The 57,671-nt window shown below is 55.2% G+C and carries 51 protein-coding genes and 1 tRNA gene (2 of these 52 cut by a window edge); 31 read left to right on the forward strand and 21 right to left on the reverse strand.

Annotated elements, in window-relative coordinates:
* The 15 genes from ACZ6J2_RS11605 to ACZ6J2_RS11675 all read left to right on the forward strand — a co-directional run.
* A protein-coding gene (locus ACZ6J2_RS11605) for a VWA domain-containing protein (RefSeq protein ID WP_213787717.1) crosses the window boundary here: on the forward strand, nucleotides 1–674 show its 3' portion. The gene continues 547 nt to the left of window position 1, outside the view; only the last 674 of its 1,221 coding nucleotides appear in the window; its start codon lies off the left edge, out of view; the stop codon is at nucleotides 672–674.
* Between the two features lie 248 nt (nucleotides 675–922).
* Entirely contained in the window at nucleotides 923–2,296 is a 1,374-nt protein-coding gene (locus ACZ6J2_RS11610; RefSeq protein WP_471725778.1) for an SrfA family protein, read from the forward strand.
* On the forward strand, nucleotides 2,297–5,302 hold the full coding sequence (locus ACZ6J2_RS11615; RefSeq protein ID WP_471725779.1) for a virulence factor SrfB: 3,006 nt from the start codon (nucleotides 2,297–2,299) through the stop codon (nucleotides 5,300–5,302).
* Nucleotides 5,302–7,968, forward strand: coding sequence for a putative virulence factor (locus ACZ6J2_RS11620; protein ID WP_087823599.1), 2,667 nt, complete (start codon nucleotides 5,302–5,304; stop codon nucleotides 7,966–7,968). Before ACZ6J2_RS11615 ends, ACZ6J2_RS11620 begins: the two co-directional genes overlap by 1 nt.
* A gap of 6 nt (nucleotides 7,969–7,974) precedes the next feature.
* Nucleotides 7,975–8,934: a hypothetical protein gene (locus ACZ6J2_RS11625; protein ID WP_471725780.1), complete on the forward strand. Its 960-nt coding sequence runs from the start codon at nucleotides 7,975–7,977 to the stop codon at nucleotides 8,932–8,934.
* A gap of 8 nt (nucleotides 8,935–8,942) precedes the next feature.
* On the forward strand, nucleotides 8,943–10,898 hold the full coding sequence (locus ACZ6J2_RS11630; RefSeq protein WP_471725781.1) for a vWA domain-containing protein: 1,956 nt from the start codon (nucleotides 8,943–8,945) through the stop codon (nucleotides 10,896–10,898).
* Nucleotides 10,899–10,915: 17 nt separating this feature from the next.
* Entirely contained in the window at nucleotides 10,916–11,584 is a 669-nt protein-coding gene (locus ACZ6J2_RS11635) for an ABC transporter ATP-binding protein (protein ID WP_033146480.1), read from the forward strand.
* A 31-nt stretch (nucleotides 11,585–11,615) separates the two neighbouring features.
* Entirely contained in the window at nucleotides 11,616–12,797 is a 1,182-nt protein-coding gene (locus ACZ6J2_RS11640) for an ABC transporter permease (RefSeq protein ID WP_471725782.1), read from the forward strand.
* The gene (locus tag ACZ6J2_RS11645; protein ID WP_182072036.1) at nucleotides 12,787–14,322 is read left to right on the forward strand and encodes an SUMF1/EgtB/PvdO family nonheme iron enzyme; all 1,536 of its coding nucleotides are present in this window, start codon (nucleotides 12,787–12,789) and stop codon (nucleotides 14,320–14,322) included. Before ACZ6J2_RS11640 ends, ACZ6J2_RS11645 begins: the two co-directional genes overlap by 11 nt.
* Nucleotides 14,323–14,340: 18 nt before the next feature.
* The gene (locus tag ACZ6J2_RS11650) at nucleotides 14,341–15,039 is read left to right on the forward strand and encodes a hypothetical protein (protein WP_033144530.1); all 699 of its coding nucleotides are present in this window, start codon (nucleotides 14,341–14,343) and stop codon (nucleotides 15,037–15,039) included.
* 11 nt (nucleotides 15,040–15,050) lie between these two features.
* Nucleotides 15,051–15,533 (forward strand): coiled-coil domain-containing protein, encoded by a 483-nt coding sequence (locus tag ACZ6J2_RS11655; RefSeq protein ID WP_033144529.1) that lies wholly within the window; start codon nucleotides 15,051–15,053, stop codon nucleotides 15,531–15,533.
* Nucleotides 15,534–15,584: 51 nt separating this feature from the next.
* Nucleotides 15,585–16,061 carry a hypothetical protein gene (locus ACZ6J2_RS11660; protein WP_058840477.1) on the forward strand — a complete coding sequence of 159 codons (477 nt, stop codon included), beginning with the start codon at nucleotides 15,585–15,587 and terminating at the stop codon, nucleotides 16,059–16,061.
* A gap of 25 nt (nucleotides 16,062–16,086) precedes the next feature.
* On the forward strand, nucleotides 16,087–16,515 hold the full coding sequence (locus tag ACZ6J2_RS11665) for an IrmA family protein (RefSeq protein WP_048980632.1): 429 nt from the start codon (nucleotides 16,087–16,089) through the stop codon (nucleotides 16,513–16,515).
* 1 nt (nucleotide 16,516) lies between these two features.
* Nucleotides 16,517–17,767 carry a hypothetical protein gene (locus ACZ6J2_RS11670; RefSeq protein ID WP_471725783.1) on the forward strand — a complete coding sequence of 417 codons (1,251 nt, stop codon included), beginning with the start codon at nucleotides 16,517–16,519 and terminating at the stop codon, nucleotides 17,765–17,767.
* Between the two features lie 141 nt (nucleotides 17,768–17,908).
* The gene (locus ACZ6J2_RS11675; protein WP_033144527.1) at nucleotides 17,909–18,205 is read left to right on the forward strand and encodes a hypothetical protein; all 297 of its coding nucleotides are present in this window, start codon (nucleotides 17,909–17,911) and stop codon (nucleotides 18,203–18,205) included.
* A 47-nt stretch (nucleotides 18,206–18,252) separates the two neighbouring features.
* Here the strand turns inward: ACZ6J2_RS11675 and ACZ6J2_RS11680 are convergent, their stop codons facing one another.
* Entirely contained in the window at nucleotides 18,253–18,855 is a 603-nt protein-coding gene (locus ACZ6J2_RS11680; protein WP_023310243.1) for an ATP-dependent Clp protease proteolytic subunit, read from the reverse strand.
* An 88-nt stretch (nucleotides 18,856–18,943) separates the two neighbouring features.
* Between ACZ6J2_RS11680 and ACZ6J2_RS11685 the strand changes: the two genes are divergently transcribed.
* A complete protein-coding gene (locus ACZ6J2_RS11685) occupies nucleotides 18,944–19,330 on the forward strand; it encodes a VOC family protein (protein WP_471725784.1) in 387 nt (128 codons plus the stop codon).
* Nucleotides 19,331–19,515: 185 nt separating this feature from the next.
* A complete protein-coding gene (locus ACZ6J2_RS11690) occupies nucleotides 19,516–20,133 on the forward strand; it encodes a response regulator transcription factor (protein WP_033144524.1) in 618 nt (205 codons plus the stop codon).
* 3 nt (nucleotides 20,134–20,136) lie between these two features.
* On the opposite strand, the gene ACZ6J2_RS11695 is transcribed toward ACZ6J2_RS11690, so the two are convergent.
* The 5 genes from ACZ6J2_RS11695 to ACZ6J2_RS11715 all read right to left on the reverse strand — a co-directional run bounded on the left by ACZ6J2_RS11695 (nucleotide 20,137) and on the right by ACZ6J2_RS11715 (nucleotide 27,359).
* Nucleotides 20,137–25,719: an ATP-binding protein gene (locus tag ACZ6J2_RS11695; RefSeq protein WP_471725785.1), complete on the reverse strand. Its 5,583-nt coding sequence runs from the start codon at nucleotides 25,717–25,719 to the stop codon at nucleotides 20,137–20,139.
* Nucleotides 25,720–25,728: 9 nt separating this feature from the next.
* On the reverse strand, nucleotides 25,729–26,109 hold the full coding sequence (locus ACZ6J2_RS11700; RefSeq protein ID WP_196354842.1) for a response regulator transcription factor: 381 nt from the start codon (nucleotides 26,107–26,109) through the stop codon (nucleotides 25,729–25,731).
* A 23-nt stretch (nucleotides 26,110–26,132) separates the two neighbouring features.
* Nucleotides 26,133–26,393 (reverse strand): XapX domain-containing protein, encoded by a 261-nt coding sequence (locus ACZ6J2_RS11705; protein WP_010427264.1) that lies wholly within the window; start codon nucleotides 26,391–26,393, stop codon nucleotides 26,133–26,135.
* A complete protein-coding gene (locus ACZ6J2_RS11710; RefSeq protein WP_039260948.1) occupies nucleotides 26,390–26,611 on the reverse strand; it encodes a DUF1427 family protein in 222 nt (73 codons plus the stop codon). Before ACZ6J2_RS11710 ends, ACZ6J2_RS11705 begins: the two co-directional genes overlap by 4 nt.
* 61 nt (nucleotides 26,612–26,672) lie before the next feature.
* A complete protein-coding gene (locus ACZ6J2_RS11715) occupies nucleotides 26,673–27,359 on the reverse strand; it encodes a hydrolase (protein WP_047742952.1) in 687 nt (228 codons plus the stop codon).
* Between the two features lie 218 nt (nucleotides 27,360–27,577).
* Here ACZ6J2_RS11715 and ACZ6J2_RS11720 point away from each other — a divergent pair, with 218 nt between their 5' ends.
* The 4 genes from ACZ6J2_RS11720 to ACZ6J2_RS11735 are packed head-to-tail and all read left to right on the forward strand — an operon-like array spanning nucleotide 27,578 to nucleotide 32,324.
* On the forward strand, nucleotides 27,578–29,449 hold the full coding sequence (locus tag ACZ6J2_RS11720) for an amidohydrolase (RefSeq protein ID WP_471725786.1): 1,872 nt from the start codon (nucleotides 27,578–27,580) through the stop codon (nucleotides 29,447–29,449).
* Nucleotides 29,449–29,856 (forward strand): DoxX family protein, encoded by a 408-nt coding sequence (locus ACZ6J2_RS11725; RefSeq protein WP_471725787.1) that lies wholly within the window; start codon nucleotides 29,449–29,451, stop codon nucleotides 29,854–29,856. The genes ACZ6J2_RS11720 and ACZ6J2_RS11725 overlap by 1 nt, the downstream gene beginning before the upstream one ends.
* Complete coding sequence (locus tag ACZ6J2_RS11730) at nucleotides 29,853–31,472, forward strand: MFS transporter (RefSeq protein WP_471725788.1); 1,620 nt, start codon at nucleotides 29,853–29,855, stop codon at nucleotides 31,470–31,472. The genes ACZ6J2_RS11725 and ACZ6J2_RS11730 overlap by 4 nt, the downstream gene beginning before the upstream one ends.
* A gap of 30 nt (nucleotides 31,473–31,502) precedes the next feature.
* Nucleotides 31,503–32,324: an alpha/beta fold hydrolase gene (locus tag ACZ6J2_RS11735; protein WP_033144516.1), complete on the forward strand. Its 822-nt coding sequence runs from the start codon at nucleotides 31,503–31,505 to the stop codon at nucleotides 32,322–32,324.
* Nucleotides 32,325–32,432: 108 nt separating this feature from the next.
* Here ACZ6J2_RS11735 and fosA read toward each other — a convergent pair whose 3' ends face one another.
* Nucleotides 32,433–32,858: a FosA/FosA2 family fosfomycin resistance glutathione transferase gene (gene fosA / locus ACZ6J2_RS11740; protein WP_471725789.1), complete on the reverse strand. Its 426-nt coding sequence runs from the start codon at nucleotides 32,856–32,858 to the stop codon at nucleotides 32,433–32,435.
* Between the two features lie 199 nt (nucleotides 32,859–33,057).
* On the opposite strand from fosA, the gene trpS reads away from it, so the two are divergent.
* The 5 genes from trpS to ACZ6J2_RS11765 all read left to right on the forward strand — a co-directional run bounded on the left by trpS (nucleotide 33,058) and on the right by ACZ6J2_RS11765 (nucleotide 36,227).
* Nucleotides 33,058–34,062, forward strand: a complete 1,005-nt coding sequence (gene trpS / locus ACZ6J2_RS11745; RefSeq protein ID WP_471725790.1) for a tryptophan--tRNA ligase — start codon at nucleotides 33,058–33,060, stop codon at nucleotides 34,060–34,062.
* Between the two features lie 172 nt (nucleotides 34,063–34,234).
* Nucleotides 34,235–34,918, forward strand: a complete 684-nt coding sequence (locus tag ACZ6J2_RS11750; RefSeq protein WP_471725791.1) for a hypothetical protein — start codon at nucleotides 34,235–34,237, stop codon at nucleotides 34,916–34,918.
* Nucleotides 34,911–35,258: a hypothetical protein gene (locus ACZ6J2_RS11755; RefSeq protein WP_045404571.1), complete on the forward strand. Its 348-nt coding sequence runs from the start codon at nucleotides 34,911–34,913 to the stop codon at nucleotides 35,256–35,258. Before ACZ6J2_RS11750 ends, ACZ6J2_RS11755 begins: the two co-directional genes overlap by 8 nt.
* A 2-nt stretch (nucleotides 35,259–35,260) precedes the next feature.
* A complete protein-coding gene (locus ACZ6J2_RS11760; protein ID WP_047726434.1) occupies nucleotides 35,261–35,740 on the forward strand; it encodes an Hcp family type VI secretion system effector in 480 nt (159 codons plus the stop codon).
* Nucleotides 35,741–35,855: 115 nt separating this feature from the next.
* Nucleotides 35,856–36,227: a hypothetical protein gene (locus ACZ6J2_RS11765; protein WP_471725845.1), complete on the forward strand. Its 372-nt coding sequence runs from the start codon at nucleotides 35,856–35,858 to the stop codon at nucleotides 36,225–36,227.
* A 73-nt stretch (nucleotides 36,228–36,300) separates the two neighbouring features.
* On the opposite strand, the gene ACZ6J2_RS11770 is transcribed toward ACZ6J2_RS11765, so the two are convergent.
* Nucleotides 36,301–36,774, reverse strand: a complete 474-nt coding sequence (locus tag ACZ6J2_RS11770) for a SymE family type I addiction module toxin (protein WP_471725792.1) — start codon at nucleotides 36,772–36,774, stop codon at nucleotides 36,301–36,303.
* 301 nt (nucleotides 36,775–37,075) lie between these two features.
* On the opposite strand from ACZ6J2_RS11770, the gene ACZ6J2_RS11775 reads away from it, so the two are divergent.
* Complete coding sequence (locus ACZ6J2_RS11775; RefSeq protein WP_471725793.1) at nucleotides 37,076–37,945, forward strand: phosphorothioated DNA-binding restriction endonuclease; 870 nt, start codon at nucleotides 37,076–37,078, stop codon at nucleotides 37,943–37,945.
* Between the two features lie 284 nt (nucleotides 37,946–38,229).
* Here ACZ6J2_RS11775 and ACZ6J2_RS11780 read toward each other — a convergent pair whose 3' ends face one another.
* The 8 genes from ACZ6J2_RS11780 to rraB form a co-directional block, all read right to left on the reverse strand.
* Complete coding sequence (locus tag ACZ6J2_RS11780; RefSeq protein WP_471725794.1) at nucleotides 38,230–39,204, reverse strand: PD-(D/E)XK motif protein; 975 nt, start codon at nucleotides 39,202–39,204, stop codon at nucleotides 38,230–38,232.
* Nucleotide 39,205: 1 nt separating this feature from the next.
* Nucleotides 39,206–41,464: a Z1 domain-containing protein gene (locus ACZ6J2_RS11785; protein WP_471725795.1), complete on the reverse strand. Its 2,259-nt coding sequence runs from the start codon at nucleotides 41,462–41,464 to the stop codon at nucleotides 39,206–39,208.
* Between the two features lie 3 nt (nucleotides 41,465–41,467).
* Nucleotides 41,468–43,066, reverse strand: coding sequence for an ATP-binding protein (locus ACZ6J2_RS11790; RefSeq protein ID WP_063138550.1), 1,599 nt, complete (start codon nucleotides 43,064–43,066; stop codon nucleotides 41,468–41,470).
* Nucleotides 43,063–44,424: a DNA cytosine methyltransferase gene (locus ACZ6J2_RS11795; RefSeq protein WP_471725796.1), complete on the reverse strand. Its 1,362-nt coding sequence runs from the start codon at nucleotides 44,422–44,424 to the stop codon at nucleotides 43,063–43,065. The genes ACZ6J2_RS11790 and ACZ6J2_RS11795 overlap by 4 nt, the downstream gene beginning before the upstream one ends.
* A gap of 598 nt (nucleotides 44,425–45,022) precedes the next feature.
* A tRNA-Leu gene (locus ACZ6J2_RS11800) sits at nucleotides 45,023–45,107 on the reverse strand.
* A gap of 106 nt (nucleotides 45,108–45,213) precedes the next feature.
* Entirely contained in the window at nucleotides 45,214–45,936 is a 723-nt protein-coding gene (locus tag ACZ6J2_RS11805) for a topoisomerase II (protein WP_471725797.1), read from the reverse strand.
* A 30-nt stretch (nucleotides 45,937–45,966) separates the two neighbouring features.
* Complete coding sequence (gene miaE / locus ACZ6J2_RS11810) at nucleotides 45,967–46,725, reverse strand: tRNA isopentenyl-2-thiomethyl-A-37 hydroxylase MiaE (RefSeq protein ID WP_069596188.1); 759 nt, start codon at nucleotides 46,723–46,725, stop codon at nucleotides 45,967–45,969.
* 46 nt (nucleotides 46,726–46,771) lie between these two features.
* Nucleotides 46,772–47,197 carry a ribonuclease E inhibitor RraB gene (gene rraB, locus ACZ6J2_RS11815; protein ID WP_029739283.1) on the reverse strand — a complete coding sequence of 142 codons (426 nt, stop codon included), beginning with the start codon at nucleotides 47,195–47,197 and terminating at the stop codon, nucleotides 46,772–46,774.
* A gap of 99 nt (nucleotides 47,198–47,296) precedes the next feature.
* On the opposite strand from rraB, the gene argL reads away from it, so the two are divergent.
* The 3 genes from argL to xynR all read left to right on the forward strand — a co-directional run bounded on the left by argL (nucleotide 47,297) and on the right by xynR (nucleotide 49,304).
* Nucleotides 47,297–47,392 carry a putative translational regulatory protein ArgL gene (gene argL / locus ACZ6J2_RS11820; protein WP_213705005.1) on the forward strand — a complete coding sequence of 32 codons (96 nt, stop codon included), beginning with the start codon at nucleotides 47,297–47,299 and terminating at the stop codon, nucleotides 47,390–47,392.
* Nucleotides 47,362–48,366 carry an ornithine carbamoyltransferase gene (argF, locus tag ACZ6J2_RS11825; RefSeq protein ID WP_471725798.1) on the forward strand — a complete coding sequence of 335 codons (1,005 nt, stop codon included), beginning with the start codon at nucleotides 47,362–47,364 and terminating at the stop codon, nucleotides 48,364–48,366. The genes argL and argF overlap by 31 nt, the downstream gene beginning before the upstream one ends.
* 179 nt (nucleotides 48,367–48,545) lie before the next feature.
* Nucleotides 48,546–49,304 (forward strand): DNA-binding transcriptional repressor XynR, encoded by a 759-nt coding sequence (gene xynR / locus ACZ6J2_RS11830; protein ID WP_471725799.1) that lies wholly within the window; start codon nucleotides 48,546–48,548, stop codon nucleotides 49,302–49,304.
* Between the two features lie 4 nt (nucleotides 49,305–49,308).
* On the opposite strand, the gene ACZ6J2_RS11835 is transcribed toward xynR, so the two are convergent.
* The 5 genes from ACZ6J2_RS11835 to ACZ6J2_RS11855 all read right to left on the reverse strand — a co-directional run bounded on the left by ACZ6J2_RS11835 (nucleotide 49,309) and on the right by ACZ6J2_RS11855 (nucleotide 56,090).
* On the reverse strand, nucleotides 49,309–50,919 hold the full coding sequence (locus tag ACZ6J2_RS11835) for a glycoside hydrolase family 43 protein (protein ID WP_471725800.1): 1,611 nt from the start codon (nucleotides 50,917–50,919) through the stop codon (nucleotides 49,309–49,311).
* A gap of 11 nt (nucleotides 50,920–50,930) precedes the next feature.
* Nucleotides 50,931–52,313, reverse strand: a complete 1,383-nt coding sequence (locus tag ACZ6J2_RS11840; RefSeq protein ID WP_159515420.1) for an MFS transporter — start codon at nucleotides 52,311–52,313, stop codon at nucleotides 50,931–50,933.
* 226 nt (nucleotides 52,314–52,539) lie between these two features.
* Nucleotides 52,540–54,507, reverse strand: coding sequence for a xylonate dehydratase YagF (gene yagF, locus ACZ6J2_RS11845; protein WP_471725801.1), 1,968 nt, complete (start codon nucleotides 54,505–54,507; stop codon nucleotides 52,540–52,542).
* Between the two features lie 14 nt (nucleotides 54,508–54,521).
* Entirely contained in the window at nucleotides 54,522–55,430 is a 909-nt protein-coding gene (gene yagE, locus ACZ6J2_RS11850) for a 2-keto-3-deoxygluconate aldolase (RefSeq protein ID WP_471725802.1), read from the reverse strand.
* Nucleotides 55,431–55,637: 207 nt separating this feature from the next.
* Complete coding sequence (locus ACZ6J2_RS11855; protein ID WP_471725803.1) at nucleotides 55,638–56,090, reverse strand: YhcH/YjgK/YiaL family protein; 453 nt, start codon at nucleotides 56,088–56,090, stop codon at nucleotides 55,638–55,640.
* Between the two features lie 675 nt (nucleotides 56,091–56,765).
* Here ACZ6J2_RS11855 and arcA point away from each other — a divergent pair.
* Nucleotides 56,766–57,671 carry the 5' portion of an arginine deiminase gene (gene arcA, locus ACZ6J2_RS11860; RefSeq protein ID WP_023334320.1) on the forward strand. 315 nt of this gene lie beyond the right edge of the window, so only the first 906 of its 1,221 coding nucleotides appear in the window; the start codon lies at nucleotides 56,766–56,768; the stop codon falls past the right edge of the window.

Here is a 57,671-nt window from a genome sequence, read left to right on the forward strand (position 1 = left end):
CCGTCCAATCAGCCCCTGAGCATCAGGTCAAAATGCTCTGCCCGGCACAGCGGACAAAACAGCAGGCACCTGAAATGGTTATTATTTTTGATGCTTCTGGCTCTATGGCCATGAGCATGGATGCCACACCAGAAGAGATAATGCGGTGGATGCAGGATAAACCTGTACCCGGTATCGATCGTGAACCTCGTCGCATTACGCTCGCGCATCAATCCGCTAAACACATTATCGATGACGTGCCAAATGACATGGACATTAGCCTTATTGCCGCAGCTAATTGCCACCAGGTGAACGCAACTCCGGCTTTCCTGCCGGAACAACGCGCTGAGCTAAAAAAGTTAATTGATAAAATCCAGCCGGTGGGTAAAACCGCTCTGGCAGAGGCGTTAGAAGAGGCGGGGAAACGAGTTAATGGCGTTGACCGTGATGCCATAATTCTACTGGTGACGGACGGGGAAGAGACATGCGGAGGCTCGCCTTGCGATGTCGCGCTTGAGCTAAAAAAACGTAAGCCCCGATTACAGGTCAATGTTGTCGATATCATGAATACCGGCGCCGGAAACTGTATTGCCAGCAATACAGGTGGAAAGGTATTTGCTGTCAATAATACGCAGGAGTTTAATAAGATGATGAACAACGCCGTGAAGGAATATATACCGCAGGGTTGTGATTAACACATTAGAGAAAATGAATACATTGCCAGAAATATAGTTTCACAGCGAAACTTTTTTGCGGCAATCGGATATGCGCACGTCCCAATAATAAGTTTAGTTTAGGTCTAAACGTTTTCGGCCATTTGCCGATAATACTCAATATTTTGTTGCCATAAACAATTGACGCAGATTACCCGGCGTATTTGCGGCGTCCTTTTCCACAGTGGAACTTGCTTTCACTTGTTCGTTTAACAGCAAAGGCATGCAGCGTGAAAGAAATTTTTCTATGCAGTGACAAGCTCGATAAATATCAGTCGATGGGTGAGAATGGACAGGCAGTATATATTTCCGCATTACAGCTGCGTGAAACCCTACGACTTAGAAAACAAACGGCGGTTGCTGACACTTTAGCCATCCCGCAAATCAGCGAGCATGGCGATCGAATCGACTGGTATGCCCCGCTGGCCGGTGACGTTATTCCATGGACGGCCGCAACGGAAGCTGAGCGCCAGGCCGCGCTCGCGCAACTCGAAACCACCCATGCAGCGTTTCGCCAGATAAGTAATGAATTTGCCCAAAGCCAGCAGCCGGAACGCCGGCTCTTTGGGAAATTACTTGAAAAAGCGATGCAATTCCCCGATCAGCAGCACGTGTGGCTGGTAGGTGGAAAGCCGGTCATCAGTTTTTGGGGATTTGTGAACGCCACTAACCAGGCCCGCATCGAGCCGTTAGACTGTTTGCGTCCCATATCTACAGCCTTGCCTCCGCAATCAGCCAGTATTGAACCGGTGATACCAGAACGCACTTTCACTCATCAAAGGCACGCCAAAAGACGCTGGTGGTTGCTCTTACCCGCATGGTTGCGTTGGCTACTGCCGCTACTTCTGTTACTCCTTTTAGCGTTACTGTTCTTACGGGGTTGCATGCCAGGCATAACGATCCCTGGTATTTCATCTTCCGTACCCGCTTTGCCCGCGCCCCACCTTCCAACAGCCGAATCTCTTGCGCCGTCGTCAAGGGCCATCATCAGCACAACAACGTCTAAGGCGAACCTGCATTCGATAACGGGCAGTGAGATTTTAAGCACCACGGGCACTTCACTCACAACGTCACAAGAGCAATCAGCATTACAAACGCCGTCACAAAGCGCAGCAGCAACGGCATCTGCTGTGGATCCTGCGTCAGCCACGAATAGCCCTCATCCCGGCGGAACAGCACCTGCTCTCGAAGCGCCATCGGCCAATACCTCAACTGGCGCTAAAGTCCCGTTGACCCTGCCCGCATCTTCACTGGCCCAAGGAAACACCCGTTTTCTGGACGGGAACTGGCACGCAGGGGCTGGTATTCAGGATCAACGCACAGGAAAGCCCCTTAGTCTGAGTTACCAAATCAATGACGGTAAGGGCGAAGTACAGATGATCCGTGGCGACGGTGTGACCTGTCGTGGCGCGGTCAACGCGGCCATTCAGTCAGGTCATCTCGCCATTAACAATCAGGGAGAAGCACTGTGCTCCGATGGCTCACGCTACCAAATGCCAGAAATTCTGTGTGCTCCAGGCGCGCAAAACATTGCGGATTGCAAAGGCCGTTACGACGCCAAAACACTTTTCCCTATTTCGATGAAGCAGGAGGCAAGTCAGTAAATGCTCGCTGAACTCACTGATTTTAAAAAACAGGTCAAACTTATTCGCGACAGCGGGATCCAGTTCCTTGATTTCGCCTTTACCCTGCCCACGCGTAAAGAATATGGGGAATTTCTTCGTCAACAGGGTGACGAGGCTATTATGCGGCTTATCTATAATGAGAGGGAAGATAAGCTGCAGATCCCTCAGCCTGACAGCGAACCTCCGCGCTACGCAGACTCCGACTACACATTGACGACCGAAGAGTCGCTACGCCTCTATCGCGGCCTCTGGTTACCGCTGCCATTTTTCCGCTTCAACCCGCCACGAGCCTTTGCTCACGGGCCGTATAACTGGTCACGCGTCCAGTTCCATGAGCTGCCTGAGCCGGATGAAAAGGGCAATACCTGGCGCGCTACTCTGATTTTTGATACCAAAATTTTCCCGGATCGCGAGAATACGCAATATCTCGCACCGGGCGAGGATGATATCCGTTCAGGCGCGGGATTTGCTCTGGCACGCCATCCTCACGAGATGGGGGAGTTTCTCTCACTGCCATGGGTGAATGAATGGCTACGGGAAATTTTCAGTACTCAGGCTCGCGAAGTATTACGCCAACATATTGATGACATTGATGAACAACTACTGCAGAAGGAACATCAGGCGCATTATCTTAACCTGCTGCATGTCCTGGCGACGACGATTGTCGTTCCTGAAGTACAGGTCAACGACGTAAAAATCCGGGACTCAGCGATACCTGTAGATCTCGTGCTGGACATTGGTAACTCACGTAGCTGCGGCATCCTGATCGAAGAACATCGTGACGACAATAAAGGGCTTTCTCAACTTTATCAGCTTCAGCTCCGAGATTTGAGCCAACCGCAATTTGTTTATAACGAGCCTTTTGACAGCCGTCTCGAGTTTGCCCAGGCCGAATTCGGCAAGCAGGATTTCTCGCTAAAAAGCGGGCGCAGCGATGCCTTCACATGGCCAACCATTGGACGCGTCGGCGGAGAAGCCTTCAGAATGGCGGCTCAACGCCTGGGTACCGAGGGCTCAACAGGGATCTCCAGCCCTAAACGCTACCTCTGGGACGATCAACCCTATTCACCGGGATGGCGCTTTAGCCAGTCCTTCGTGAAAAGTGACAGAGAGCCGTTAGCCACTGCAGCACCGCTGCTGTATATGGTCAACGATCAGGGGAAATTGCTCATTCGCCTGAAAAATGAAGAAGACCGTATGCCCGTCTTCACGCCGGTATACAGTCGTAGCTCGCTGATGACGATGATGTTGTCAGAGGTATTAAGCCAGGCTCTCATGCAAATCAACAGCCCTTCACAGCGGCTGAAGATGAACCACGCCAGCACACCGCGTCGTTTACGAAATGTCATTATGACTGTCCCTCCGGCGATGCCAAAGCCTGAGCGCGCTATCTTTGAGGAGAGCATGCATGACGCTATCCGCATGGTCTGGAAAGCGCTCGGCTGGGAAGAGATGGATTATGAAGGCGATGACCCGCAGTGCTTGAAATACGCCCATCCAGGCGTACACGTGAAGTGGGACGAAGCCACCTGTGGGCAGTTGGTATATCTCTATAACGAAACGCAGAACTACTTTGGCGGTCGCACGGACGAATTTTTTGCAGCTACTCGCCGTCCCGATACTCAAAAGGACACCAGCGATACACGCTCATTAAAAATCGCGTCGATTGACATTGGCGGAGGAACGACCGATCTCGTCATTTCTCGCTACACGCTGGATGAAGGCCAGGGCATTAACGTCCGGATTACCCCGAAACAGCTTTTCCGTGAAGGGTTTAAGGTAGCAGGCGACGACATACTGCTGGATGTTATACGGCTTTTCCTCCAGCCAGCAGTAAAAGCGGCCATGACCAAAGTCGGCCACAGCGATCTTGCAGCCGAATCAATGATGTCACAACTGTTCGGTAGTGAATCGATCGAAGCCGGAAAACAGGTATTACGTCAGCAGCTTACATTGCAGATCTTCGCGCCTCTGGCGTTATCTATTTTGCATCGCTATGAAGAGTACTCCCCGGAAAATGGTCGGGAGATACTGAATTACACTTTCCGTGAGCTACTTGCCGATAATCTTCCAACCGAGAAAGTACAGGATTACGTCAACGACGTTGCCCGTTCCGGACAGCTTGCGAGCGAAGTACCGTTCTCCATTCTGGATGTACCGCTGGAGTTGGATCTTGCGCGTCTGCACAATGAATTTATCGACCCTCGCAGCGGGCGAATGAACATTTGCCACAGCCTGCGCGCGTTGTGCGAAGTGCTTTGGCACTACAACTGCGATGTATTACTTTTAACCGGTCGTCCATCCCGCCTGCCGGGAATCCAAGCGCTCATTCGCCAGCTTCAACCTGTTCCCCCTTCTCGCGTGCTGCCACTCCACGGTTATGAAACCGGTGGCTGGTATCCGTTTAACAAGAAAGGATGCATTGACGATCCGAAATCGACAGCCGTTGTGGGGGCGATGCTGTGCCTGTTAGCGGAGAAATCCAGGCTCAACAACTTCTTCTTCCGCACTGCGAACTTTAAGCCTTATTCAACCATCCGCTATGTCGGGATGCTTGATGGAAACAATGTGATTAAAGACAGCAATGTCGCCTATCGCGACGTTGATTTGGACTCCGCTGATTTCCAGTTACCGGAAGGGAAAGGCTTTGAAGCACGGGGGGAAGTGCGTATCGGTTTCCGCCAGCTTGATAACGAACGCTGGCCATCGACCGCACTTTACACCCTAAAAATTACCAGTGCGAACCTGGCAAGCGAGCTGTCGGGTGATGCTGTAATAAGCATCGGTTTAACCGCAGAACAGGGACGTGGACGTAGTAGCGAAGAACCGGTCAGTCCGGAGCGCTTCCAGATTGGCTCGATGGAAATGAAAAACGCACAGCGCGGTTATGGTCGTAGAGATGTTGCATTCCAGTTGAACACAATGGTCGGTAATGGGCTGAGTGAAACCCATTACTGGCTGGATAGCGGGAGTATTAAAAGCTAATGAGCACTATTCATCCCAACACCATTATCCAGGGCTGGAATGGCGTCGAACAAGGTGCAGGCCGGGCCATTGACTGGATCGCAAGCGTTCGTCAGGACGCGCCGCGCCTGAACACTGAAGCCGATCGCCTGACCATGAACTTGCGCCGCAGCCGTAACAAAGCACGCAGATTGGCGCAGGCCGCAGCGAAACCGATGACAATCGGCTTCTTTGGCTTGTCGCAGGCAGGCAAATCGTATCTCATTTCCGCGCTGGCTGCGGGTGAAAACGGAAAGCTGGAAACACGCCTCGGCGGCAATCAGCTCGATTTTTTGACCCACATCAACCCGCCTGGCGGCGGCAAAGAGGCGACGGGTCTTGTTACCCGGTTTAGCCGCAGTGCTCAGAGCTCAGACGACCGCTGGCCTGTCACGTTACAGCTCTTCAACGAAGTGGAAATGGGGAAGATCCTCGCCAACGCATTCATCCATGACTTCAACCAGGAAAAATTTGACTGGCAGTTCGATGAAAAACGCATCAGCGATCTGTTAACGTCCCTGTCGAAACGACGCCTGACCTCCCGCAGCCCTGGCGTGACCGAAGATGACGTAGTTTCTTTTTGGGATTACCTCATCCGCCATGCTGAGAAAACGCAAAGCCGTTTTGCCCTGACCTACTGGCCACAGGCAGTAAGCCTCGCACCATGGCTTTCTGTTGAAGATCGCGGCCAGCTTTTCTCCGTTTTATGGGGCGAAGTACCAGAACTAACCAATGCCTATATCCGTTTTGCCAACACGCTACAGCGTCTCGGTGGAGTGCAGGAGCTGCGTGCCCCGCTGAGCACGCTGGTTCGTAACGAAAACGGCCTGCTTATCCAGCGGGATAGCATCATGAACGTCGATATGCTGGAGCGGCTGAATACCCCGTCGGATCAGACTATTGAAGTCTGTCCTGTGGTAAATGGGCAAACGGGTGCGTCTATTTCGCTATCGCTGGCAGAGCTCACTGCGCTTACCGTTGAATTGCATATCCCGTTAATGGCTCCGCCTCGCGAAACAATCTTCGAAGCCGTCGACTTGCTTGATTTCCCGGGTTATCGCGGCCGTCTGGCGGTGGAGTCCATGAGTGATGTCACTCGCGAGGTTAAAAATGCAGAGAGCAACCCGCTAGCGCAGTTAATTTTGCGCGGAAAAGTGGCCTATCTTTTTGAACGCTACACCGAAAACCAGGAGATGAATGTCCTGGTGGTGTGTACGGCCTCAACAAAACAGTCTGATGTCAAAGAAGTGGGCGGCGTTCTGGACGAGTGGATCCGTTACACCCAGGGCGCCGATGCCGACGCGCGTGGTCGTCGCTTACCTGGCCTAGTCTGGGCATTAACCATGTTTGATCTGCGCATTAGCCAAAACCTTTCCCATGACGAAGCACTTCTTCGCCAGTCCTGGGGGCTTGGCGGGATGATCAAAATGGCGATGACCGAGCGTTTTGGCCAGTACAAATGGATGCAGGAATGGAGCCAGGGCCAGGCGTTCAATAACACGTTCCTGGTACGCAAACCGCGCCAGCAAACGCCCTTTATCCGCATGAACGCAGGTAGTGAAGCGGCTTTCAACGACGACAATGGCGGGCAGCTCGCACTGATGCGGAAAACCTTCCTTGAAGATGAAGCTGTCGCTCGCTACATCGCGAACCCTGCTGAAGCCTGGGATGCGATGCTCACCCTCAACGACGGTGGTATGCGCCGAATGGCCGATTATCTGGCCCGCGTCGCCCGCCCTGAACTGAAACTGGAGCGGATCGCAGAACAGCTCGACGAGATCCGCCACGAACTGGTCGAAGGGGGACTGGGGAACTGGTACCAGCCGGACGGCGAAGAAGAGCTGTCCAGAAAATCCCGAATTGCGCAAGAGATCCTTGCCACCCTGAAAAAACGCAGCGGCATGCACGGCGAACTGCTGGCGCGGTTGGTTCCGGCACGCCGCGATCTCCATGCACTTTACATGCAGCAAACGACCCTGTCTGCGCCTGAAGCAGAAGAAGAAGATGCAGGATTCTTTGATATCGGTGTGGAAGATGCTTTCGAAAGCAGCGCAACTGCGGTGACGACGCACAGCCATGAGATCGCTTTCGCGCACCAGAGCGTTCAGCTCTGGATTAACCATCTGCGCGGCCTGCCTGAAACCGCCGCCATGCTCAACTACATCAGTCTTCCGCGCCCGATTGCCGAAGCGCTGGTAGACGAATTGATCACGGGGTTATTGCGTTCACGTGTCGAGGACTCGCTGGTCAATGCAATGAAAAATACCGAGCAGGCTGGCGTTCGTCGCGAACGTATGGTCGAGCGTCAGGTTTCACGCGTGCTTCACGTGATGAGCGATTTCATCACCTGGCTGGGCTATCAAAATATGCCGGAATCGAAACGCCCGGCCCGTCTCAACCAGCCCGAACAGCCGATCTTTACCCGTCCACCAACGTGCGACAGCGTGGTCTGGAAAGGTGATGAACGCCTGGCACGCCTGACGCCGCAACAGCTGAACTACAGTGCCTTCTTTATCATCGACTGGCTGGTTGGCCTGGAAGCACTCATTACCGAAAACGCAGGTCATTCTGCCGGACGCGAGATTAGCGTCGCGCAGAACGAAAATCTGGGCGTCATTCTCCGCCAGATTAAATTGGCAAAGGAGTAACTGGACGTGATCAAACCTGAACTTAAGACGCTGACCCCTATACAACCAGGATTCGCATTGCTCTTGTTGAAAGGCTGGAAAGGCGATGCCGAGGGCGTCACAATCTCGGTAGTACGTAATCAGGATCGCCTGTATCTGGATAGCCACGGTGATTGGGTCAGTGGCGAGATTTTCCTCGCCCTTCCTCCACTGATACAAAATGAGGAGACGCCCTGCGTTCAGGTCGGCCCTTCTCTGATCGATCCACTACTCGCCAACCGCCAGGCGGCCTATCGCATCACCATCAAAGATGGAAGTAATAAGGATATGGGGATTCTGACCATCGCTGAAGGGCTACTCAGCTCCCAGGCCGGTGGTGAAAACCCACTCCCGGAAAATATACAGACGCTGAATGATACCCCCATCGTGCAGCCGATGTCCGTTCAAGAACCGGAACCTGTCGTTTTAGAACCTGTCGCAGAAAAGCCTGTATCTCAACAGCCGCATAAGCCGAAAAGTAAGCTGCCGTTATTTGCGGGATTAGCCATTCTATTGCTCCTGCTGGCCGCTGCTGGGTGGTGGTTTACCCGTAAGCCAGAGCCTGCAATTCCAGCGGTACCTCCCGCGCCCGTCGCGAAAACTACCGGGCCGTGTGGTGATGAACAAATGGCGAGCGGCAATGAAATGGCGTTCGTTAAAGGGTGCCTGCGTAGCCAGCCAAGTAGTGCACAACTGCTGGACGTCATCGCAAAAGCGAAAGCGGCAAAACATTGCGATATCGCTCAGCGCCTTTACGCCTATAAAGCCCAGTCCGGCGATACGCAGATGGCCGTTCGTTATGCACAAGAATATGACCCGAAAACCGCAAAACCAGGGGGATGCTTCAATCCTGACGCAGAGACAGCGGCGTATTGGTATGAGTCGGTTGTAAATCTGGATCCGCAGAATAACGAGGCCAAAGCCCGTTTAGCTGAGCTGAAGAAATAGGATAAACAATGAAATACATGCATTGGTTCAGTAGCCTGGTGTGTGCCGCAACGCTGGCATCCCCCGCCTGTGCCGCGGGTAAACAGCCGCTTTTGCAGGAAGGTAAACATGCGTTATTCCAGCGGGTACTGACTTACCCAGGCTGCCAGCTGTCCGCCAAAGCAGGTGAAGCAGGTAAAGAGCAGCCGGCCTTTAGTCGATTCTATGTTTACCAAAGGACAACGCTGGGTCAGGACACGTGGCTGCAGGTTGGGCCGGACAGCTTTGGTCATACCGCTGGCTGGATGAAATCCTCCTGCACCGTTGACTGGAAAATGCAGCTGACGCTGGCGTTTACCAATCCTGCTGGCCGTCAACCGATGCTGTTCTTTAAAGAGAAATCCGACGTTGAGTCTCTTCTGAACAGCAAAAACCCTGCGGCAACATTGCAACCAATGCTCAACAGTTTGAGCAGCCATAAACCGGTCCCGCAGGTTCTGGCACGCGAGCCTGATTACATGGTGGATCAGTTAAAAAACTTTTATCTCTTACCTGTTCTTGGCTCAGATGATGTGTTTACCGATACCGGCTTCCAGGTACGTGTACTCAACGTTGCCTCCGTCAGCGAAAAGTCACCCGCAAAAAAGGCCGCGTCCGCTGCTGATGAAAAGAACATGATGAAAGGGTTCTCCGCCTCGGTTGTCTTTGTGATCGACTCCACCATCTCGATGGGGCCGTATATCGATCGCACCAAAGAGGCGATCGATAAGATCTACAAGAGGATCGAGAAGGAACACTTACAGGATCAGGTCAAGTTTGGCCTGGTAGCTTTCCGCTCCAGCGTGAAAGCGGTTCCGGGTCTTGAATACGACAGCAAGATGTATGTCGACCCCAATACCGTTAAAGATGGTAAAGACTTCCTCGCTAAAGTACATGACCTGAAGCAGGCTACCGTTTCCAGCAGCAAGGTTGATGAAGATGCTTACGGCGGGATCATGACAGCGCTGGACAAAGTGGACTGGACGCAGTTTGGCGCCCGCTACGTTGTACTGATTACTGACGCAGGCGCGCTTGATGGCACAGATAAGCTCTCGTCAACCCATCTGGATGCCGCCCAGGTGCGTCAGGAAGCCGCCTATCGTGGCGTTGCGCTGTATGCGTTACATCTGAAAACCTCTGATGGTAAGAAAAATCACAGTTCTGCTGAAGCCCAGTATCAGGAGCTGACGTTAAATCCATTCCTGCACAAACCGCTCTACTATCCTATTGATTCAGGTGATGTAAATAGCTTCGGTAGTATGGTCGATAGCCTGGCGAATGCCATTACCGGCCAGATTAAAACAGCCTGGAGCGGCGAAGAAACGGCGGGGAGCGCGCTGGGGGCAAGCCCTAAATATGCCGGTAAGAAAGAAGATCCCCTGCTCAGTGATGCCGACAAGTTAAGTAAGGCAATGCGTCTTGCCTATCTGGGTGAAAAGCAAGGCACCACGGCACCACCGGTATTCAAGTCATGGATAAGCGACCGCGATCTGATTGACCAAAACATCCCGGCGACCGAGGTGCGCGTACTGCTCACGAAAAGCGAGCTCAGCGATCTGAGCGATGTCATGAAGAAGATCGTCAATGCCGCCAATGAGGGGATGATCTCTCCGGATGACATGTTTGCCAGCCTGCGTTCTCTGGCGGCAACCATGGGCAACGATCCAAACCAGGCGAAAGGGAAAAATGCGACCCGCCTAGGAGAGATGGGACTGCTCGGTGAATATATCGAGAGCTTACCTTACCTCAGTGAAGTATTGAGCCTGGACGAAGAAACCTGGAAAAGCTGGGATGGCCTTGAGCAGGAGCGTTTCATCCGCAGGCTGAATACCAAGCTTAATTACTATCAACGCTACAACCAGGATGTAGACCGTTGGGTGGCATTAGCGCCCGATAGCGACCCACGCGATAACGTTTATCCGGTACCTCTGGAGAACCTGCCCTGATGTTGAGGATCCGCGATATGGAGATCAGCCGGGGCGGGACGCATGGCTATAGCGTCGCCCTCCCGCACCTCTCGTTGAAAAAGGGAGAGGTGGTCGCTCTAACCGGGCCTAGCGGGTGCGGTAAAAGCACGCTTCTGGAGATGATAGGGGCGATCCTCCGCCCAGCGCATCTTGCCGAATACCGGCTCGCCGGTCGCGATATTTCAATACCGCTCATGGCTGAAAACGAGCCTGTCCTGGCCGCGCTTCGAGCACGCGAGCTTGGGTTTATGCTACAGCACGGCGGCTTGTTGCCCTGGTTACCCGTGATAGAAAACATCACTCTGGTTCGCAGGCTGGCAGGACTTAGCCTACAGTCAGCCTGGCTCGATAAGGCCATCGACAGCCTGGGCGTGCGGCCGCTGCTGACAAGAATGCCTTCCCGGCTTTCTATCGGCGAGCGCCAGCGCGTTGCCTTCATCCGTGCGATTGCCCACCAGCCACGCTTACTCCTTGCCGATGAACCGACTGCGGCGCTGGATCCTGATAATGCAGACCGGTTGTTTGACCTGATGATCGGCATGGTGCGCTCACTGGATATGGCAGCCATTGTTGTGAGCCACGACTGGCAGCGCGTGACGCATTTTGGGATTGACCGATATCAGGCCGTGACCGGAGAGGGAAAAAGTGTCTTCTTACCCAGCTGATATGCCAGCGTCAGGCACCCTGCTATGCCGTATGGCTCTGCGCGATCTCATTCACGATCGCAAGGTCGCGCTGTGCATCATCTTCTCTTTGATTGCCGTTATCGCACCGTTATTGCTGCTGTTCGGATTGAAGAATGGCATTGTCAGCCAGCTTCGCCATCAGCTTCTCGACGACCCTCGCACCCGGGAAGTACGTATAACGGGTAATGGTAATTATGATTTTGCCTGGCTTGATAAGCTCGCCCGCCGTTCAGAAGTCGGATTTTCGATTCCGTTAACCCGTTCGCTGAACACTCAGGCCGATCTGGTCCGGGACGGGCAACACTTTGTCCCGGGTGCTGAAGTGATCCCGACGGCCAAAGGCGATCCTCTTTTGCAGGATGTCAGAGCACCGGTCAAAGACAGCGATACCGTACTCAGCGCCAGTGCGGCACGGCGCCTTGGCGTGCAGCCAGGAGATATCCTGCGCCTGATGGTGAGCCGAAAAAGCGAAGGGAAAAACCAACGCGCCACGTTCGCTTTAACCGTTACCGGCGTGCTGGATGACGCAAAATTTTCACGTCAAGGTGCCTTTATTACATTGCCTTTGCTTGTTGCTCTGGAAGACTACCGCGATGGCTTTCAGGTTCCCTTGCTGGGGGTCAGCGATGGCAAGCCGCCCAGAGAGAGAACCCGCTATTCAAGAGCACGTATCTATGCCAGTTCGATAGATGACGTTTCACTCCTCGCGCGGTGGCTGGAGACGCAGAACATTGAGGCTATCACTCAGTCAGCTCAAATTGAGTCTGTGCGTGCCATCGACCGTGTGCTGGGGATTATCTTTGGCGTGATTGCCTGGATCTCTGCATCAGGGTGCATCGCCTCGTTAGTCGGTGCCTTCATCGCCAACATTGATCGTAAGCGCAAAGATATGGCCGTGCTGCGCCTTCTGGGTTTTCGCCGTCGCGCTGTGACGCTTTTTATTATTATTCAGGCGCTGTGTTTGACCGGCGTCTCATACGGACTGGGTGTGATCATCTACCTGCTGGGCAGCGCATTGTTCAACCATCTGTTGGGCAGTTCTTTACCGGACCAGGCATTCGTCTGTCACCTTGACCCCCTTCATTTTATCGCCGCATTGCTCTGTGTCCTTGCCGTGGCGTTAGGCGTGGCCGCTATCGGAGCACTGCGCGCACTGAAAATCGAACCTGCGGAGAGTTTACGTGAAATCTAAACTGGCGATGAGCCTGGCTATCATTGGACTCGGGTACGCCTGCGCGGCGAATGCCACCTGGGATGAAAAGTTCTGGAACCCAAAACCTCTGGCCGATGACGTGATATTGCCTATGCCGTGCGACGGTGCCATGGCATTTCGCAAAGTCGCTATCCCGCTGAATAAACCGCTGGAAGATTACAACATCACGCTGGGGCAAGAAGGCGACGACTGGGGATACGTTGAACAATCTCGCCAGGAACACATTGCAGGCAGTTTCCCGGAGAAGGGTGGTAAGGGCCGTTATTACCTGATGGCCAAATATGAACTGAGCGACCTGCAGTATCGCGCGCTTTCTGGGGAATGCCCGACGACGGATATGAAAGGACGTTTACCGAAGGTGAGTATTGGCTGGATGGATGCCATGGTATTCGCAAATCAATACAACCTGTGGTTACGAAAAGAAAAACTTTCTGCACTGCCTGAAGATGATGGTCAGGCGGGATTTTTACGGCTTCCGACAGAAACCGAGTGGGAGTTTGCCGCACGCGGCGGGCTCGCGGTTTCCCCCGCAGAGTTCCGCGATCGCCACTTCCCCATGCCTGAAGGATTAAACGGTTATGTCTGGTTTGCGGGGGCACAGTCTGCAAATGGAAAACTTCAGCTTACCGGCCTGCTGAAACCTAACCCGCTCGGATTGCACGACATACTGGGCAACGCAGCAGAGATGATGTTTGACCCGTTCCGCCTGAACAAGCTCGATCGCCTGCATGGTAAGGCTGGGGGCTATGTCGTTCGGGGGGGCAGTTATATGACTCCTCAGGCGGATATCCGCAGTTCACTGCGTGGAGAGGAGCCGTACTATGCCAATGCGGGCGAGAATACAACCAAAAGCACCGGTGTTCGTCTGGTTTTAGTTTCCACAACCCTGACATCACGCGAGCGGGTGAAAGAGATTGAAAAAGAGTGGCAATCATTAGGCACGGGTAAAAAGGAGACACCTGCAGGCAAAGCTGATGATTCGCTAAAAAACCTGAATGCTATCTCGGCAAAAGTCCAGGATGACGCACTAAAGAAACAACTTGAGCAACTGCGTGGTGAGCTGCGCGCAAATAGCCAGCTTCGGGATGAACAACGGGATCAGGCAATACGCACATCGTTACAGTTGGGCGCCTTTTTGTGCACAAAAATGAAAGATGACGGCGAGTTTTACGATCGTCTCAACCAGCTCTTCACCAAAACCTGTGCCGCAGGCAGCCAGCTTGATGCTAATTGCTCCCGCCGTCAGGAACAGCTTGGTCAACATCAAAAAGCCCTTGATTTTATTACCAGTTATTACGCTGACACCCTGGTAGACATGGGCACAACCTATGACAAACCCCTCATCGAACCGCAGGTCGCTGTCGTATTGCAACAGATGGCTGCACGCGGAAAAACCAACCTTAACGGTTATCTCAATACCTACTGGAAGAACCTTCAGGGGTACTGGAAAGATGGAAAAGTTGCGCGCGAGGCGTGGCTTAGTTCATGTAAAAAAAATAATTAAATAGTTCAGGAGATTGGAATGTTAAAGGTTATTCGCACAGCAGTGATAGCAGGAATGATGGTATTTCTGGCGGGGTGCCAGAATGGCAGTACGGGAAGTAGTGGCGGCGTCGACCCGCGCCTTGCCAATAATCAGGACGTTGAGTTTTTCAATAAATCAGGCTGGCAGGCCTGTGCTGGCGGCGCGGTAATCGGCGCACTGGCTTGCGCTGTCAGTAACTCCAGCAACAAAGCGGTATGTATGGCCGCCGCCGCTATCGCCGGTTGCGGTGTGGGTATGGGGGCTAACGCCTATCTGGATAATCAGCGCAAAAAATACGCCTCCCAAGAGCTGCAGTTAAACGCAACGATTAAGGATGTTGAAGCCGAAAACAAACGCATTCAGAACGCAACCAGCGTTGCAAAATCGGTTATCGACTCTGATAAAAAGACCCTCGCTCAAATAGAAAAAGATATGGCTGCAAACACGGTGAAAAAAGACGCCGTACAGAAGCAAATTAAAGGAGTGGATGCCAACATTGCTTACCTTCGCGGCACCATCACCGACATGAAAAAACATGAGAAGCAGTGGCAGGACGTTTCTGCAGACATGAGCAAATCCGGCAGTGATACCCAAAATCTGGATAGCGAGATTGCGTTGATGCGCGACAAAATTGGCTCTCTGCAGGGCGAGCTCGATAGCCTCTATACCCAGCGCACCGCGCTGAAAGTCGGTTGAGGGGAATAGCAATGCGTTATATTTTTCTTGCACTCAGCGCACTCATATTAGCCGGCTGTGCCACTAACGCGCGAGATTGTGACCCGACAACCGGTGATGTCAGCATTATTACCAAATTTAACTGCAACTACTCCGGCACCTGGGATAAGCGCGTTGAAGATAAACAAAAAACGCTGCAACACGATCAGGAACTGAATAAAGAGTTCAAAGCGGTGAATGATGCGATTGAAAAAGAGAAAGCACTGAGCAATGCCAACGTAGCCAGTAAACAAAAATCGCAGCAAGAACTGCAAAAGTCGATGAACAATCTGGTCGCCCAGTTGAAGAAAAAAACAGCTGGCCGGGCTGATGCTCAAAAGCAAGTTGCAGACCTGGAAAAAAGTATGAAGGAGGCGCAAAACAAACCAAGCGCTTCCGAATTGCAAAAACAGATGGAACTGCAGAAGCTGCAGGGACAGCTGAATGAATTACAAGAAACACTGGCTTCACAATAATAAAATAGCAGCCGGATTACCGGCTGCTTTACCTGCTAAGGAAAAATAACGTTGAAATCTCAATTACTCTCTGCTGGATTATTGACACTTCTGGCGACAACTCCAAGCGTTCATGCTGCACCGCCTGAGCCTGAACTTATTTTCAACTGCGAACTCACGAACGGAAAATACGTTATCGTCCGTCTGGATCACGATGTTCCTACTTATTATTACGGCTCACTTGAAAAAGTAGAAATGACTCTCCCCCAAAATGAGGGAGACAAAACGCAGGTTCGCCTGGGTGAAATGACGTTCTCAGGTGGAGGCGCTTATTATTATCGTTTCATCAATGGCAACTACAGCTATGTTGTTTATAGCGGTACGGGAAAAGGATGGGATTATACCGGCCTGAAAGTATATAAAAACCAAAAGCTCATCATGAAAAAAGAGTGCACTAATGGGGGTTTTTTACCTAATGAATATCGCGGTCAAGGCCTCGTAAAAGAAGCGGACACCGGTGATGATGCAACATACGGTTATGTTGATTAATACATCATTTTCAGGATGGTAAAATATGATGAGCCGTTACTTACACTGTAGCACAGTATTCGCATGTCTTTTATTCGCTGCTCCAACTCATGCGATTGAGATCTGGCACTCAAACACCGTCTGGGCAAATCAAGGGATGTGCAGCGCCACTTTCACGCTGGACAGTGGCATGGAAAGCGTTGGTTCGTTAGAGATAGGCTTTGACCTCGTTGATGCAAAAAATAACCTTGTAGCTCATGATACTTTGCAGGTAGACCCATTCGGCGATTCTGATGCCACGCGATACCAAACGGCTTTCGCCGAAGGCGAGCATTATTGCGAAAGCAATCTCACGCTGCGCCTGACGTCACTGGCATTAGTTAACGGAAAGACCAAACAGCCTTTACCTCTCAGTTTGCTTACACCAAGGGCATTTATTCCATTCCCTATCATTAACCCGCAGGCAGATCACTAATATGTCTATAGACGCTGAAGCAAACTCAACACCTGACAATAATGGACCTGGCCTTTGCTTTTTGTTATTACTTATCTTTGGCGGGTTCGTTTTCTTTATACCTGCAAGCGTTGTGGTCGCCTTCCCGGCCGTTCTCGCCGGTTCCTTCCTGTATTTTATCTGGTATCTTATTTCGGAAGGGCATTTAGGCAATATTCTTGGCAGTATGATCGTCAGCATGATACTTATGGCTATCGCCGCAGCTATTCCTGTCATTGGCTGGATATTGTTACTTCTGTGGATCTTCTACAATATTGCGAAAGCCTTTGAGACGATAAAAACATTACTTCCCGATGCGCTCTTTAGCGCTGTTCTTTATGGATGTTTGCTCTTTCCCGTTATCCAGGAAATGGCAATGGACGGGGAGAGCAACATGGCTGCCACTATCGCTTGTGGTGTCGTGTACGTGATAACTGCAGGGCTTTATTGTTCCAGGTTAACGCAGCTGGCAACCAACACTAAGCAAAGTATTTTCTATTTTTCAATTATGTGGCTTTCGGTCCCACTTATCGCACTTCTGATCGTCTCGATTGTGGCATCCTTGCGCGCGGCATTCAGAACCGTGCTGACCCCGGTGCAGACCGTGGTCAAAACCCCGCAAAACGTATCAGCGCATATGCGAGGCGGGAGCCATGTCAACGCTTACACCCGAACTGTGACCACCATTCAACATAGCGTGACCTCCCAGACGCTTCCGGGGATGGGAGCTGTTGGTGCCTCTATGGTTGGTTCCGTATCGGAGGCAACGATAACAACACCACAACAGCCACAGCAAACCTTGCCAGCGCTGGAACACAAACCAGCCGGGGGTGAATTAACACAGTATGCGACGAACAAAGACCACAATTTTTACCGCTACGACAATCTCAACGCGAAAAAAATAAATAATTTCGTCCAGGCGGCCAGTCATCGTCAATTGCTGCCTCCTCTCACGGAAGATGCGATCCTGTTCTACTACGACGAAACGGTTTTCGGCCAAGGGGATCATGGTGTGGTATTAACCGATGACGGTGTTTATTGCGTGTTAGGAAAATTGTATGAAACTTTCTACGCCCGCTTCAGCGAAGTCAGTAGCGTAGTCATAAAAGGATCCTTTAATAAAAAAATTGTCCTGCATATGAAGAATGGCCAGAAACATAATATTGAACTGACTCAATCAAATGCCGGGGCAAAAAAAATCTACGAACTTATCAGCATCGCAGCCCAGAATTAAGTAATCCTCCAGGCACCCGCTCAACGGGTGCCTTTCAGACTTCTGCATGACACATTCTGACAGTTTCACGCTTTATCGTGATCGCCATATTTACAGCGGCTTATATCGTTACGTTAAGAGAGAGCTGTCATGAGGCCTGAAATGAGCGATTTCACTGAACTGCCGGTCACTGGCTTTGTTAAGACCACAACAGCGGTCTACACGCGTAAACAGAACCCCTCGGTATTCTCGCCCGTGGCGCGTGAACTCCCTGCGGGAAGCCAGCTGACGGTGCAGGCTGCGGTGATGGGGGATGCTGTGGAAGGCAACGCGCACTGGTATCGCATTGATGAGGATACATACATCTGGGCGGGGGCATGCACACGGCTCGATCCTTACCCGGCGTTTCCGCCAGGCACGCGAACGAACTGGATGGCGGTGGTGTTCGAGGTACGCTAGGTCGGGTTAGGCGAAGCCGCCACCCGACTCAAACACGCCGCGAAAACTTAATCCAGCTTCAGCTCGTCATAATGGGTAATCAGCTTGCCCACGATACCGTAGTCCAGCGCTTCTGCCGGAGACATCCAGAAGTTGCGATCGGTGTCTTTTTTCACTTTTTCCAGCGGCTGGCCGGTGGCGTCGGCGATCAGCTTGTTCACGCGATCCAGCATGCGGATGATCTCGCGCGCTTCGATCTCAATATCCGTTGCCTGACCGCGCACGCCGCCCAGTGGCTGGTGGATCATAAAGCGGGTATTTGGCAGCGAGTAGCGGTGCTCTTTCTTCGCCGCCAGGAAGATGGTGATCCCGGCGCTCGCCACCCAGCCGGTGCCGATGACGTGCACTTCCGGGCGGATGAACTTGATGAAGTCGTGGATGGTATCGCCCGCTTCCACGTGGCCGCCCTGGCTGTTGATGTACAGCTTGATCGGATCGTTGCTGACGCTTTGCAGCAGGATCATCTGGGTGATGACCTTCTGCGCCAGCTCCTGGTTGATCTCACCGGAGATCACAATCGAACGAGACTCCAGCAGTTTTTGCTGCAGAGCGCCCGCGCCGTTTGACCCTTCCGCTTTTTCCTTGTCGCTATCTTTCAGTGTGTAGTGCATTGTTATTTCCTCAGCTTGTCGCGCTCAAAACCAGAGTGTAGCCTGTTTTACCGGTGAAAGTCCTCACAGACAAATAACGAGGGAGCTTATGAATATTGCCCATGTCGCACTCTGGACCCGCAGCCTGAACGCGCAGGTTCAGTTCTGGGAAACGGTGTTTGGTGGCCGCAGTAACGAACGCTACGTCAGTAAAAATCGTCCCGGTTTCGAATCACACTTTATTACGCTGGATGACGGGCCGACCATCGAGCTGATGACGCTGCCGAATCTGCCCGACGCCCCTGCACACCCGGAGTTTATCGGCTGGGCGCATATCGCCATCAACGTCGGCAGCAGGGCGCAGGTCGACAGCATGGCCGAGCGGGCACAGGCCAACGGCACGCTGCTCAGCGCCCCTCGCATGACCGGGGACGGCTTCTATGAAGCGGTAATTGCGGATCCGGACGGCAACCGCATTGAGCTTGTGGGTGCATAAAATCAGCGTTTCGTTGCTTAGCCGCCCCGGTCACGTATCGCTATACTTCATCTTCATACGGTTATCATATTGTTAAATGATAATGATAGTTAATGTGTTAAGATGAAAGTCAGCATAAACAGTCCCTTACGTAACCGGCGGGATTGTTTGCATCCTCGACATGTAAATCAGCACCGGGGCGGTGAATGGAACACATTGTGTATGTGGTTGATGACGATGACGCGGTCAGGCAGTCCGTGATCGGGCTGCTGGATTCGGCGGACCTGAACGCCGTCGGCTTTTCATCGGCAGAAGCGTTTCTTCAACACCGCTTTGAAGAGCTCCCGTCGTGCGTGGTCCTCGATATGCAAATGCCCGCCATCTCGGGCTTTGAGGTGGCTGACGCCCTAAAGGACAGCGGGCGCGAGATCCCGATTATTTTTCTTACCGGCCACGGCACTATCCCGATGTCGGTGCGCGCCATTAAAGGCGGCGCGTACGAATTTCTCACCAAGCCCGTCGAATCCACCGCGCTTATCGACGCCATCGAGTCCGCGCTTCAGCTGGCGGAACACAACGCCGTGCGCAATAAAGAGCACTACGCCCTGAAGCAGCGCCACATGTCCCTCACCCCGCGCGAGCACGAGGTGCTGACGCTGGCGATAAGCGGCATGCTGAACAAGCAGATTGCCGCCGAGCTGGGCGTCAGCGAGATCACGGTTAAGGTGCACCGTCGCCGCGTGATGGAGAAAATGCAGGTGCGCTCCGTGGCGGAGCTGGTCAGGGCCGTTGAGCGCCTGACCAATAGCCAGCCTGCGGAGTAACGCTTACCCTTCCTGCGCCGCCAGCGGCAGCGCAAACGCAAACACCGTGCCGTACGGCTCCCGGCGGCGCGCGCTCAGCTTCCCGCAGTGGCGCTCGATGATGCTGGCGCTGATAGTCAGCCCCATCCCCATCCCCTGCGCTTTGGTGGAGTAGAACGAATCAAAAATCTGCTCCAGCCGCTCGGGCTCAATGCCGCTCCCGGTATCGGCGATCTCGACGATCACTTTCCCGTCCGCGTTGGCGGTGCTGAGGGTAATGGTGCTGGCGCGTTCCTTCACCTCGGCCATCGCCTCTACCGCATTCATCACCAGATTGAGCAGCACCTGCTGGATCTGCACGCTATCGCCGGTGATAAAGCTGTTCTGCGCCTGTAACAGATAATCAACGCTAATGTGTCTCTGCTCCAGCTCGCTGCGGGAGAGCGTGATGATATGGTGGATCAGGTAGTGCATGTCGATGCGCGAGAAGGTGGGATCCTGCTTGCGCGTCAGGGACTGAATGCTGCGAATGATCTCCCCCGCCCGCGCGCCTTCCGCGGCGATCTCCTCCAGCCCTTCGCGCACTTTATCCAGCCGGGCGGGCTCGCGGTTGAGCCAGCGCAGGCTCGCCCCGGCGTTCGAGACGATCGACATCAGCGGCTGGTTGATCTCGTGGGCGATGGAGGAGGTCAGCTGCCCGACGGTGGTGGCCCGGGACACCCGCGCCAGATCCGCCTGCGCGACCCGCATGGCATCCTCCGCCGCGCGCTGGCCGGTGATATCGGTGATGATGCCGTAATACTCGTTCACCTCGCTGCCCACGCCCACCGGATCGCCAATCCCGAGTATGTAGCGCGTTGAGCCGTCGGTACGCTTAACGCGAAACTCCGCGCGCATGGAGAGCCCGTCGCGCACGCTTTGGGTGACGATGGCGCTGATGCGGGCGTAATCGTCCTCATGGACGAAGGTCAAAAACTCCGCCATGGAGATCGTCTTTTGCTGCCCGGGCAGGCCGAGAATGCGGGCGTACTCTTCCGAGACAAACATCAGATCCTGCTCCAGCTCCCAGCGCCAGCTGCCGGTGTGGCTGATCTGCTCGCCGAGCATCAGCGAGGTCTGGCTGGATCGCAGCTCTTTCTCCACCCGTCGGCGCTGGATGTTCTCCGCCAGCAGCTCGGCGTACAGCCGCGCCGTCTCAAGGGATACCGCGGCCTGCGCGCCCAGCAGGCTCACCACGCGCGAGTGCTCGGCGGTGAAGACCTCCGGCATCAGGCGGTTTTCGAGGTAGAGCACGCCTACCAGCCGCGCCTGTTTGAACATCGGGACGCACATGACCGCCGCCCCCGAGGTCACCAGATAAGGGTCCTGGCTGAAGGGATGGAACTCCTCCGGCCTGCCGGTGCGGATCTCCTGCCCGGTGCGGATCACCGCCGCCAGCACCGACAGCGGCAGGTCGGTCGCCGTCGGCACGTCTTTCAGGATCCGCACCCGCACGCCCTCGGTGCTGGTCCAGGCGCTGGCCTCAATCTCCGGGATGAGGCTCTCGCTCACGCGCAGCAGCAGGCCCCGCTGCGCCCCGGCGCGTTCGAGCAGAATGGTCATCAGGTTTTCGATTAGGCGCTCAAGGTTAATCTCTTCCGACAGCGCGCGGGAGGCTTTGATGACGCTTTGCAGATCGCGGATGGTCTCGTTCTGGGCGAACGCCACCGTGTCGTAGGCGCTGGCCTGCCCGGAGGCCAGCAGGTGCGGGAAATCCTGCTCCAGCTGGCGCACCTTGGCCTGCGCGCCCGCGCGTCCCCAGGCGGCAATCGAGCCGCGGAAGTGGGCGTCCGACGCGGTCGGGTAACCGCAGGCCAGCGCGAAGCGGCCCGCCAGCTCGTGGGCCAGAGCGTTGATCGGGTTAAACCCGCCCTCGCGGGAGAGCCGGACCGCCTTCTCATACTGCTCGAGCGCAATGCTGTTCATCCCGTCCAGACGCACGATTTCGGCGTAAATCAGCGCCTCTTTATCCGCGAACGTGCCGGGATTAACGCGCGCCCAGAGGGCGATTTTGTCGTAGTGGGCGTGAATGCTGCGGCGGTGGTTCGCCGAGAAGATCTCCGGCGTCAGCTGACGTGACAGCGCCAGGGCGCTGTAGAGATGGTAATCCAGCAGATGGATGTGGCCCGGCGCAGACCACGCGTACCAGCCCGCCATCTCGAGATCCGCCTGCGCGTCGGCATATTCGCCGCAGGTAAAGTGCGCCATGCCGCGATACAGCCAGTACCAGAACAGCATGGTGGAGTTCTTCTCCGGCGCCTGCTCCGGCGACGCGGGAAGCAGCGCCTCCGGCAGCACCTGCGACGCGGTCCAGGTGCCGATGACAGGCGTGCGCAGGAACTCAACGTAGCCGCGCTGGACCATCAGAATGGTCTCCACGTCCTGGAAGTGGGTTTTACGCACGAACGCCAGGCCGCGCTCGATGCTGGTCAACACCCCATCCAGGTGATCGCCCCGCGAGAGGAAGTTAATCACCTGGTGGCAGGCCGCAAAGCAGGCCATCGTCATATCCCCGTGGGTCACCGCCGAGGTGAAGCAGGCCTTCGCGCATTCAATGGTAAACGATAAAGGCTGGGTCCAGACGCTGAGCTGGTCGAGCGGCAGCAGGGTTTTGGCTTCGAACGCGTCGTAGCCGTGGCGATTGACCAGCTCGCGGGCCAGGGTGCCGTACCGGAATCCGAGGCGGTACTCGGCGTAGCGGTGGCCAATCAGCACGCCAAACCAGGCCATCGCCGTGGTGGAAGCGCCGGTAATGCCGTGGTCGAGGGTCAGGTGCATCATGCGGCAGAGCAGCAAAAAGTGCAGGCGCGGGCAGATGAAGCTGGCGCAAATGCTGGCGCTGTAGAGCAGGTTCATCACCGCTTCGGTTTCCGGGTTATCCATCCGCGACAGTTGGGCAAACAGGTTTTGCGGCGCGTCGGCCGTGCGGTTGCAAAACAGCGCCCAGGCCTCGTCGCAGTCGGCGTCTTCCGGATAGCGGCTTATCTGGATCCCGAAAATCCCCAGCCAGCAGAGCGCCGCCTCCAGCGCCAGACGGCTGTCCGACTGGCGAATGTACACCTCCACCAGCAGGTTGGCCGCCAGCGCCTTTTCGGTCAGCCCGCCGGGGCAGCCGAGAATGGCGTCACACAGCTCGCGGGTGCGCTCCAGATGCCCCAGCGCAAACTCGCAGCCCGCCTCTTCGATGTCGAGCATAAAGTCCGACACCGTCCCGGCGTTGCCCAGCGCTCTGGCGGTCTGGATATAGCCGAGCGCCGAAGGATAATCCCCCGAGCGCTTCGCGCGTCGCGCGGCCAGCAGACTCAGCTCGCGGAACATCTCCCGCTGAGGGGCGGGCTGGATGCTGTCCAGCGCGGCCGTGACGTGGTGAACGGCGCGGAACAGCAGCTCGTTCCCCGCCGCCTGACGCGCGGCGTCGGCCAGCAGGCTGGCGGTGGTCAGGTGAATATGGCTTCTCTCATGCCGATCCAGCAGCGCAAAGGCGGCCTCCTGCACCCGGTCGTGGGTGAAGGCGTACTTTTTTTCCGCCAGCACGATGAGCTGGGCCATCACCGCCGGGTGCAGCGCATAGCGCATTTCCGCCATCGACATGCCGACCACGCGGCAGATCATCTCCATCTCGCCCGTGCCGCCGAGGCAGGCAATGCTGCCCAGCAGGCGGCGCGTCTCGTCGGGCAGCTCTTCTAGCTGCTCCAGCACCAGGGTGACGAGGTTTTCGGTGTAATGTCTGGCACGGATCGCCTGCAGATCGTAGTGCCACTTGTCCTGATATTTGTTGTGCACTACCAGGCCGTCATCCACGATGCGGCGGAAAAACTCGTGCACAAAGAGCGGGTTGCCGCCCGTCTTCTCGTGAATCAGCGTGGCGAGATCGGTCGTCGCCGCGCTGCGGGTGCGAAATACCGTCGCCAGCCAGCGCGCCACCGCTTTGACGGAAAGCGCCTGCGGGACAATCTCGCTCGCGGTTTGCGCCGCTTCCGGCAGGCCTGCCAGCAGCGCCTGCAGGGCGGCGTCGGGCACGGCGCTGATATCCCGGTGGGCCGCGACCACCAGCAGCGGAACAGCGCCGCAGTTCACCAGCAGATAGTTGAGCGTGTGCAGGCTGGCGGCGTCGCTCCACTGGAGATCGTCGAGCACCAGTACCAGCGGGCAGCCCTGCGAGGCAAAGGTTTTTACCAGCGCCAGCACCATATGGCTGAAGCGCGCCCGGGCGTCAATGGAAAACGTATCGGCCGAGAAGCGCGGCTTGCTCTCCAGCAGCAGGCCCAGCTCGGGCACCAGGCTGACGGCCAGCGCCTCGTACCCCTCCAGGGCGCGAGACAGGCGGATTTTCCACTTCGCCACGTCTTCTGCGGGCAGCCCCAGCAGGTGCAGCGTCAGGGTGCGGAACGCGGAGCTTAATACGCCGTAGGGCAGCGACGGCGAAAACTGATCGACTTTGCCCACCGCCAGCAGCACCGTACGCTGCTGCAGCGTTTTGAGCGCCGTCGCGATAATTGAGGATTTGCCGATCCCCGACGGCCCGCCGATCGTCACCAGCTCCGGCGCCAGGTTCTGCCCCACCCGCTCAAACGCCGCAATGACGTCGTTCGCCTGCGGATGCGTCGCGAACAGGGAGTCCGCCAGATGGATCGCCGGGGTGCGGTCCTGCTGGCCGGGGGTAAAGGCGACGATCTCGCCCTCGCAGGTCAGCGTCGCCTGGCAGCGGCGGAGGTCGGCAATCAGCCCGTCGACCGTCTGGTAGCGGTTATCGGGGTGCTTTTCCAGCAGCTTCAGAATGATGGTCGACAGCATTCCCGGCACGTCCGGGCGGATCGCGTCCGGGGCCAGCGGCGCCGAGGCAATATGGTAGTGCGCCCAGTTGGCCCGATCGTCCTCCCCCAGCTCAAACGGCAGGCGTCCGGTCAGGAGTTCATACAGCACCATGCCGAGGCTGTAGAGATCGCTGCGGCCGTCGACGGGGCGCTGGGTGCGGGTGGTGTGCTCCGGCGACATGTACGCGGGCGTACCGCCTGAAACGGCAAGCCGGGCCTGGGTGACGGCATCGGAGAGACTGCTGGAAAGGCCAAAGCTGCCCAGACGGCAGGTGGCATCGTGATGAACAAAAATAGTGCCGGGCTTGATATCGCCGTGGATCAGATTTTGCAGATGCATCTGGCGCAGGGGAACGCAGATTTGGATCGCCATCTCGATAAAGCGCGGGATGCCCGAGATCGCCCTGCCCGCGCGCCGGGCCAGCAGCTCAAACGCAAACGGGGCGTACACCAGCGCGAAGCGCCCCCGGTACTGGGTGGAGGCAACGGCGCGGATGGCCCAGCTGTCCTGCAGCGCGTCGCGCAGCGCAAACTCGTTTTTCAGCAGCCGCGTTGCCCGCTCTTCCTCTTCGTCGCTCACCGCGGTGGCGATAATGAACGAGCCGCCGGAATGAGGATGTCGCGCGTGCATCCAGGCGATACCGCCCTCCTGCGCCAGCACGGTAAAAATCACATCCTCTTTAAGGACAAAAACCCGCCCCTGGTGAAGATTCCCCTGGGCGGGCCAGAATGCAGGCTGCTCGTGTTCGTTCATCCGCGATCCTTATTGTCGGCGGGCCAGCTCCCGCTGAATATGATCCAGCAGAATATCGATGTTAATGGGCTTACGCAAAAATGCAGCGGCGCCCAGATTAAGAGCGTACCGCTGCATATTTTCATCAGCATGACCGGAGATAAAGAGCACGGGCGGAGGCGGTACGGCCAGCAGCCGGAGCTTTTCAAACAGCTCCAGGCCGCTCATGCCCCGCAGCTTGATGTCGGTGATCACCAGCGCCGCGCCGGACAGGGCGAAAGGATGGCTCAGAAACACCTCTGCCGAATCAAACGTATCGGCGGCATAGCCTTCCGACTCCAGGAGATTACTCAGCCCGCTGCGGACGGATCGTTCGTCATCAATGATGGCAATGCGCCACGGCAGCGTCATGCTCTCTTTCCTCTCACAAATCATTAAACGTCGCGATCGTCCTTCGCGGGCGCAGGGGGCGCCGTGCCGCTGATTTTCGGCACGCATTCGTGACGAAACCAGGCGAGGGTAAGCGGTTCGCGACTCAGTAAACGCCGTCCCACCGGGATGAGCTGTTCGCCCACCAGCATGCCAAACAGGCCAAGCAGGGCGACAACCGGCGGCGCCGGGGAATGCACGTCGAGCAGGGCGTAAATTACCCCAGCAACCACGCCGCACACCAGCGAAATTATCCATGCTTTCATGACGACGCTCCCGTCTGCGATTTGACCTGCGGAACGGTCACCGGAGGCGGCGGCGCGCCGTCGCGGGATAACAGATGTCGCGTCGCCTGCTCACCCGCCAGCATCCCCAGCAGGCCAATCAGCGCCAGCGCGGGCGGCGCGGGGGAGCGCACCTTCAGCACGGCATACATCAGGCCAATCAACACGCCTGCCGCAAGGGATATCAGCCCAGTACTCATTGTGAACTCCAGAGAAAGAGGCAGCGGCGAGCCGGATGAGGGACCAGCCCGCCAGCGGAACTTAGCGTGCCGGGACCGGCGCTAAGGTGCGGTGCTCGCTCTTCTGGCGAGACGGCGCTTTGTGCACCATGGTGTAGGCGTAATCGACGCCCATGCCGTACGCGCCGGAGTGCTCGCGCACGATATCCATCACCGCGGTGTAGGTCTCTTTACGCGCCCAGTCGCGCTGCCACTCCAGCATCACCTGCTGCCAGGTCACCGGGATCACGCCCGCCTGGATCATGCGCTGCATCGCGTAGTCGTGGGCTTCTTTGGAGGTGCCGCCGGACGCGTCCGCCACCATATAAATTTCGTAATCGCCTTCCAGCATCGCGCACAGGGCGAAGCTGTTGTTGCACACTTCGGTCCACAGGCCGGCAACTACCACCTTCTTCTTGCCGTTGGCCTGCAGCGCGTCGCGCACCTTCTGGTCGTCCCAGGAGTTCATGGAGGTACGCTCCAGAATGTCCTGGCCCGGGAACACGTCCAGCAGCTCCGGATAGGTATTACCGGAGAAGCTTTCGGTCTCAACGGTGGTGATGATGGTTGGAATGTTGAACACCTTAGCCGCTTTCGCCAGCGCCACGGTGTTGTTTTTCAGCACCTGGCGGTCAATAGACTGCACGCCAAACGCCATCTGAGGCTGGTGATCGATAAAGATGATCTGACAGTTCGCAGGGGTTAACACTTCGAGCTTTGAAGAGGTCATAGCATTTTCCAGTGGTTAAGGGTGAAATCGCCGCGAGCGCCGCGACGATAAAGTCACCCTCATCCTGCGGTTTTCCGTCTTTGCGCGTAATTATCTCTTCGTATAGTTAACCTTAGGTATAGTTATACTTTGGTATACCTATCCTATTGTATAACTGGATCTTTGCCGAAACCGGTTCCCATAATCCTGACCATTCCCCTCTCAGTCAGGAGCAGTTTATGGTTACCCCCGGTAAAGCCGATCTCATTCTGGTTAACGGCCAGTTTCACACCGTCGATCGCGAGAACCCCGTCGCGGAAGCCGTTGCCGTGCGCGACGGAAAATTTCTGGAAGTGGGTACCGTCGCCGAGGTGATGCAACACCACTGCGACGCCACCTTAGTGGTCGACTTAAAAGGCCACACCGCCATCCCCGGCCTGAACGACTCGCACCTGCATCTGATCCGCGGCGGGCTGAACTATAACCTCGAGCTGCGCTGGGAAGGCGTGCCGTCCCTGGCCGACGCCCTGCGGATGCTGAAAGAGCAGGCCCTGCGCACGCCGTCGCCCCAGTGGGTGCGCGTGGTGGGCGGCTGGACAGAGTTCCAGTTTGCCGAGCGCCGCATGCCGACCCTGGACGAGATTAACGACGCCGCGCCGGACACCCCGGTCTTCATCCTGCACCTGTACGACCGCGCCCTGCTCAACCGCGCCGCGCTGAAGGTGGTCGGCTACACCAAAGACACGCCGAACCCGCCGGGCGGCGAGATCCAGCGCGATGCCAACGGCAACCCGACCGGGATGCTGATTGCCCGTCCGAATGCCATGATCCTCTACGCCACGCTGGCGAAAGGGCCGAAGCTGCCGCTGGAGCAGCAGGTCAACTCCACCCGCCAGTTCATGCGCGAGCTCAACCGTCTGGGGCTGACCAGCGCCATCGACGCGGGCGGCGGCTTCCAGAACTACCCGGAAGATTACGAGGTGATCGCCGAGCTGCACGCGAAAAAGCAGATGACCATCCGCATCGCCTACAACCTGTTTACCCAGCGTCCGGGCCACGAGCTGGAGGACTTTGAAAAATGGACCGACATGCTCACGCCGGGCCAGGGCAGCGACTTCTTCCGCCACAACGGCGCGGGCGAGATGCTGGTCTTCTCCGCCGCCGATTTTGAAGACTTCCTCGAACCGCGCCCGGACCTCGCGCCGGGCATGGAGGACGAGCTGGAGCGCGTGGTGCGCCATCTGGTGGAGCACCGCTGGCCGTTCCGCCTGCACGCCACCTATAACGAATCCATCAGCCGCATGCTGGACGTCTTCGAGAAGGTGAACCGCGACATTCCGTTCAACGGCCTGCACTGGTTCTTCGACCATGCGGAAACCGTTACCCAGGCCAACATCGACCGCATCAAAGCGCTCGGCGGCGGCATTGCCGTGCAGCACCGCATGGCCTTCCAGGGGGAATACTTTGCCGAGCGCTACGGCATCGAAGCCACCCGCCACACGCCGCCGGTGGCGAAAATGCTCGAGACCGGCGTGCCGGTAGGCTTAGGGACGGACGCCACCCGCGTGGCGAGCTACAACCCGTGGACCGCGCTCTACTGGCTGGTCTCCGGCCGCACCGTCGGCGGGATGCAGATGTACGACCACAGTGCCCGTCTGGATCGCGATACCGCCCTGATGCTCTGGACCCAGGGCAGCGCGTGGTTCTCCAGCGAGCAGAATCAGAAGGGGCAGATCAAGGTCGGCCAGCTCGCCGACCTGGCGGTACTGAGCAAAGACTTCTTCCGCGTGCCGGAAGAGGAGATCAAGGGCATCGAGTCCGTCCTGACGGTGGTGAACGGCGACATCGTCTACGCCGCAGGCAGCTTTGGCCCGCTTTCCCCGCCTGCCATTCCGGCCCTGCCCGAGTGGTCACCGGTGGTCAAGGTGCCGGGCCACTACCGCAGCGCACCGCCGCAGGCCGCCCGCGTCGGCATGAGCCCTATCCACCACTGCAGCGGCCCGTGCGGGGTTCACAGCCACCAGCATGATTTCGCCCGCACGTCAGAGATGCCGGTGTCCGACGATAACGCTTTCTGGGGGGCGCTGGGCTGCAGCTGCTTTGCATTCTGATGAAAAACACCCCTATGCCGCCCCGGATCGACCTGGGGCTGTTCTTCCTGCGCCTGACCGGCAGCCTGCTGCTGCTGTACGTGCACGGCCTGCCGAAGGTGCTGCACTTCAGCGAAGAGCTGACGCGTATTGAAGATCCGTTCGGCTTCGGGCCTTACGCCAGCCTGATCCCGGCAATTGTCGCCGAGGCGATCTGCCCGCTGTTTATCATTGCGGGCGTGTACACCCGCCTGGCGTGCCTGCCGATTATCGCCGTGCTGCTGGTGGCGATGCTGGCGGTCCACCCGAACTGGTCGATTGCCGAAGGGCAGTTTGGCTGGCTGCTGCTGATTATCTTCACCACCCTTGCCCTCACCGGGCCGGGCCAGTGGCGGCTGCAGCGTAAGACAGCGGAGAGGTTCGCATGACTCAGGTTAACGACGTTCGCGACGCACACGTCGAGACGACGCCCGCACCGACGGTTTCACCCTGGCAGCCGCTGAGCCAGCCGGTGTTCCGCATGCTGTGGATCGCCACGGTGGTCTCTAACGTCGGCTCATGGATGAGCGACGTCGGCATCAACTGGAGCATGCTGACCCTGAGCGCCGACCCGCTGGATATCGCGCTGGTGCAGGCGGCCAGCAGCCTGCCGATGTTCCTCTTCGCCCTGCCGTCCGGGGTGATGGCGGACATCGTCGACCGACGTAAATACCTGCTCTTCTCCCAGCTGTGGGTGTTCATCGCCGCCGCCGGGCTGACGGTGCTCTCCTTCACCGGACACGTCACCCCCACCGTGCTGCTGGTGGCGACGTTTCTGCTGAGCGTGGGCGCGTCGATGAGCTCGCCGCCGTTCCAGGCCGTGGTGCCCGATCTGGTGAGCAAGCCGGAGCTGGGCGCCGCCGTGGCGCTGAACTCGCTCGGAGTGAACATCAGCCGGGCGATTGGCCCCGCGCTGGGCGGTTTTCTGCTGTCGCTCGCCGGGCCGTGGATGGTGTTTGCCCTGAACGCGCTGTCCGTGGTCGGCGTGGCGTGGGTGCTGTGGCGCTGGCGTCCGGCGCCATCCGTGCAGCGCCTGCCGCCGGAGCACTTCTTCTCTGCGGTGCGCTCCGGCATTCGCTACGTGCACGCCGCCCCGGTGCTGCGCAACGTGCTGGTGCGCACCGTAGCCTTCTTCGTTTTCGGCAGCGCGGGCTGGGCGCTGCTGCCGCTGGTGGCGCGCCGCGAGCTGGGCCTGGGCCCGGCGGGCTACGGCGTGATGCTGGCGTGCATTGGCCTGGGGGCGATTGCCGGGGCTATCCTGCTGCCGCGCCTGCGCCAGCGGCTGAACGCCGACCGCCTGATGGTGGCCGCCAGCCTGACCTTTGCCCTCACGATGCTGGCGCTGGCGTTCGTGCGTCACGTCTGGCTGCTCAACCTGTTTGAGTTTTTCACCGGCTTCGCGTGGATTGCGGTGCTGTCGACCCTCAACCTCGGCGCGCAGCGCAGCGCCGCCCGCTGGGTGAAGGCCCGCGCGCTGGCGGTCTACCTGACGGTGTTCTTCGGCTCGATGACCGCGGGCAGCGCCATCTGGGGGCAAATCGCCTCGCAGTTCGGTACCCCAACCTCGCTGGTGGTCGCCACGCTGGGGATGGTGCTGGCGAGCGCGACGGTGTTCCGCTGGAAGCTGGGCAAAGATCCGGACCTGAACCTCGACCTGAGCGGCCAGCCGCTGGACGGCGTGGAGATTGACCTGCCGAACGAGCGCGGCCCGGTGCTGGTGTCGCACGAGTACATCATCGACCCGAACAATACCAAGGCCTTCCTGGAGGCGGTCCACGAGCTGCGCCGGGTACGCCGCCGCGCCGGGGCGATGAGCTGGGCGGTGTACGAGGATATTGAGCGTCCCGGTCTGTTTATCGAGACCTTCCTGATGGGCTCGTGGATTGAGCATCTGCGCCAGCAGGAGCGCCACACCATGAATGACCTCCTGCTGCAGAGCCGCGTTCTGGCTTTTCATCAGGGCACAACATCACCGGCAATTCGCTATCTGGTCGCGCCGGTATAACCACAACCATCACCTGCACAGGAACACACTATGGCAACGTTTAAGGCAAAAGACGGCACGCAGATTTACTACAAGGACGGCGGCGCGGGCAAACCGGTTCTCTTCAGCCACGGCTGGCCGCTGGACGGCGACATGTGGGACAGCCAGCTGAACTACCTGGCGGAGCGCGGCTTCCGCGCCATCGCCTTTGACCGCCGCGGCTTTGGCCGCTCGGATCAGCCGTGGAACGGCTACGACTACGATACCTTTGCGTCCGACATCAACGACCTGATCACCACCCTGGACCTGCAGGACGTGACGCTGGTGGGCTTCTCGATGGGCGGCGGCGACGTAACCCGCTACATCAACAACTACGGCAGCGCGCGCGTGGCAGGACTGGCGCTGCTAGGCGCGGTGACGCCGATCTTCGGTAAATCCGACTCCTTCCCGCAGGGTGTGGATCAGAGCGTTTTCGACGGCATTCGCGACGGACTGCGTAAAGATCGCGCCCAGTTTATCAGCGACTTCGCGACGCCGTTCTACGGCATCAACGCCGGGCAGACCGTTTCCGCCGGAGCCCTGACCCAGACGCTGAACATTGCCCTGCTGGCGTCGCTGAAGGGCACCATCGACTGCGTGACCGCGTTCGGCGAAACGGACTTCCGCCCGGATATGGCGAAAATCGACGTCCCGACGCTGGTGATCCACGGCAGCAACGACCAGATCGTACCGTTTGAAAGCACCGGCAAGCTGGCGGCAGAGATGATCAAAAACGCCACGCTGAAGGTGTACGACAACGCGCCGCACGGCTTCGCGCTGACCCACCAGGATCAGCTCAACGAAGACCTGCTGGCGTTTGTGAAGTCGCTGTAATTTTTTCCAGGCCGGGTAAGGCGCAGCCGCCACCCGGCGCTTTCGCTCCGCCAGCGTCACGTAGCCAGTGATTGCTGAGACAGGACCTGCAGGCTGAAGGTGCGCGCCTCAAGCCTCGTCTGAGGTAAACACCATGCCCGCGTAGGCCTTCTCCCGACACGCCGCCAGCCGCGCGGCGAGGCTGCCCACGTGCAGCTCCAGCTTGTGCCCGTCCGGGTCGAGAAAATAGAACGACGCCCCCTCGCTTTTGTTCTGCTTCCAGACGGTAACGCCCGCCTGCTCCAGCCTTTGCGAGAACGGTTCAAAATCCTCTTCCGTGACGGTAAACGCGTAGTGGGTGTAGTCGCTCTCCTGCGGCGGCACGTACCGGCGCGCCTCGTCGTACGACAGGCAGACCCACAGGTCGCCGCAGGTGAGATAGGCCCCGGTATTCCAGCGGGCGTGCAGCGCAAGCCCCAGCAGCTCGTGCCAGAAGGTGACGCTTTTTTGCAGGTCGCTGACCGCGAGGGTCAGGTGGTTGAGTGATTGCAGCATGACGTGCCCTTTTGTTTTTCGCGCCGGACGTGATACGGTAAAAGCATGAACATAAACCACGCCGTGCTCACCGTAAACCGCTGGTGGCTGCCTTCTTAAAGGCGGCACGGAGTAGTTTTCCCCATTTTCAGATAGCCGCCGAAAGGCGGCTTTCACATTTCTAAGACCCCTTTCGGCAACTGCACATTAAGGAGTCTTTATGAACGTTCAAACCATCCTCACCGGCGACCGCCCAACCGGCCCGCTGCACCTCGGTCACTTCGTCGGATCGCTGCGCCAGCGCGTGGCGCTCCAGCAAACGCACAGCCAGTTTGTGCTGATTGCCGACCTGCAGGGGCTGACCGACAACGGCAGCAACCCGCAGAAGATCCGCGACAACATCCCCGAGGTGCTGGCCGACTACCTCGCCGCCGGCATCGACCCGAACCTGACCACGATCTGCCTGCAGTCCGCCCTGCCCGCCCTCGCCGAGCTGACGATGCTGTATATGAACATCGTCACCGTCGCCCGCGTGGAGCGTAACCCGACGGTGAAAAACGAGATTGCGCAGAAGGGCTTCGCCCGCTCGCTGCCGGTCGGGTTTATGGCCTACCCCATCAGCCAGGCGGCGGACATCACCGCGTTTAAGGCCGAGTGCGTGCCCGTCGGCGACGACCAGCTGCCGATGATTGAGCAGACCAACGAGATTGTGCATAAGATGAACAGCCTGCTGCCCGCCCCGGTGCTGCGCCACTGCAAGGCGATGCTGAGCGACACCAGCCGCCTGCCCGGCATCGACGGCAGCGCCAAGATGTCGAAATCGCTGGGCAACACGCTGCACCTTTCGGCCAGCGAAGAGACGATTCACCGCGCGGTCAGCGCCATGTATACCGACCCGAATCACCTGAAGGTGAGCGACCCGGGGCAGATTGAGGGGAACGTGGTGTTTACGTACCTCGACGCGTTTCACCCGGACAAGGAGAAAGTGGCGGCGATGAAGGCGCACTATCAGGCGGGCGGGCTGGGTGACCGGGCGTGTAAGAACGAGCTGGAGGCGTGTTTGCAGGAGCTGATTGCGCCGATGCGGGAGCGGAGGGCGATGTACATGCAGGACAAGGGGGAGCTGATGGCGATGCTGAAGCGCGGGACCGAACGGGCGCAGGGGGTGACGCAGGAGACGTTGAGGGAGGTGAAGGTTGGGTTGGGGGTGCCGGTGTTTAGTTAAGTTAGGTTTAGCGGTGGAGTGCGTGGGATTGGCATGAAGCCGCGTATTATCTCATTTAGATAATATTAATGCCGTTAATAATTCTTAATCTATCGTTTAGATAAAATAAATTGCTTTAATCGCATAAATATCACATTGATATTATCCTTTATAATACATTTAAAGGGATACTATGGCTGATGTAGAAGATATAGCCCGAAGGTTATGCAACATAATCGCTTCTCCTGATACAGTCACTGGGCTTATAAATGGAGGGCTATCTGTACCGTTAGATTATGGATATCTGGTTTATGGTATCTTTGACACGGATACAAGATATGCTCGTGAAACTCAAAGAATACGAATGTTCACTGCCATAAAAAACGACATCTTGAATTATGAGAATATAGTCAACGCTGTAAAAATTATATTTAAAGAATTTAATAGGTATTTAACTGAAGCGGAGCAGGATAAATTATACAGAACTGTAACAACTTCAATTGCAGGTAGAATATCAACAAATATTATTGCATCAACTATCGCGAAGCATGTTATTGAAAGAACGTCTTTTACGTTTGTTATTTTTAAAGGGAAAGGCAACCCAATCACGGCACTGAGCACACTCCTTTTGTTTGGGGGAATGGCTGAACGATCAATTAGAACATCTGACAGACTCAAATCAGATGCACCGGAGGTATATGAACTTCTGAGACACAGAGACTATGACCTACTTTATTTTCTGTTCGCTGATGCCGTCCAACCCTTTGTAGATGCTATCCATGCAGGTTATTTAGAAGGAAAGCCTGTATTTAATCAAATCATGAAAAAAGTTAATGAAAAACTAAATACACACACTACGGCAGGTGTGTATGAATAAGTTTATCATCCCAATTATAAACCTGCTTCTTTGCTCATATTTAGTTTTAGCCTATACCCTTAGCTGGGTTGAATTCGAAACCTGGCATGATAAAACAATCGCCTTTTGCATCATTACCATAAGCGCTTACATTATTTCATTAGTAATGAATAAATTACTGCCAGGAAAGATACATATTTTTGGCGGGTTCCTGGATGTGTTATCAGGCCCCTTACTGATCATCGGTGCATTTGCTTGTATAGCGGTCCTTGAACCATGGCCGCTGAAAATTATTGGCTTGTTCATATGGGTCGTGGCGATGTTGCACCTACCTTCTTTTGTAAAAATAGATGAGGAATAATCATGTCAAATCCAGCATATCTTTGGTTAACCGATGCTAATGGTTCACCAGTCGTAGGAGGTTCCATGGTATCCGGTCGGCTAGGCGCTATTGAATTAAAAGCAGTTGCTCATCACCTCACCATTCCTGTGAGTGGAAATACAGGCCGACTAACAGGTACTCGTGTACATACGCCGATTGCCGTTCAGAAAGAGTTTGATAAAACAACACCGGTTCTCATTAGGGCACTGTGTGAAAACCAAACGCTAAAATCGGCTACGATCAAAATGTATCAAATTGATGATGCAGGAATCGAGAGAGAATATTTCAACATTATTCTGGAGAATGTAAAAATCACGGGTATCACGCCCAATCTGTTCCCGGGTTCTGGAACAGGAACGCATACAGAGACGATCGAGCTAAGATATGAGGCAATCACCTGGAAGCACTGTGACGGAAATATAGTTTACAGAGATGCCTGGAATCATATGGCGATAGCCTGAACTGACTTTAAAATTTCTCGGGTCGAGGTAACTTTGTGCTTGTCGGTCCGACCAAGCGGAGCACCGTCTGGAAGCGCTGGTGATTATTTCCATCGCTTTAAAGGAGAGCATCATGATGGAACCCACTCTCTCACAAGTCATTGAGGTTGTTCGAAACTCCTCAGGTGAGCATCGTAAACCTATCGATAGCAATACGTTGATTGAGGCCGATTTGCATATTTGCGGTATGGATGGCGAAGACCTACTGGAAGACTGCGAAGAAGCTTTTGGCGTTCAACTTTCCACGGAAGAAGATGGCTATATGACAACGTTCTCTCTCGCAGAGAATGAGTATCTGTTTACGGGTGAAGGTATAGACTTTTTTGGCATCTGTCGGTTTATCCGCTGGGTACGTGGCATACCCGAACCTGTTATACGCGATTTAACCGTCGGCGAACTTCATGCTGTGCTGGTTAAAGCTGTGAAAGAGCAGGTACAGCACGAGTGATTTTTACTTACAACGGGCATGGGATGACATGCCCGCTTTATTATTTAAGGGTTACATTAGATGGGAAGCATGGTTACTCCGACATCGCCTTCCCTGTTCCACGCTTAACAGCCGGTATATCACCGGTATTATTTAGCGCTCCCGGAAACGTCTTCAACCACTGCGCGACTTTCTTTTTATTTATATTCACCACGCTCATACCTTCCAGGCATCCCCATAATTCTCTTGTATGCTGTGGCGTAATCACAATGCAGTCTTTCATGGCGCGGATTTTCACTGGCATGCCATTGATGAAACCCGCGCGTTTTAACCAGTCGCCGCCCAGAAGAAGATATTTCATGTCTATGCGTGCATAGAGTTCGCAGCAGGCGGCGCTGTCCTGCGGCGTTTCCGCGCGGGGATGGACGGGCGCCGCGTTGGGCGGGTTGCCGTGCAGACGGCGGGTGCTGTTTTTGCGTACCAGCTCGCGGTTTTCAATCATGCCAGTGAAAGCGTCTGATTCTGTTTTGCAAACAGTAAACTCTGGCTTAAAATTCGTCGCAGCCATTTTCAACTCCTGATTAGTTGTTTGTGGTTAGCGGTATGAGGGTGTTGCAGCACCTTCATATCGCGAATTCTTTCTTTAAATATTCCTTGATACTTCCTTTGCCGTTCGGCGTAATTTCTGGTGCTCATTATACAGGGCTGAATATAAATACAGCGGTTTGGCGTGGGGTAAATTTGGAATTTGCGAGGGGGATTCAGGAAATAAGGTTTGGTACGGTAAGGTCATGTTTTTGTTGATTGCGGGTTGATTGGTCTGGGTTTTGCGAGCATCATCGCAATTATTTACCTTCTTCCGTAACGCGATGGCTTCCAGCAAAACTCTCGAACAGGCAATTGCCGACATCACCATCTGGCGCAAAGGCGAACAGCGTGCGCCGCATAAGCCTTTATTGCTTCTGTACGTGCTGGCGAACTATCAGCAGGGACATGCGCGACTCTTTGATTACGGAACCGAGGTCCACGAGCAGCTGCTTAGCCTGTTAGAACGCTTTGGCCCACAGCGGAAGGCACATTACCCAAATATGCCCTTCTGGCGGCTCAAGAGGGACGGGTTTTGGGATCTTCAGAATACTGAGTTCTGTTCAACTACTGGCAGTAAACAACCGCCTGTTAAAGAACTTGTGGAACATAACGTCGCAGGCGGGTTTGATGAAGAACACTTTGCGCTGCTGAATAAGAACAAAAATCTGATCGGCTCGCTGGCGCAGCAGATCCTTGAAGCGCACTTTCCTGAAAGCATTCAGGAAGAGATCGCGGATGAGATGGGTTTTGATATCCAGCAGATCCGTAAGGTTCGAGATCCGCTGTTCCGCCAGCAGGTGCTGCGTGCTTATAACTATGAGTGCGCAATCTGCGGGTTTAACATGCGACATGATAACGCCTCTGTTGGGCTCGAAGCTGCACATATTAAATGGAAGCAGTTTGGTGGACCGTGTGAGATTACCAACGGGCTGGCGCTGTGTGCGATTCATCATAAGGCGTTTGATAAGGGATCGATTGGGCTGGATGAGAGTATGCGAGTGATGGTGTCCGAGGCGGTGAATGGGAGTGGGATTGTTGGGCGGTTGTTCTGGGATTTTGCTGGGAAGGAGATTGCTTTGCCGATGGTGAAAGGGAATTATCCAGGGGAAGAGTTTGTGGAGTGGCATCGGAGAGAGGTGTTTAGACGATGAGTAGAAGGCTGGACTCGGATTTCACACCTAATGAACTGATAACAAAGCGGTTTTAAAAATGTATAAATAGAAAACCCTCTCTTATGCCCATAAATTAAAATCCGAACAATAAACAGGCATCAAAATGGGTATAAAACCATATCAGTAGAACACCGATATGGCTATCGAAACGGGTTTAAACTGATATTAAAGCTTTTATCATCGTTACTGAATTGCCAATAATTTTGACTACTTTCCGCTAACAACTAAAGTGGGAATTAGCTGCTTGAATTTATAACTATCTGTCACAAAACCGATCCAAAAATGCCGCATAATGCTGGCAATGCACTTTTTTTGAGTGAGGACAACGTTGCCGTAAGATCTGCGGTAAAACGAATTGCCATCACACGCGGATCATTGGGTTTTTCAGGCCTTGGAACGTCATCCATCGCGTACACAATGACATTACGATCGGCATGAGAGATATCAAATCGCTTATCCAGTTTGTCAGAAAAATCACCTCCTAAAGCCTTAGCCAAATTTCTCCAAAGCTTCAGCTTCAGCGCTGGTGAATGCTTCACTTCCATTTCAATCAAATTCGCAAGATCAATCAACCCGAGTCCTGCGGTCAAAGGTTGTAATAGCAATGACGTAACATAACCAATTCCTTGTTTAGGGTTCATTAACTGCTCAAGCGAAAAGGTATGAAGCCTAGCTGATTGCATGGTTGCCTTCACCTCAAGGCATCCATACTCCCATGAAAAATCAAAGCGATCGAATGGATCTTCGTGCCAACTTGCCATGGCACCTGCAATGTTGCCACTTTTTGCGATTACGTAGAGTTCGCCCCACAGACCCAGAACGTCTTTCCTACTTGGCTGAGAGAGGGCCCTAAAAAGATCCACTAGTTTCTGAATGCAGGTATTCAGTTCTCGCGTGCCAGAATTAATAGGAAGTTCTTCGATCGCAGCGCTGAAACAACGCACAAATATTTCATGAAGATCCGTCACAGCGCCATCGCAAGAAACGAGGGCAAATTGATCTTGTAGCACCTTACAATCGGTATGGATTCTGCAAGTAGCATGAAACTGTGCACTCAAATACCTGAACTGCATACTAGGGCTATATTGTGCTTCGCTAGCATCGTGCAATAAAAAAATGGGGGAACCATCGGAGCCTTTTGCGAGAAAGTCATTACGGTGTGCAGATAAGGGGATCGCCGTAAAACTCGTATCTGACGTGGCACAAGGCAAATTTAAGAAATTATCGAAGATATTCATACTAACGGCGCGCCTCGATTAGTAAATCCGTCCTCAACTTGCTTGGCACATGTAATGCAAACCAAGTTATATTTTTAATATCGGCACTACCGGAGTCACGCAGCGTCGTACCTAAATTGAATCGACGTAGCTGGATAGAGACACGTTCATTAGAGCAAAAACTCCTGTCATTAACAGTGTCTGCACTTTGGCTGAAATACTGGTTAATTGGTGCAAAGCGGTGCTTAGCTTCTACGCCACGTCCAGTAGATCGTGTTCGATAACCCGCTACTAAGTTGTTCATAAGAAATACATCGGCCTTGAGATCTGGACTCTTCCTGAGAAGTGCGGCTATCGCGAGCAACATCGCACTATGTTCCTCAGCATCTGAGGGATCTTTAACTTTTACCTCAAGCAGAAAATCTTCGAGTACCGATTTTAACGGGATAGGGTTAAACATGAAGTGCGGTGATAAATTTTTACCTCCTTTGAATTGAGAAAATCCTGCTGCGTTGACAGGAGCACCATATTCAGCAGCCCATTTCTTTACCACGCAAGAAAGCAACTCTTGATTGGCTAAAGCAGCATTGTCATCCCTTTGCAGAACATCAGGCACCATCCAGCCATTAGCAGGAATGCGGCGCGTACCGAGTCCAATTACGTTCGCACGAGTAGCCTTAAGCATTGATGTGAGCACAAAATCTCGGCGCCAGTCAGAAAGAGGTTTGCCGCGCGAATTCTCTAAGGCCTCTCGAACAAACTCCTCATGCTCTACATACTCGGTGAAAGCATCACTCACATTCCGCTGAACAAAAACACGACAGAGCCCCAAATATGATTTCTTATATCCGAAAAACCGAGCTCGCTGCTGCAGAGTATCTGCTGCAGGTGAAGTCCCCAAGGGGCGTGGCATATAGGTCACGCAAAGGCCTTCGATTGTATAACCTCGATCTAGCTTAGCGCCGCCCACTAGAATCCAGTATGGCGTGGCTTTCCAGTCAATATTTTTCTCCGCGTCCTTAGTTCCATTGACCACGACATGATTCATTTCGTTGAATACTTCATCAACCATTGCGGAAATCAAGTCAATCAATGGTTTAATTTTTGGATATGTTTTTTTTAGCGAATCATATTCAGGTTGAAACATCTGAGTTACAGCATCGATTTTATTAATATATTGCTTTTCGACGAATGACTTTAGCGTCTTTAAGGACTTATCAAGCCAATCCTTGTAATGAGTATGGGATGTGGTAGCCATCGCCGGATGAATCATCATTGAGCGGTTTCTGTCTTTCTTTCGCTCACGCGTCAACGCGTGATGAGCACATGCTAATAAGAAGTAACGTAAGGCACTCAGTAAACTTTTAGGTGACGCTTTCAATATATTCGTGGGTCCGGGTACTTCCTCTGATGGAATGTCTCTGACGAGGGGGGTGTTCTTTCCGAAGAAAGACTTTCCACCTGTATAAGCCTCACCAGGTGTCACCAATTCTGCAAACGAAGCGTTCAGTAAATCAGTTTGCGCCAGTAGAAGATTAGCCTGTGGTGTAGCAGTGTACTGCAGATATGAATGATGTGGGAGTTTGTCACGTAGCTTACAAATTTTTTCGTAGGTCGTACTCATTTCTGAAGGTGCAATTTTACCACTACGAATCTTAGCCGCCTTCGTGTTTAAACTTGCTTGGTCACTCTCATCATCAATAATCAAAGATGGAACATCTGATACCGACAACTTTTTAACTAAAGAAGCTAAATTTTCAAGATGGCCACCATGTTTGAGCACGGTAACTAAAATGGCTTTTTTTGTAGGTTTTTTCTTCCAGGCAATAAGTTTATCTTCGATCTGTCTTTTAACGTTATTGGTAGGATTGGAATAGTGATACCAGTTCTCTCCATCATCGATACCAAGGTCTTTCTTCAAGCGGTTTTCAGATTGATCACGAAGATTATTTTTCGTACCTGCTAAAACAATTACAAGTCCATAACCGTTATCTCGTGCCAGAGAAATTACTGTTTCGAACGACAATGTTTTGCCGCTTTGCACATAACCCACTACTAACCCCGTTTCTCTCCCTGAGGGCTCTGTTGGAGGCAAGCAACGACCAAGAATTCTTTGTGCTTCTTGAAGCACAGAGTTCATACCATCAGTTAAATCCTCGTAGCTAGGACCATTAGGATCATTGGATTTGCTTCGAAGAAAATCCTCAGTAATGTCTTTTTTTTCCGGCACCCAACGTAAAGGTGGCTGAAGAGTTTTTAGAATTTCGATAGAGGTTGCCATATTTTATTTCTCTAACGAGGTTCTCAACAGAGCACCTCTCATCAAGTAGTTGAAATGATAAAGAAAACTCTCTGGTGACACTCCTAAAACATCCTCCGTTAAGATCAAAGCAATGCATATCGATGTTGAAATACGCAGCAAAACTTCAACGTTCTCATTGTTCACGCCCAAAAATTCAATGGAAAAAGGATGAGCCAATGAAAGATCAATAGTCAAACGCCGGATGTCCTCGCCAGAGTCAGTGGGTTTCTGAGTAACTGCGACTGAAACCCAATCCTCTGTTGCAGGATCTACAGAGGTTCTCAAAGTTATGATCCATTGGTAATTGCCATCATTAACTTCGACAACACGCTCAGAAGCCTGGAGTTCTCCAGCAACAAGCTCGGACGGCAACTCATCTACATCTGTTGGATATTTATTAGCCTCAATCAACAGTGGGGCAACTTCTTTTTCGACATAGTTTGCAACAGCGGCAGTCGCTGCAACAGCTCGTGTCTCAATAGTTTTTCGCGAAGGAAGTGCCCGATAATTTTCGGCTTGAGCGAGTAAATTCAGTGGGGGCTCTTCGATTTGAGCTTTCAAATATTCCAGAAAAATATCTTCGTATTCTTCCCAGCGAAAGCCATCTTTCGTATGACTAACTTCGAATCCTTCGACATGCAGTTCACCAAACAATCTTTGATAGGGATAACTGTTAGTTTGTTTAAATACATAGCTAGGCCGATAGCTCTCGTCCAAGCTACCTTCTATTAATCTGTCACGACGAAATAAAGCAAAACCGGCCAATGGTGTTGAACCAACTTCACGTAGTGCGGCAAAACCTGTGATACGCTGATTTCCACCAAAATCCAAATCGATATCTTTCCGCCATTCAACAGGTACTACGTTATCACCCTGCGCCTGTACCCCGGGAGATGTATAAGCAACGGCAGTGAGTATTTTAGGACATTTATATGAAAGCGATGAACCATTTAAGTTTAGTGACAGCCTTCCATCTCTTAGAAACATTCGATAAATGCTGGCTAGGTGGTCTCGAATCTTGCCTACCGTTCGCCCTTGCGGCATGTGATGTAGGCCTCGGAGAGTTACCACTGTGTAATGCGATAATGGATCGACCTTACGAACTTCAGTATTCAAACTTTCAATCTTGTTTTCGACAATATTTCTAACATCGAAATATATTGTACGTTCTATTGATTCGCCAATTGCTTTGGTACGAACACTCCATTTCTCTGCAAACCAGCATGCCGCGCTCTTCATCCCCATGCCGAACTCAGAAAGCCCACTACGATCCTCTGGGACTTGAGCAGCCCGAAATGCTCTAGGAAAATCAACTTCTGATATTCCAGCAGCATTGTCACTAATAACAATAATACCAGGGCCAGAAGTATCTATTTTTACATCTACCTTAAGTTGAAATTTACCACCATGCAGCAATTGCAATTGATCGTTGTTGGCGATCAAACTTTGAATTGCGTTATCGACGAACTCGGCCATGGCAAACCATGGCTTGTAATTTAGATGGCGTAGCACCGAGAGCATCGTTACTTCGGGCCGGATTTCAATAGCTGGTAATTGGCTAGACTTTTGACTATCCGTCATGCATCGACCTTTCCATTGCTTATTTTAATGTCTCCAGTTACCGGAGATTGTCCTATAAAATCCCCCAACAGAGCACGGGCAACCAACTCAACAACTGTAGAGTTCACAGCATTCCCAAGTGCATGGAAAGCCTTAGTAGGAGTAGATGGCAGCGCCTTCAACTCGTCTAAACTCTGCAGACGAGCGCATTCCTCCGGAGTCATGTAACGCCGTTGCCATGCAATTATGGGCACTTGCGTGTCAGTCATTGCAATTAAGCTAGGAGCAGTGTTACGGCGTTTCACCCTTACTCCTGATGCACGGAACTGCAGAACGTACTCCCAAAGATCTCGCTTACCACCCTTGACATTCCATTCTAATTTTTGAAGGCTCGACGGAAACTTCAAGATATTTTTCATCCAAGGATCAATCCATTCCTTATTGTCAGCGTAGAACTGGCGGTTCTGGCGAATGAAATCTACCTTCCACTTGGGAAACTTTCGCTGCGGGGTACGGGCATGACTAGGCAACGCCAACCAACGTTCTTCGAGAGTGTGCAGGTAGCCGATTTTGCGTCCATGGCTCCCCGAAAACCCTTTAAGACCGTCAATACCATAGTCCTCTTTTAAAGCGTAGGGTGTTTCCTGTTCGTATGGATATGTTGCCCCCCACTCCATTGACCATAATGGATAAGAAGGCAATTCAACATCTTCTGGGCAGCGTTTCAAAAAATCTGCCCAGACATTTAGACAATCTAAAACCTGCGCAGAAAGCGGCTTCGCATTAGCTGGATGATCATCTAGAATGCTGTCAATGGTTGTCTCTACCGGATTTCTTTGAGGCCAAGAAAAATCTTTTAGAGGCTTTCGTGAACCAATGATATATACGCGCTCTCGAATCTGCGGGATACCAAAATGATGCGGTGAGAAGCGTTCAGCAGCAATGTGATAGCCTAGTCCTTTTGGACCTAACCCTAAGATCTCCTGAATAGCTTTCCAGGTTCGACCTTCATCATGCTTGAGCAGATTCGGTACATTTTCAAGAATAAAGAAGCTCGGCTTCTTCTGTTCGAGTATTGCTGCCACATTGAAAAACAAATCACCTTGTTTCGTGCACTCAAACCCAAGCTGCTCCCCAGCTTTGGAGAATGGCTGGCAGGGAAAACCCGCAGTCAGCACGTCATGTGTAGGCACATCACAGGGAGATATCAAAGTGATATCTCCTTCAGGACGAAGATTGAAATTTATCTGGTAAAGGTCCTGCAGATGTTTTTGCCACTCAGCTGCAAAAACACACTGCCCACCGAGCCTATCTAGGGCAAGGTGAAATCCGCCCAAGCCAGCGAACAAGTCGATAAATTTAAACGATGGTGACTTCATATTTGTTAGCCAATTCTAGTTGATGGAAGCAGCCATCGGATTATCTTATTACAGTAAAAATCGCGCTACGATACAGCTTTTCTATACAGTAACTTATCTCTATGAACATGAATACCTCACTCGATTAAAGCAGATGTTGTTCCATCGCTCAGATTGCATTTTTCGTCATTGTAAATGGGTTGACACATCTCTTCAAAACCGTGAACAACTTGAAGAGAAAATGCCACCTTCATATAACTGTATGCAATCACAGTAGTCAACTCGAGTAAAGCTCTAACTTTTAGTGTGTATTCAGACAGCACTCAATGATGTGTATGATAATTTTCGTTTAATGACGAATAGAAAGCAAGCAACTCCCCCAATCGGGGCATGGTTACAACTGAACTCCATTTTACAATTATAAGCGCCTATAATTGAGATTCCATGACGCTACTCGTAGAAGTGAAGACTAAAATGAACCATTACAAGGGAAGTAAGTGGCTGTATAGATTTCACCCAGTGGTTGACTTAGATTGAGTGAAAAAGCGAGGAAAACCTTGCGGATACTGGATTTCAGACACAAAAAAGCCGCCCTTAAGCGACTTTGATTTGCATCTTTTGGTGCCGAAGGCCGGACTCGAACCGGCACGTATTTCTACGGTTGATTTTGAATCAACTGCGTCTACCGATTTCGCCACTTCGGCACTGAAGGGGATGCGGAAACGTTGTGGATTATACCTGTCGCGCGCCGCCATGCAAGCGACGACGCGCTAAACCCGCGCTAAGTGCCCAAAAAACCAGCGCCCTTTGTCACTCCAGCTCAGACACAGCCAGCCGAATCACACCCGCCGCCTTCTGCTCCGGCAACGCCAGCACCTTCGCCCACATCTCCTGCACCATATCGCAGGAGAGCTTCTCTTTGCCCGCCGCCTTCTCCGGCATCTGCAGCAGCTGGATGTCCTCGCCGTACTTATCGGCAAGTTGCTTCATAATCGGCCGCACGTCCTCGACGGCCGCCTCGCGTTCAGCCTGCGTCACGGTGTGGCGGTTTTTGCCGTAGGCCGCGCGCATCATGTCGGCGTCGGCCTGCATGCGCCGCGCCATCAGGTCTTTATCAAGCATGCGCATCGGGTTCACGCCGCCCTTCACCGTCGGGTAGAGGAAGCGGAAGCAGGCGTCGTCGCTCACCTTCTGGATGGCGGCGGTCTGCTCCATGTTGATGGTCATGTAGTTCACCACGTTGGCGTCCGGGGCATTTTGCAGGCGCGACATCTGCAGATGCAGGATCTGCGGCTGGATGGTGTCGATAATCTGCTGCTCCGGCTCGCCCGCTTTTTGCAGGGCGGCCATCTGGTCGAGGATGCGCTGATGCAGCGCGGGCTCCTGCTCCTTAATCACCTGCCAGGCGGGCATTTCGTTAAGGGCGGAATCCATCTGCCGTTCCGGGGCGCGCTGCCTGTCGAAGAACACCCAGAACGCCACGGCGGCGGCCACTACAACAACCATCACGGTACGGGTCCACGTTTTATTCATCTCGCATCCTTATCCTTGCGTTATGCCGGTTTACACCGGCACGCCGCTGTGGAAGCGAAACTCGTGGTCCGGTGTCGAGATAAGTGTGGCTTCAATTTCGCCAAAAAGCTTTATGCGCGGTGAGATATCGTCGTCGCTCACCTGCTGGGCCAGCGTCAGGTAGTCCTGATAGTGGCGCGCTTCCGAGCGCAGCAGCGAGAGATAGAACTTCTGCAGGTCGTCGTCGAGAAACGGGGCCAGCGCGGCGAAGCGTTCGCAGGAGCGGGCTTCGATGTAGGCGCCGCAGATGAGCTTGTCGATCAGCGTCAGCGGTTCGTGGGTGCGCACTTCCTTCAGCATCCCTTTGGCGTAGCGGCTGGCGGTAATTTTGACGTACGGAATGTCGCGGGCCAGCATCGCCTCGCGCACCTGCCAGAAGTGGTGCAGCTCTTCTTTAATCAGCAGCACCATGCTGTCGATGAGCGCCTGGCCCCACGGATCGTCGGTTTTGGGCATCACGCTTTTGCCAATCTGCTTATGCAGGGCGATGAAGTCCGGCTCCGGGCCGTCGCGGAAGGTGAACTGTTCGTAGGGTTTGAGCCAGTCGAGCAGCGCGTCGGCACCGCTTTCGTCGGCAACGTATTTGCGCACCAGCAGCAGCGCGGTCTGGGCGGCCTTGAGCTCGCACACCATGTGGTCGGTGAGCAGCAGCGGCAGGTTCGCCGGGTCGCGGGCTTTATCAATCCATGCTTGCGGGGTCGGGCACTGGAGGAAGTTGAGTACGGGGGCGAGTATCTGCGGGTAATCCATGGTTCTGCCTTGAAAAAGCGGTGGCGAGCGCCACCGCCTGAATCACTTAGTGACGCACGCCGTCGTCGTCTTCGTCGACATAATCTTCGTCGTCGCCTTCTTCGCCGTCTTCACCGTTCGGATCTTCGAAGTAGGTTCCCCAGCCGTCGTATTCCACTTCAAACTTCTCGGCCAGGTTCATCAGCTGTTCTACCTGCGCGTCGATAAGCTCCGCCTTCAGGGCGCCTTCGCTCAGGATGTCGCAGCAGATGACGGTGTCGCCCTCTTCCACTTCCAGCTCTTCGGGCTCGGTCACTTCGTAACCCAGCTTGAAGGCTTCCACGGCCAGTTTTTCCAGCGCGTCGAAATCATCCGCAGAGAAATGGTGCTCGATGGTGTACAGCGCGTCCGGATCGCTACCGTCTTCCAGCAGTTCTTCAATAATCAGACGCGTCTCTTCGCGTTGCTCTTCCAGGTGTTCCGGGTTTGCCATGGCTCAATCCTCTTTAAAGTGCGGCAGATACTTCTATTTTCACACACGGACGGGTTTGCCTCCACCTTTGTAAGAAAGAATTGTGAAACGGGGTTGCAAATGAATAATTACACATATAAAGTGAATTTTAATTCAATAAGTGGCGTTCGCCATGCGAGGATAAGATGTCCGATTTATACAAGAAACACTTTCTGAAACTGCTCGACTTTACCCCTGCACAGTTCACTTCTCTGCTGACCCTTGCCGCACAGCTCAAAGCCGATAAAAAAAATGGCAAGGAAGTACAGAAGCTTACCGGTAAAAACATCGCGCTCATCTTCGAAAAAGACTCGACCCGTACACGTTGCTCTTTCGAAGTTGCCGTATTTGACCAGGGCGCGCGCGTCACGTATTTAGGGCCGAGCGGCAGCCAGATTGGGCATAAAGAGTCAATTAAGGACACCGCGCGGGTTCTCGGGCGGATGTACGACGGCATTCAGTACCGCGGCCACGGCCAGGAAGTGGTCGAGACGCTGGCGCAGTACGCGGGCGTGCCGGTGTGGAACGGGCTGACCAACGAGTTCCACCCGACGCAGCTGCTGGCGGACCTGCTGACCATGCAGGAGCACCTGCCTGGCAAGGCGTTTAACGAGATGACGCTGGTCTACGCGGGCGACGCGCGCAACAACATGGGCAACTCGATGCTGGAAGCAGCGGCGCTGACCGGGCTGGATCTGCGCCTGGTGGCCCCGAAAGCCTGCTGGCCGGAAGAGAGCCTGGTGGCGGAGTGCAGCGCGCTGGCGGAGAAGCACGGCGGGAAGATCACGCTGACGGAAGACGTGGCTGCGGGCGTGAAGGGCGCGGACTTTATCTATACCGACGTGTGGGTGTCGATGGGCGAAGCCAAAGAGAAGTGGGCGGAGCGGATCGCGCTGCTGCGCGGGTATCAGGTGAACGCGCAGATGATGGCGCTGACCGGCAACCCAGACGTGAAGTTCCTGCACTGTCTTCCGGCGTTCCATGACGACCAGACCACGCTCGGCAAGCAGATGGCGAAAGAGTTCGACCTGCACGGCGGGATGGAAGTGACGGACGAGGTGTTTGAGTCGGCGGCGAGCATCGTGTTCGACCAGGCGGAAAACCGGATGCATACGATTAAGGCGGTGATGGTGGCGACGCTTGGGGAGTGATTGACTCCTCTGCGCGCGGGTGCCCTCACCCCGGCCCTCTCCCACGGGGAGAGGGAGAACCCCAGCCCGTAGGCCCGTGCAAGCGAAGCGCCGCCGGGCAAACCGGCTCCATTTCATTGATTTTTCACCCCGAAAAAGGTACGTTTTCGCCTTAATTCCAGCGTGGACATGCCAGCATTATGCCGATTATTCAGTCTGTTGAACGTGCCTTGCAGATCCTCGACCTGTTCAACGAGCAGGCCACCGAGCTTAAGATCACCGACATCAGCAAACTGATGGGGCTGAGCAAGAGTACCCTCCACTCGCTGCTGAAAACCCTGCAGCTTCACGGCTATATCGATCAGAACCCGGAAAACGGCAAGTATCGCCTCGGCATGAAGCTGGTCGAGCGCGGCCATTTTGTCGTGGGCTCCATCGATATTCGCCAGAAGGCGAAGGGCTGGCTGACCGAACTGTCCCAGCGGACCGGGCAGACGACCCATCTGGGGATCCTGGACGGGCGTGAAGGGGTCTATATCGAGAAGATTGAAGGCAAGCTGGCCGCCATCGCCTATTCGCGCATCGGCCGCCGCCTGCCGGTTCACGCCACCGCCATCGGCAAGGTGTTGATTGCCTGGCTGGGCGAGCCCGAGCTGAACGCACTGCTGGAGGGCTATCAGTACACCACCTATACCCCTTCTACCCTTGCCTCTCGCGAAGCCTTAATGAGCGCCCTGGCGCAGACCCGCGAGCAGTGTTTTGCCCTGGATAGCGAAGAGAACGAGCAGGGCGTGCGCTGCGTGGCGGTGCCGGTGTGGAACCACGAGTCCCGCGTGATTGCCGCCCTGAGCCTGTCGACGCTGACCTCCCGCGTGGACGACGCAGAGCTGGCTAACTTCCGCGAGCAGCTTCAGCAGGCCGGGCTCCAGCTCTCACGCGCGCTGGGCTACCCGGCCTGAGCCGTCAGGCCGGCTCGTAGGTGAAGTAGTCGAAGTCCGCGTGGCAGCCGTCGCCGCTGATGTCCTCGCAGTGTAGTCCCACAAACGCGCCGGTGAAGAAGCCGCGCCCGCCGATGTAGTCGTCCGACAGTTTCCACGCCTCATACGTTACCGGCACGGCGTGCCACGTCTCGCCGTCGAACGAGTAGCTGTAGCGGTAGACCAGCGTATCCACATCCACCCGCAGCCAGACGCTCTCCGCACTCTCCGGCACCGGAATGGGCTGCTCGTGCAGCGGCCATGACGGCACGTTGTGGTCGAGCTGAATAACCTTGATGGTTCTCCCCTGCCCCTCCTCGTAGTCCACAAAGCAGTAACTCCAGTTTTTACTGTTGTAGTAGCAGGTCAGCCCCGCGCTTTGCTGGAAGTGAACCGGCGAGAACTGCATCCGCGTTTCGGAGCGGAAAGCGAAGTGCTGCCAGCGGCGCGCCACGGTCGACTGGGTAAAGGTCGAGTTGAGCGAGTCGTTGCCGTAGAGCCGTAAGTAGCCGGGCCGCGCGGTGAGTGAGCCGAGGGTGTCGTCGAACGGAATGCGCAGGGTCTGCAGCTCCGGGTCGAGCGGACTGGCGTCGAAATCGTCCCGCCAGCTGACCTGAACGGCAGCGGGCTGCTCGGCCACCTGCGGGCCTTTCACGGTCAGCTGCGCATGCTTGCCGCCTTCCACGTACGGCCAGCCGTCGCGCCATTCAATGCGGGCGATGCCGGTCTCGCGCCCCAGCGGACAGTAGCCGCGTCCGCCGGAGGCCAGCAGCGGCACGCCGGGCAGGCGCAGCGGGCGGCTGGTGAGGTAGGCCATGTACCACTCCCCGGTGTGGGTCTGCAGCAGCGAGCCGTGGCCGCTCTTCTGCAGCGGGTTTTCCGGCAGGTGCCAGCTGGTCATCATCGTTACGTCCGGGTGCAGCTCGTACGGCCCGTCGATATTTTTGGAACGCAGCACCACGACGGCGTGCTCGTAGCTGGTGCCGCCCTCGGCGACCATCAGGTAGTACCATCCCGCGTGGCGATACAGGTGCGCCCCTTCGGTGTAGCAGAGCGGCGTGCCGGTAAACAGGGTTTTGCGCTCGGGCGAGAGCGTGCCGGTCTGCGGGTCAAACGCCTGCAACACGATGGTGTTGTGCGGGTTGCTGTGGTGGCGCGGCCCCCACGGGCGGTAGATATAGTATTTTCGGCCATCGTCGTCGTGGAACAGGGACGGGTCAAACCCGCCGTTGCCCATCGGGATCGGCTCGCTCCACGGTCCCTCAATGGAGGGCGCGGTGACAAGGAAGTTGCGGCCGTTTTTCCACGGTGAGTCGACAATCTTTACGTCGGTGTAGAGCAGCCAGAATTTGCCATCGGCGTAGCTCAGGCACGGCGCCCAGATGCCGCCGGAGTCCGGGTTGCCCTTCATGTCCAGCATCGACACGCGGTCCAGCGGGGTGCTGACCAGCGACCAGTTTTTCAGGTCGCGGGAGTGGTAGATGCGCACGCCCGGGAACCACTCGAACGTTGAGGTGGCGATGTAGTAGTCCTCGCCCTGGCGGCACAGGGACGGGTCCGGGTTGAAGCCGGTCAGGATTGGATTAGTAATTTCCATATTGCCTCCGGTTAATGGGATGCGGCTGTCGCAGCGTCGGGAACGACCTCACCCTGCGCCGCGCGGTGCTTGATCAGCTGCTGGCTGATGGCCTCCACGCGGGCGTCGGTGAGCTTGTAGAACGACAGCATGATGAACATGCCCGCGTAGAGCACCACCGGCACTACGCAGAACAGAATTTTGATGGTGGTCAGCACCTCGACCGGCTGCACGCTGCTGCTGGCGGAGTAGTTGACGTACGCCAGGATCCAGCCCACCACCGCCCCGCCAATCGCCAGGCCAATCTTCAGGCTGAACAGGTAGGTGGAGAACACCAGCCCGTCGAGGCGACGACCGCTGCGGCTCTCCTCGTAATCCACCACGTCAGAGGCCATCAGCCACTGCAGCGGCGTGGTGGTGTTAAAGACGAACAGGAACAGGATGTTGAGGGCAAAAATCAGCGCGATGTGCTCCGCCGGGGTGACGAAAATCAGCAGGCTGATCAGCGAGTAGGCGACGATGATCCACTTGAAGGCGGTGACGCGGTCGAAGCGGCCCAGCAGGCGGGAGGAGCAGAGCGAGCCGAACATGGTGGCGAGGCTGCCGTAGAGTAAGAACTGGGTCGCCATCTCTGGGTGATCCATCACGTATTTCACGAAGTAGAGAGTCGCCCCGCCGCGCACCACGTTGGAGCAGGTCGCCATCATCTTGAACGCGCACATGATGCGCCACTGGCCGTTGCCCAGCAGCAGCTTAAGGTCTTTCGCCACCGACGAGCCCGGCTGCACCTCAAAGGTGTAGCGCTCTTTGGTAGTGAAGAAGCAGACGTAGAGCAGCACCACGCCGCTCAGCCCGAGCACGCACATGGCGCCAAAATAGCCCACCTGCTCGTCCCCTTTGCCGATGATGCTCACCAGCGGCAGCGCGATGCCGCTGATGGCGAGCGAGCCCGCCGCCGCCAGGAAGAAGCGCCAGGACTGCAGGGCGTGACGCTCTTTCGGGTCGGCGGTGATGACGCCCGGCATGGCGCAGTACGGCACGTTAACGAAGGTGTAGACCAGGGTCAGGAGAATGTAGGTCACGCAGGCGTAGATGATTTTGCCCTGCGCGGAGAAGTCCGGCGTGTAGAAGGTCAGCACGCAGACGATGCCGAACGGGATGGCCCCCCAAAGCAGGAACGGGCGGAACTGGCCGTGCCGGGTGCGGGTGCGGTCCACCAGCAGCCCCATCAGCGGGTCGGTAACGGCATCGAGCACGCGGGAGACTAAAAACAGCGTGCCCATAATCCCCGCCGACAGGCCGAAGACGTCGGTGTAAAAATAGGCCAGCAGGAACATCGTGGCCTGCCAGACGAAGCCGCAGGCGGTGTCACCCAGCCCGTAGCCAATTTTGTCTTTCATGGTTAATTGCGTCATCAGAATTACACCCTTATGTAGTGTGCTGAATTACAACATCGTGTTAATGGAGTGTAATGAGCCGCTCAATTAACCAGCAATGGTCATATCTTATTTCTGAATTACGTTATTTTGCTTTTGTGACGCCGACGATATATCTCAACCTATTGTTTATATTATTAAATAACAGAAATGGAAAAACCGTCCGCGGAATATTTTCCGCAGACGGGTTTATCTCTGAAAATAATTAAATGCCGAGCGCTTTTTTACCGGCGTTAATTACCTCAATGATTTTATCGGTGTCATAAATACAGCCTTTCCAGGTGCCGCCGCTCACCGACTGCAGTGCTGCCCACAGCCGGGTATCGTCCGGCAAAAAGTCGTGGGCGTGCAGGTCCGGGTGCGTCTGCCGCCTCGCCAACTCGCGCGCGCCCTCCTCCGGCGTCAGCGGGTTGTCCGCCGTGCCGATGAAGTTCACGCTGCCGGTAAGGGTCAGGCGGTCCACGGCAATCTCGATGATGTCGTTATCGCGCAGCTTGCCAATCGGCCCGCCCGCCAGCGCCTCCGGCGACACGTGGCCGAAGCAGGCGCCCGTCGACACGCCCGAGAAGCGCGCGTCGGTGATGAGCGATACCGTCTTGCCCCACGAAATATGCTTCAGCGCGGAGGTGAGCTGGTAGGTCTCTTCCATGCCGGTGCCGGACGGCCCGCCGCCGATCACCACCATGATATCGCCCTGCGCAATCTCTTCCCGCTTGATGGCCTTAATCGCCTGCGCTTCCGAGACAAACACCCGCGCCCGGCCGGTGTGGCGGTATACGCCATCTTCGCCCACCACCGACGGGTCAATCGCCGTGGCCTTGATCACCGAACCTTCCGGCGCGATGTTGCCCGTCGGGAAGCAGACCGTCGAAGTCAGCCCTTTCGCTTTTGCCTTCTCCGGCGGCAGGATCACGTCATCCGGATCCACGCCGTCCTGCTCGCGCAGGCACTGGCGGAAGCGCTCACGGCGCTCGGACGCCTGCCACCAGTCGAGGTTCTCGCCCACCGTCTGGCCGGTCACGGTCATGGCGTCAAGATGCAGCAGGCCGAGATCGCGCAGGTGGAGCATCACCTCCGGCACGCCGCCCGCGAGGAACGCGCGCACGGTCGGGTGATAGTCCGGGCCGTTGGGTAGCACGCTGACCAGGCGCGGCACCCTGCGGTTTACGCGCGTCCAGTGTTCAACGTCCGGGATCGTGCAGCCCGCCGCGTGGGCGATGGCCGGAATGTGCAGCAGTAAATTGGTGGAGCCGCCGAACGCCGCATGGATCACCATGGCGTTTTCGATAGCTTTGTCGGTGAGGATATCGCGCGTGGTGATGCCGCGGTTATCCAGCTCGCTGACCGCGCGCGCCGCCTGGCGGGCGATCTCCAGCCACACCGCCTGCCCGGACGGCGCCAGCGCGGAGTGCGGCAGCGCCAGGCCCAGCGCTTCCGCAACCACCTGCGAGGTACCCGCCGTGCCGAGGAACTGACACCCGCCGCCCGGCGACGCGCAGGCGCGGCAGCCCAGCTCGGCGGCCTCCTGCAGGGAGAGTTCGTGATTGGCGAAGCGCGCGCCGATGGTCTGCACCTTGCCCGCGTCTTCCCCTACGGTCGGCGGCAGCGTCGCCCCGCCCGGCACCAGAATGGTCGGCAGATTGTGCATCGAGGCCAGCGCAATCATGGTGGCGGGCAGCCCTTTATCGCAGGTTGCCACGCCGATCACCGCCCGGCGCGTCGGCAGGGATCGGATCAGGCGGCGAAACACGATCGCCGCGTCGTTGCGGTATGGAAGGGAATCGAACATGCCGTGCGTACCCTGCGAGCGCCCGTCGCACGGATCGCTGACGAAGGCCGCAAACGGGATCCCGCCGCTGCGGGTGATCTCCTTCGCCGCCGCCTGCATCTGCATGCCGATCTCCCAGTGGCCGGTGTGATAGCCCAGCGCGACCGGGCGCCCGTCTCCGGCGCGGATGCCGCCCTGGGTGCCGATGATCAGCACCTCTTTGCCGGTCAGCCTGTTGGCGTCCCAGCCCATCCCGGCGTTCTGCGTCATGCCGAACAGGTTGCCGCTGGGGGATTCCATCAGCATCTGCGGGGTCAGCGGCAGCGCGCCCTGTGGCCCCGCCGCGTGGGTGATCACCGCATAAAACGCGTCGTCCTGTGGGGTGAAAATTTTCTCAATGGTCATCGTTATCGTCCGGCTCAGCAGAGCTTGAGCTGTTGCAGCAGGGTTTTCAGCTGCGCCCTGCGCGGCTCGTCCAGCGGCGAGGCGGGCGGCAGCACGTGCGTGGAAATCGGGCGGCCGCAGAGCACAATCGCCTCTTTAATGACGTTCACAAACGGCGTATCCAGCTGATACATCTGCGGTATTTGCAGTAAGGTCTGATGATACTCAGCCGCTTTCGCCACGTCCCCGTCGCGCCAGGCTTTCAGAAGATTCACCGACACCTGCGGGGCAAAGTTGCCGCTGGCCGAGATCGCCCCGTCGCCGCCGAGCAGCAGGGTATTAAAGAGGTGATCGTCGTAGCCGCAGAGCACGGTGAAGTGCGGATGGGCACCTTTGACGGTATGGATCATGCTGCGCAGGTGGGCGACGGAGTCGATGGTGTCTTTGATGCCGATAATATTGCTGCGCGAGTCGGCGAGGGTTTTCACCAGCGCCGGGGTCAGATCCTGCCCGGTCAGCGCCGGGAAGTTATAGAGCATCACCGGCAGCGTGACGCTGTCCGCCACCTGCTCGAAATAGCGGATCAGGTTCGCTTCCGACACCTTCCAGTAGTAGGGGTTAATCACCACGATGCCGTCCGCGCCCGCCTGCTGCGCGTGCTGGCTGAGCTCAATGGTTTCCCGGGCGTTGGTGCCGCCGGTGCCGATCAGGACCGGCACGCGACGATCGACATGATCGATAGCAAAGCGGGCAATGGTTTTACGCTCTTCGGCGCCGAGCTGGGAGAACTCGCCGCCGCTGCCCAGGAAGAACAGGCCGTCAACGCCTGCTTTGATCAGATCGTCGATTAGCGCGGCGGTGCCCGGCTTATCGAGCTGGCCGTCGGCGGTAAAAATGGTGGAGACAGGGGGAATGATTCCCGTGAACAACGCGGACTGCGGCATGAGATCTCCTTGCTGAATCATTTTGTTCTACATTATAGAACAGTGTTCATTAATTTAACGATCATACTATGACGCAGAAAAAGGTGAGGTAAATGGGAAGGGAGGAGGGAGTGCGGGAAATTTAAGCTGGATCACAGATTAAAGGGTACGGGCTGGTGCCCTCACCCTAACCCTCTCCCTTTGGGAGAGGGTTAGGGTGAGGGAAAATTACTCCACTAACATTTTAACAACCACTTTCCTGACCTTAGCAGGCTCCCCCACCGCGCACAGCGGCTTATGCACTTCGCCCGGCCAGAACACCACAAAATCCCCTTCGCTCAACACCACGGTTTTCTCCTGCTCGCCTTCCGGCAGGAACGCGATGTCTTTCTCCGCCAGCCAGTCGGTGTCTGGCGTGCCGTGCGGCAGGGTGCTGAAGGTCATCCCTTCCTGTCCCTTCATAATTATCTGGATATCCAGATAGCGCGCGTGGTACTCGGCGCGGCGCTCGGCGAACGGCTGGGTCATGTCTTCAGAAACCAGATAAAACAGGCTGCTGCCGTTGATGTCGTGCTTGCCGAGCGGCGTGGCGTCGGTGACGTGGGCTTTAACGTGCTCAATGGCCTGGCGCAGCGCGTCAGGCAGCCAGGGCTGCAGATGGTGGATGTTGCCGATAATCATGTGAAATCCCTCTACGTAAAACAACGTTTCATTTTTATCTTTTATACGAGAGTTAAGGCTGCCATACCAGCCCTTTTTCGAAGAGGTTTGTGCGAGCGCATGTTTATCAGGAAAGGTGTTAATTCACTGTTAATCCTGTCCAGGCAATTATGCAGGGGTTATGCATAACCTCGATCAGCGCTTATCGGACGGCTGTTCTAACCTCTTGATCCTGCTCTCTTATTAACAAAACCCGTTGCCGTCTCACACTTTACTGTTTTGATAATTTGCTCTAAAAAACCATAATTATTTATTGATTTTTCTTAAGTCAAAAATAGTTAATTACGTTAATTGCATAGCCATTCTTGCTTATAATATTTATCATTTAAAATCAGCCACATAACAACATATTTCAAAAGATTAAAATCTACAAAACAATAACAATCTCAAATAATGCCACCGGATCCTGCTTAGCTATTCACCCCTCAATAATATGAAATTAATCATTATCTGATGCGAATCATGCAAATGAAAACAAACCCCTTAATATCCGGTTTCGCGTGAGCAATATCACAATACGGATTATTTAACTGCCTAGTATGAATCACGAAATCAATTGAGCTTAGCCGCCATGAAATTAAATACATCACATGGCGCATGCCCTTTTTATTCTGAAAAACAGTTAAAGGAATAATTATGGAAAAGCATTACGTCGGTTCTGAAATTGGTCAATTGCGTAGCGTTATGCTGCACCGCCCAAATTTAAGTCTGAAACGTTTAACGCCATCAAACTGTCAGGAGCTGCTTTTCGATGACGTGCTCTCGGTTGAGCGGGCGGGTGAGGAGCATGACATCTTCGCCAACACGCTGCGCGAGCAGGGTGTGGAAGTCCTGCTGTTGACCGACCTTCTGACGCAAACCCTTGATATTGCTGAAGCGAAAGCCTGGCTTCTGGATACCCAAATCTCTGACTATCGCCTCGGCCCAACCTTTGCCGGCGACGTGCGCGGCTGGCTGGCGGATATGCCGCACCGCGAACTGGCGCGCAGACTGAGCGGCGGATTAACCTACGGCGAAATTCCGGCGGCCATTAAAAATATGGTAGTGGATACCCACACGGCGAATGATTTTATTATGAAGCCGCTGCCGAACCATTTATTTACCCGCGATACCTCGTGCTGGATTTATAACGGCGTTTCTATTAACCCAATGGCGAAACCGGCGCGTCAGCGCGAAACGAATAACCTGCGGGCAATATATCGCTGGCACCCGGCGTTTGCCGACGGCGATTTTATTAAGTATTTCGGCGACGAGAATATTAATTACGACCACGCCACCTTAGAAGGCGGCGACGTATTGGTGATTGGCCGCGGGGCGGTATTGATCGGCATGTCCGAGCGCACGACGCCGCAGGGCGTGGAGTTTCTCGCCAACAGCCTGTTCAAACACCGCCAGGCCGAGCGCGTGATCGCCGTTGAGCTGCCAAAACACCGCTCCTGCATGCACCTCGACACCGTCATGACCCACATCGACGTGGACACCTTCTCCGTCTACCCGGAAGTGGTGCGCAAGGACGCCCAGTGCTGGACGCTCACCCCGGAC

It is taken from the genome of Enterobacter sp. E14S (assembly GCF_055666685.1).

Coding starts and splice junctions, on each gene's coding strand:
- ACZ6J2_RS11700 (WP_196354842.1), bottom strand. CDS start 26,109: ATGACGCTGCCGTGGCGCATTGCCATCATTGATGACGAACGATCCGTC.
- ACZ6J2_RS11735 (WP_033144516.1), top strand. CDS start 31,503: ATGGCAACGTTTAAGGCAAAAGACGGCACGCAGATTTACTACAAGGAC.
- ACZ6J2_RS11755 (WP_045404571.1), top strand. CDS start 34,911: ATGAATAAGTTTATCATCCCAATTATAAACCTGCTTCTTTGCTCATAT.
- ACZ6J2_RS11720 (WP_471725786.1), top strand. CDS start 27,578: ATGGTTACCCCCGGTAAAGCCGATCTCATTCTGGTTAACGGCCAGTTT.
- ACZ6J2_RS11615 (WP_471725779.1), top strand. CDS start 2,297: ATGCTCGCTGAACTCACTGATTTTAAAAAACAGGTCAAACTTATTCGC.
- ACZ6J2_RS11685 (WP_471725784.1), top strand. CDS start 18,944: ATGAATATTGCCCATGTCGCACTCTGGACCCGCAGCCTGAACGCGCAG.
- miaE (WP_069596188.1), bottom strand. CDS start 46,725: ATGGATTACCCGCAGATACTCGCCCCCGTACTCAACTTCCTCCAGTGC.
- ACZ6J2_RS11760 (WP_047726434.1), top strand. CDS start 35,261: ATGTCAAATCCAGCATATCTTTGGTTAACCGATGCTAATGGTTCACCA.
- ACZ6J2_RS11655 (WP_033144529.1), top strand. CDS start 15,051: ATGCGTTATATTTTTCTTGCACTCAGCGCACTCATATTAGCCGGCTGT.
- ACZ6J2_RS11695 (WP_471725785.1), bottom strand. CDS start 25,719: ATGAACGAACACGAGCAGCCTGCATTCTGGCCCGCCCAGGGGAATCTT.
- yagF (WP_471725801.1), bottom strand. CDS start 54,507: ATGACCATTGAGAAAATTTTCACCCCACAGGACGACGCGTTTTATGCG.
- xynR (WP_471725799.1), top strand. CDS start 48,546: ATGCCGATTATTCAGTCTGTTGAACGTGCCTTGCAGATCCTCGACCTG.
- ACZ6J2_RS11840 (WP_159515420.1), bottom strand. CDS start 52,313: ATGACGCAATTAACCATGAAAGACAAAATTGGCTACGGGCTGGGTGAC.
- ACZ6J2_RS11675 (WP_033144527.1), top strand. CDS start 17,909: ATGAGCGATTTCACTGAACTGCCGGTCACTGGCTTTGTTAAGACCACA.
- ACZ6J2_RS11620 (WP_087823599.1), top strand. CDS start 5,302: ATGAGCACTATTCATCCCAACACCATTATCCAGGGCTGGAATGGCGTC.
- fosA (WP_471725789.1), bottom strand. CDS start 32,858: ATGCTGCAATCACTCAACCACCTGACCCTCGCGGTCAGCGACCTGCAA.
- ACZ6J2_RS11690 (WP_033144524.1), top strand. CDS start 19,516: ATGGAACACATTGTGTATGTGGTTGATGACGATGACGCGGTCAGGCAG.
- ACZ6J2_RS11775 (WP_471725793.1), top strand. CDS start 37,076: ATGGCTTCCAGCAAAACTCTCGAACAGGCAATTGCCGACATCACCATC.
- ACZ6J2_RS11780 (WP_471725794.1), bottom strand. CDS start 39,204: ATGAATATCTTCGATAATTTCTTAAATTTGCCTTGTGCCACGTCAGAT.
- ACZ6J2_RS11805 (WP_471725797.1), bottom strand. CDS start 45,936: ATGAATAAAACGTGGACCCGTACCGTGATGGTTGTTGTAGTGGCCGCC.
- ACZ6J2_RS11770 (WP_471725792.1), bottom strand. CDS start 36,774: ATGGCTGCGACGAATTTTAAGCCAGAGTTTACTGTTTGCAAAACAGAA.
- ACZ6J2_RS11765 (WP_471725845.1), top strand. CDS start 35,856: ATGGAACCCACTCTCTCACAAGTCATTGAGGTTGTTCGAAACTCCTCA.
- ACZ6J2_RS11785 (WP_471725795.1), bottom strand. CDS start 41,464: ATGGCAACCTCTATCGAAATTCTAAAAACTCTTCAGCCACCTTTACGT.
- ACZ6J2_RS11715 (WP_047742952.1), bottom strand. CDS start 27,359: ATGACCTCTTCAAAGCTCGAAGTGTTAACCCCTGCGAACTGTCAGATC.
- ACZ6J2_RS11790 (WP_063138550.1), bottom strand. CDS start 43,066: ATGACGGATAGTCAAAAGTCTAGCCAATTACCAGCTATTGAAATCCGG.
- ACZ6J2_RS11680 (WP_023310243.1), bottom strand. CDS start 18,855: ATGCACTACACACTGAAAGATAGCGACAAGGAAAAAGCGGAAGGGTCA.
- ACZ6J2_RS11665 (WP_048980632.1), top strand. CDS start 16,087: ATGATGAGCCGTTACTTACACTGTAGCACAGTATTCGCATGTCTTTTA.
- argF (WP_471725798.1), top strand. CDS start 47,362: ATGTCCGATTTATACAAGAAACACTTTCTGAAACTGCTCGACTTTACC.
- ACZ6J2_RS11635 (WP_033146480.1), top strand. CDS start 10,916: ATGGAGATCAGCCGGGGCGGGACGCATGGCTATAGCGTCGCCCTCCCG.
- argL (WP_213705005.1), top strand. CDS start 47,297: ATGAATAATTACACATATAAAGTGAATTTTAATTCAATAAGTGGCGTT.
- trpS (WP_471725790.1), top strand. CDS start 33,058: ATGAACGTTCAAACCATCCTCACCGGCGACCGCCCAACCGGCCCGCTG.
- ACZ6J2_RS11750 (WP_471725791.1), top strand. CDS start 34,235: ATGGCTGATGTAGAAGATATAGCCCGAAGGTTATGCAACATAATCGCT.
- ACZ6J2_RS11725 (WP_471725787.1), top strand. CDS start 29,449: ATGAAAAACACCCCTATGCCGCCCCGGATCGACCTGGGGCTGTTCTTC.
- ACZ6J2_RS11640 (WP_471725782.1), top strand. CDS start 11,616: ATGGCTCTGCGCGATCTCATTCACGATCGCAAGGTCGCGCTGTGCATC.
- ACZ6J2_RS11855 (WP_471725803.1), bottom strand. CDS start 56,090: ATGATTATCGGCAACATCCACCATCTGCAGCCCTGGCTGCCTGACGCG.
- ACZ6J2_RS11705 (WP_010427264.1), bottom strand. CDS start 26,393: ATGAAAGCATGGATAATTTCGCTGGTGTGCGGCGTGGTTGCTGGGGTA.
- yagE (WP_471725802.1), bottom strand. CDS start 55,430: ATGCCGCAGTCCGCGTTGTTCACGGGAATCATTCCCCCTGTCTCCACC.
- ACZ6J2_RS11710 (WP_039260948.1), bottom strand. CDS start 26,611: ATGAGTACTGGGCTGATATCCCTTGCGGCAGGCGTGTTGATTGGCCTG.
- ACZ6J2_RS11835 (WP_471725800.1), bottom strand. CDS start 50,919: ATGGAAATTACTAATCCAATCCTGACCGGCTTCAACCCGGACCCGTCC.
- ACZ6J2_RS11730 (WP_471725788.1), top strand. CDS start 29,853: ATGACTCAGGTTAACGACGTTCGCGACGCACACGTCGAGACGACGCCC.
- ACZ6J2_RS11795 (WP_471725796.1), bottom strand. CDS start 44,424: ATGAAGTCACCATCGTTTAAATTTATCGACTTGTTCGCTGGCTTGGGC.
- rraB (WP_029739283.1), bottom strand. CDS start 47,197: ATGGCAAACCCGGAACACCTGGAAGAGCAACGCGAAGAGACGCGTCTG.
- ACZ6J2_RS11630 (WP_471725781.1), top strand. CDS start 8,943: ATGAAATACATGCATTGGTTCAGTAGCCTGGTGTGTGCCGCAACGCTG.
- ACZ6J2_RS11650 (WP_033144530.1), top strand. CDS start 14,341: ATGTTAAAGGTTATTCGCACAGCAGTGATAGCAGGAATGATGGTATTT.
- ACZ6J2_RS11670 (WP_471725783.1), top strand. CDS start 16,517: ATGTCTATAGACGCTGAAGCAAACTCAACACCTGACAATAATGGACCT.